Raw genomic sequence first — 55627 nt, 5'->3', positions numbered from 1 at the left:
CAGGTTCACGGTGTGCGGGTCACCGCCGATGCGCTTCCACTTGGTTGCATCAACGACCGGAGTCGGGCAGGTTTCGCGCAAAACGGTAATGAAATCGGACATATCCACTCCAAGCCATTGGGTAAGGGCAACTACGTTAGCAGGCGACAGCATGCCGAGGCTTGTTTGAAACCGACAGAGAGCGCGTATGGATCCGACATGGAGGCAAAGACGCCCGCTGTGCGTGACAGCGTCATCGGGATATCGCGCCGATTTCGCCGAATCTCGAATGCGACAACAGCGCTCACCCTCGAACGCTGCCGCATGAAAACTGCGAACGTCACCGCGCTCAAAGAAACCGAACCGCGCGCCCTTCTTCCGGCCCGAGTTCGAGGGCTTCGCGCGCAGCCTGCATCTCGCGTTTCCCGCCCGGCTGCACCAGCTTTCTGATGTCAGGCCATATGCTCTGCCTGAACAGCAAACGAATGACTACGCTCAATGCGCCGAGACCCGCGCAACCCGCTGCAAAAAAAAGAAATGAATCGAGTACGTGGCGCGTGCTCCTTTCGACGAAGCACATCATGCCCGAAATAATCCCGCAAGCGATGAGACAACCAACCGTCGTATAGACTTCCCTTCGCGCGCTAACGACATGCGCCGTGCGTACCAGGTAAATCGAGCCATCCGTCCGGTTGCGGATACCCAGGATCGCAAAACGTTCCGGCGCTTCGATACATGCAACATCCAATTGATCGCCGGCGCCGATGAATAGGTCCTCTGTATTGCCAGTCTTGAGTATCAGCGGGCGGTCAACAGAATCAAGCCGCAAAGTGACTTGTTCGTCTTCATCGGTGGTGGGGCCAATATTCGGACTCCATACTTCAATGGAGACCGTCTCCTGGTTCACCGATACCACCTTGCCGGACACCATTTGCACCGCACTGCTCGTCATCGATCACTCCCTTCCACGACGAACCGATAGGGCTCGCTCTGCCAGCGCTCCTGCGCCTCCAGCCGGACCGGATTCAGGGAATAAATCAGCCCGCCGATAGCGAGCAGGCAGCCCAAGAAACTGATGATCGCCACGAAGATCGCCAATACCGCGACCAACGACGCCTGAACCCCCATCACCCCAAGGCATACCGCCAAGAGGCCCAAGCAGATCGGAAGCAACTTCAAATTGCTCTGCCTTTGACCGAGTACGTCATACGGAGGGATGCTGCGTTCGACGCTCCGGATCCACGCGATATTGCGGCGCCCCCGCTGTTCGAAGACGCAGATTCGCACGGGCGTGCCGGGCTGCAGCGCTTCGATATGGTTGAAGTCGTCTCGGTCCATGTCGCGGCGGGCCGCAAAATAGCAGCCGTCGCCGGTCATCAAGCGATAAAGTTGGACAGTTTTCTGGGCCGCCCGGCTACGAACGAGGTCGGTTTCGATGCGCTCGAACGTCGTGTCGATCAACGTGGTTTTCGGCTTACTCATGAACGGAAATCTGCAAATAGTTTTAGTGGCACGACAGCTTCAGCCTTTCGCGCAAAGGCCGCGATCCACCTCGTCGCCGATGAACTCCACGTTGTCGCACACGCCCGAGAGCCAGCTTCGAATAGCCGTCTTCGTTGTTTCGGACGGAGAAAGTATCAATACCTGTGCTTCGGCGATGATGGGGCGAAGCGCAAGGTCATTCAATGCGCTCACCAAGGCGGGAAATGCGTCGAGTTCAACCAGGTTCGGCCATGGTGTCAGGCGCCGAAAGCGCAATTGTTCGGCGTCGATGTGGGTTGCGCCGTGTCTCCACGCAATCGAAAAAAGCCTATCGTGTCGCGTCAGCCGCGCGAACCAGGGGGCGAACGAGGGCACCGAGAGCGTCAACATCATATCGTCCGGCTGCAATTGGTTGCGTCGGCTTACCCAATCGTAAACCGACCGGGTTCCCATTCTCACCACGATTTCCCAAGCGGAGTGTCTTTCCGTATCCCAGCAGAGCCGGCTAGCCCAGGCTCTTCCCTCGGCGATGTATTTTTCGTGTCCTTCGTTCATAACGGGTCCCCTAGTGCCCTGTCCCGCAAGTTCCTTCGATATTACATGAACCAGTTCAATGTAATCGATATCACCGAAAGAACGGACTCACGCGTCCTTCCACTTGTTTCGAAAACACGCTGGCGCAAATGGAGATTCACGTGTAACGTACCGCCCCACCGGTAATTCACGCGCTTAACTTCGCCCATTCAAACCGCATATTGCGTCGCGATCGGTCGAGCCGCGCCTGCGTCCGGTGTTTCCGCCAAAAAACGATAGTGGAGAATTCGATGTCGATCTCGATAAAATCGCTGCGCCATAAGAGCGAAAAGCGATACCAATTCATGATGATCGTCCTGGGGCTGATCCTCTGGGCGGTGGTCGCGTACTGGGTATGGAAAGATTGGAATGAGCCGAGGATCGGACATTTCGTGCAGCTGTATGTGGGCTATGGCGTAGCCGTCGCCTTGTTCATCTGGATCGCGAGCGCGGCATACCGGGCATCGGCATTCGGAAACATGATTCTCATCGGGCCGCGTCAATTTCCCGAACTGCATCAGATGGTTGTCGATAGCGCGCGTGAAGTCGGTTTGCCCAAACCGCCCACGACATTCCTCTACAACTCCAACGGTCTTTTCAATGCGTTCGCGCGGCGCCTGATGGGGGGCCGTTATGTGTTCCTCACCTCAGCGCTTGTCGACGCGAACAACGATGCGCAAGTGCGTTTCGTGATCGGTCATGAAATCGGGCACCACGCCGCCGGCCACCTGAACCCCTGGCTCAACGCGCTCAAGCTGCCCGCTTTCGCCATTCCGTTCCTCGGGAAAGCCTATTCCCGCTCACGCGAATACACCTGCGACAGCATCGGCGCCTATCTCTCGAAAGATCTGCACGCGTCCCGCACGGCGCTGCAGATGCTCGGGTGCGGCTGTCGCCGTCTCAACTCGCAGATGAATTGCGACGCTTTCATGGAACAGGAAAGCATGGTGCCGCCGATCTTCGGTTTTCTCACGGAAATCTCGCGCACGCATCCGCGCTTGACTCGTCGCGTGGCCGCCATTCGTGACGGCGTCGAGCAGGCCTCGACCATGCGGGATCGCATGCTTGACGCCGAACCGCGCTTTTAAATCGGCAACATCGGCTTAGGCGGCCTTCGCGGTCGCCGATCGCCGGTCGCCGATCGCCGATCGCCGATCGCCGGTCGCCGGTGGCCGGTCGCCGGTGGCCGGTCTTGCATCAAGCCACAAGCCTCAAGCGCGATGCCCTAAGCCGCACGCTTCGAACGCCGCCATTGTGCGAAAGTCGTCAGCCCCGCTTCCACCTCGGATGCGTCGAGCCGCGTGAGGCTATAAAACGTGCCTTCCCAACCCGGAACGGGAATGGGCTTGGCTGTCGGAATGAACGTCAACGCGGGATGAAACGCCTGATGTGGCCAGAACAACGGCATGATCGCGCGTTCTTCCAGCCCCCGTTGCAACCAATCGGGGCCGCTCGCGTCCGTTACCGTGTCGATCTGAAACGCCCATTCGTCCGTATCCCACGCAATGAAAACGCTGGGGTTCGACGCAGCGTCGAACATCAGAACCGCGTTCTGTTCGGGACGCCAGTAATATTCGACCAGATTTTCACGGGCGGCCAATTCGCCAAGCAACTCGATGACTCTCGGATCGGCATAGGCCGTCCCGATATCGTGCACACCGATGTGCCCCCTCGACGCGCAATGCTTTTTTTTCGCCTCGGCGAGCGCGGCCGCCAACTTGCCCGGCATGTCGGCATCGGTCTTTCTTAGATACACATCGATCAATCCGGCGTTGAAGGCATCCACGGCCTCCCGATAACCTGCCGCGCCGGTCAGCAGGATTTTCGTGCATTCGACGTCGCCGATCGATGACAGAAAGCGAATCCCATCCATCTCCGGCATCTCGTAATCGACGACCACCGCGGCAATCTCTTCGAACCTCGATTCGTCGTTCAGCGCGTCCCGGCCTAATGCATTCGATGCGCGTTCGATCTCCGAAACGTTGGTTCCCGCAATACGGATAGCGGGCGCACCACGATGGCGAGACGACATGAAATCGAGCGCCGCCTGAGGTTTCGAGAAAAACCAGTTCAGCTCGCGATCCCGAAAAATTCCCTGCAGACCGTGCAGGAAATCCTCGCTGTCGTCCAGAAAAACGACCGACGCGGGGTGAAGCATTGGCTGCCTGACAAAGGGGCTCATTCCAACCTCGACGAAAGGGGCGTGTATCGACCGGATGACTTTAACGATTGCCGCGGATGCGTCTCGCACACACATAGCCAAACAAACGGCAAGCGGCTGATTATCCCGTACCGCCTGCGGAGCAGGCAATCCTATCACCCCATGCAAACACGTAGGGGATTTCATGTAGGTGAGATGCACGCCATCCCCCTATGCAGCCGGTTTTCTCCTGCAATCGCACGCATTTGCGCGCTGTATGCGGGATGAATGTTGCATGAGCTGCAAGAATCGCGCATTCCCCACCTCCGGGGAATGCGCCGCTACCGCTCGTAGCGATTTCTTTGCAGGACTATTTCATGTCGACACGTGACGCAATTCCCCAACTGCTCTCCACTGGCACCGCATTGCTGACACCCATCGTGGCGGATGTTGCGGCCAACAACACCTTTCACCATGTCATCGACATCTATCTGAAGGATTCGAACGCCTTTATGAACACGTATTTTTCGCGCTACTTCGAATGGCAGGGCATCTGCCGCGAGCGTTGGTTTCACCAATGCGTGAACAACGACATGCTCAGTATCAAAGGGGCATTCGTCACCAAGCGCGCCCATCAAGAGTACGTCCAGGAGACGTTCCCGTTCCAGCAAGTGGATTGCTACCTCAACACGCTCGAGGTCAAGCAATGCTCGGCCTATCTGCTGTTCCGCTTTTATGTGGATGGCCGGCCTGTTTCGATGGGCTATCAGCAAGTCGTGTTCGCGGGCCCGGACAAACGTATTCGCCGGATGCCCGGCAGCATCGGCGAGCGGTTCATGGAGTACCAACTGATCGCCTAGCCGGCTTTGGAGTGATCGATCTGAATTACCCGACGCGATAGCGCCGGGAGGAAGGCGATGGATCGTGTCGTCCGCGATCCATCGCCGAGCCGGGCTCGGGTAGCTGCAGGATGAACGTCGTATGCTCGCCCAGTTCCGATTCGCACGCGATGCTGCCGCCGAATGCTTCACAAACGCGCCGGCAGAATGTCAGGCCCACGCCGGCCCCTCGCCCGTGCGCCTTGGTGGAGTAGAACGGCTCGAAGATCTGCGGCAGCACGTCGGGTGCGATGCCGGGACCCGTATCGGTGAAGCGGAGCACGCAGAAGCCGTCGCTGCTTTGCGCCTCGATGTGAATGCTTCCCTTTCCGCTCGACTGAATCGCCTGAAGCGCGTTCTTGATCAAATTGAACAAAACGAAGATGAGGAGCGAATCCGAACCTGAAAATTGGATCGCCGGATCGATGCGGACCGTGGAAACGAGCTCTCGTTCGCCGGTGCGGAACGGGAACCGGTCAAGCGCCGCGTCCACACACACCTTGATGGAGTGGGCGGCGAAGCTTCGTTTGTCCAGCCGGCGCAAAGTGAGCGAGGCGAGCGACATCTCCATCACGACGCTCGTGCTGTTGACCTGGCGACGGATAGCCGACGCGAGGCTCGGCAACCTGTCCGGTTCCTCCAACGAATACAGCGTGTCCTCGCAGAGGCGGTGCTGCACCGCCAGACGGTATCCGCGCATCAATTCGGGTAGTGCGCTGCGCAGCTCGTCGGCGTGCATACCGATCGTTGCAAGCGGGGTGGCGACCTCATGCGCCATGGTGGCCAGCAAGAGGTAAGGCCCCATCAGTCCGTAGCGGACAATTGCGACGGCCAAAATGCCCAGACTGACGGTGATGAAGACGAATCCCGGCGGATAGAAGTCATACCCGTAGTTAACCGCGTAATCGACCGCCGCGAACGAATAGATGACGACGCCGAGCAGGCAGAGGTCGAGCAGTTTGCGAACCCCTGCGGCGCGGGCATCGCGCCGGGCGTTGAATATCAGCCACGCACTACGGCTGACCACTACGATCGTCTGCACGACGTGAATGGGATGAAGCCGGCCGGCCTTCGGGTAGTCGCCAAAGAAGTGCGAATTGAAGCCGTCGACGATGCTATTGCCGGTGATCAGCAGGATCGCGAGCACGATGCAAAGGCCATAGGACGCGAGCAGTGCAGGCCGTTCGCCGCGGCGCGAAACCACTTCGAGGGAAAAATGATAGAGCGTGGTTGGCAGGAACAGGATGAAGAAATAGCCAACCTTGACCAGCAGGGCCGCCGTATCCGGGGAGGTGGTCTGAAAGAGAAAGGCCCAGGCGCCTTGCCATACAAACGTCGTTGCACACATCGCGGCAAAAGGAACCGAGACGCGCGTCACGCCCTCCGTGATTAACACGTACAGGCCAAATCCAAGAAACAACGCCGATACGAATGCGGGCAATAACGAATACATAGCGATCGTTCACAGTGACATTATTCTCGCGCGAACCGATTGACGCATAACCGGCCGATCGTCGAGACACGCCATGCCGTACGCAGGCGAGATAACGGCGAAATTTTGCTCCTCTAAGCTAAGTTCATATTTACCGCGGCTGATCCGTCGTCACACTAAAGCGCAATCATAACGTACGGCGGACCTGATACGGCGCTCCGCTCGCCACAATTGAGAAGATCGTCGATCGACAGACGGGAAACGTCTTGCCGATAGAGGGCAGGAGACAAAGCGATTAAAAAGCTCACCGCAAAACGGTTCACTTGCATCGCAGTCATACGTGTCGGCATGGCGATGTCTTTGCCCGGCATTCACTGGCCCGCGATATATACAGACAAATCTGTCGGATACTCAATCCAGATGGCAGCAGCCGCTGCGGACGAAATGCGTATTCGGTGACATCGAGTCAGTGCGTCGCCCGACGGATCGCCAGCCGGCAGCGAGCAGCCGGCAGCAGCCAGACCGCCGCGGCCCCTGCCCGCTCGCCATGCCGATCACTACCGGGCACCTGGTGCCCTGCCCCCATTGCGCCTCGCCCGCTTCCAGCGCCGGGCGCCAAGCCCCGCGAGCGCCACACCGGCCAACGGAAGGATGCGCTCAAAAAAACCCGTCCAGTCGAAGCCGAGCGCATTTTCGATTCTCGCGTCGTCGGCCTTTTCCCGATCGGTTTCCGGGCCCGTGATGTAGTCGGTCAGCCTCAGCGAAGCGGTAGCGTCGCCGTCGCGATAGTCCGCGTAGGTTGCGCCGGCGCGGAAGGACAAGCCGCCGGCGAGTTCATCGAACGCCTTCGTCAAGCCCATCGCGCGATGCTTGCTGTCGTCGCCGTCGAGTTCGAGCTGCATGCTCACCGCGTCACGTCGCCCCAGTTTCACCGCATTCAGATAGGTCGTGTCCGAGACCTCTCCCGTGCCCACCACCGTCTCTTCGTCGATCCAATCGAGCTGGTGCTGGCCCGCATCCCATCGCGGCGCGCGCACCCATGCCACAGTCTTCATGTTCGAGACCAGAGAGCGCGACGACGCATCGAACGGGGACGCGGAGCCCCGGCGCTCGATCGTCGAAGCCAAGTCTGCCGGATCCAGGTGAACCGAGCTCGTATCGACGTAGCCAACCCGGTTCACTTGCAGCCCCATGGCCCAACTGCCATCGTCCGGCGCGACGAGCGCCGTGATCGGTTCATCTTCGTCGCTCACCGACTCCGCGGCGGAATCGGATGCGCGGCCCTCCGCTTGCGCCGACGGCGGCAGCACACGAAAGCCGGCGGGAACGCTGAACGAAGCGACCTGGCCCAACTGCACGGCCGCCGGCCCTTCCACCCAGTGCGGATCGTGCCAGAGCGCGGACGGAATATCGGCATCGAGCGGCGCCGACGCGGGGCCGGCCACCGCCGCACCGCTTGCCGCGGCGTCGCGGCGAACCGCGCGATGGGGGGCCGCAAGCGATACATGGCTGACGAGTGCGGCCAGAAAAAGCGCAAAGGGTACGGCGGATTTCCTCGGAATAACGAATGTGGCCATAATAATGTGAATGTTGTCGTGGCACGCGGCTAAACCTATCCATTCCACCGATTGAAATAAAGTGGAAAACCGGACGGCACCGGAGGATAGCGAGGCATTATCGTCCAATTTCAGCGTGGCCGTAGCCTTGTCTCTATTCGACATCGGAAGAACGACGCGGCCGATGTCGGCGCCACGCCAATCCAGACTTTAACCACTGCCCCAAAAAACAGACAGACTGGTTTGAGCGATAATTCGACCGTTGGTCGTCTTCATGTCGTAATACCCGCCACCACAGGAGAACCACAATGCAGAAGGGCTACTGGATCGTTCACGTCGACGTAACCGATCAAGAACAATACAAAGCGTATGTAGCGGCAAACGCCGATCCGATCAAGAAATATGGCGGACGCTTTTTGGCAAGGGGCGGCCGATATGAAGTCCCGGAAGGGGCCACCCGTGCTCGCAACGTGATCCTCGAATTCCCGTCATTCCAGGCTGCACTCGATTGCTGGCACTCGCCGGAATATCAAGCGGCAGTGAAACTCAGGCAGCCCGCCTCGACGATCGATCTCGTCATCGTCGAGGGATACGACGGCCCGCAACCTTCCTGAATCAGTGCACCGACAAAGCCGCTCAACGCAGCCTGCACGTGTACTCGCCGCTCCAGGCGCCGTTGCTGCAGCGGCGGCATGTATAGCGCGGGCAGCTAGTGACGCCTTGGCCCGGTACCGCGCACTTGGCAGCGACGGTGCCATCCGACACCAGACTGCCGTCTGCTGCCTGGCAAGCGCCGCCGGCCGGTTGGGCAGCGCCTGCCTCGCCGGACTGCGAGGCGGGCGTTCCCATTTGCGCGCAAGCTGTGAAAAAGAAGACGATTCCAACGGCCAATAACCGTTTCAAAGATTCAGTCGAGAACATGGCGCACCTCTCACGACGGCATGAGCCGCTTTTCGTTCGGGGCGGCGCTTGGCTTGGCGCCGTACCGTCCCGTTCGTCCATTCCGTACGCGACAAGCATCGCCCTAACCCAGCGCCTCGGCAATCGTTTCGAGAAGAAAGGGGGCGCCACCGCTTCGGTATGGAAAATGCTCTGTTTTTGAGCCTTCCTCCAATGGGAGACGCTCATGGATCGCAAGCACGGTTTTCATTCGACATCGCGAACCGTTAGATTCGGCGCACTTGTCTGCATCGCGGCGGCAATGTGCGCATCGTGCGGAAGCGGCTCCGGGAGTTCCAGCGGTTCGAGCAGCACGGGCGGTGCCGGCAGCGGAAGCGGCGCGGGCGGTACCGGAGGGCCCGGCGGCATGGCATCGGCAGCCGATGTCCTGACTTATCACAACGATATCGCGCGTACCGGCCAATACTTGGCCGAGACGACGCTTACGCCCGCGAACGTCAATTCGACCCGATTCGGCAAAGTCGCTTTCCTCGCCGCCGACGGCAAAGTCGACGCGCAACCTCTGTATGCCAGCAACGTGTCCGTGAACGGTGTGGCTCATAACGTCGTCTATGTCGCGACGGAACACGATAGCGTTTTCGCCTTCGATGCAGATACCGGCGCGCCACTATGGCAGCGTTCGCTGCTCAGCAGCGGCGAAACGACGAGCGACGCCCGCAACTGCTCGCAGATCACACCGGAAATCGGTGTGACGTCGACACCCGTCATCGATCGCTCGCGCGGCGCGAACGGCGCGATCTACGCCGTGGCGATGAGCAAAGGGTCGAACGGGGCCTATCATCAGCGGCTGCATGCGCTCGATTTGTCCACAGGTGCGGAAATGTTCGGCGGCCCGACGGAAATCGCCGCCACCTATCCCGGCAACGGCGCAAGCAGCACGAACGGCGTCACCGTGTTCAATCCTGGGCAGTATGCCGAACGGCAGGCGCTTGCTCTCGTGAACGGCACGCTCTATCTCGCCTGGACGTCACATTGCGATCAAGGCGTCTATGGCGGCTGGGTCATGGCCTACAGCGCCGGGACCCTGGCCCAGACGAGCGCGCTGAACCTCACGCCGAACGGCAGCGAAGGTTCGGTATGGATGAGCGGCGCGGGAATGGCCTCGGACGGCAACGCCCTGTATCTGCTCGATGCCAACGGCACGTTCGACAGCACGCTGAACAGCAGCGGATTTCCCGTTAACGGCGATTTCGGCAACACGTTTCTGAAGTTGGCGACTTCGCCGAAGCTGTCGGTCGCCGACTACTTCGCCCCGTTCAACACCGTGACCGAATCGAATCAGGACGTCGATCTGGGGTCGGGCGGCGCGCTGGTGTTGCCCGATCTCGTCGATGCGAGCGGCGCGACAAGGCATCTGGCTGTCGGGGCGGGCAAGGACGCCAAAATCTATGTCGTCGACCGCAACGCCATGGGCAAATTCAACGGGACGCAAAACGCAATCTGGCAGGAAATCGACGGCCAGTTGGGCGGTGCCGTCTTCGGCATGCCGGCTTACTTCGGCAACGTCGTCTATTACGGCGCTGTCGGCGATAACCTCAAGGCATTCCCGATCACGTCGGCCAAATTGGCCACGACGCCCAGCTCGAAGAGCCCCGGCACATTTGCCTACCCGGGAACGACACCGAGTATCTCGGCGAATGGCACCCAGAACGCGATCGTCTGGGCGGCCCAGAACGGCTCGGTCGGCGCGCTGCACGCGTTCGACGCGAGCAACCTCGCGCGCGAGTTGTACAACAGTAACCAGGCCGGATCGCGCGATACGTTCGGCGCAGGCAACAAGTTCATCACACCGATGATCGCGCATGGCCGCGTGTATGTCGGGGCGACGAACGGCGTAGCGGTGTTCGGGCTGCTGCCGTGACGCCCTGAGCTCGCCGCGGCGCGCACTGTCACAGATTGAGCGCAGTCTCTCCCCCCGCAGCCCCGCGCATCGAAAGCCGATCGGAAGGAACCGGTAAAATCACCGGTTCGTCCGGCATTTCGCGCGGCGCGTCCCATCGCAGCCCGCACAACAACAGGAATAACGCCCCATGCATCGACGCAATTCCCTCGAAAAACTGCTCGAGTTTTCTTTGTTCAAATCGCGCTGGCTGCTCGCGCCGTTTTATGTCGGCCTCGTATTTTCGCTCGTCATGTTGTTGATCGCATTCGTCGGCGAACTGGCTCACGCACTGACGGGTGCGTTGCATGCGCGCCCCGAGCAAATGATTCTCGCGACGCTCTCACTCATCGATCTGTCGCTCGCCGCCAACCTCGTCGTGATCGTGATTTTTTCCGGTTACGAGAACTTCATTTCGAAGATCGACACGGGCGACAGCGAAGATCGGCCGAGCTGGATGGGGACGCTCGATTTCTCGGGATTGAAGATGAAGCTGATCGGCTCGATCGTCGCCATTTCAGCCATTTCGCTGCTGCGCGCCTTTATGAGCCTCACGGAGCTGGACCAGCCGCTAGACGAAGCGCGTCTGCGCTGGCTCGTCATCCTGCATTTGACGTTCATCGTCTCCGGCGTGCTGTTCGCGGCAATGGACTGGATCGCCGCACGCTCCGAGGGGCATTGAGCGCGTCAAGCGTGGTGCGCCACGATGCACACTTGGTTGCGCCCCGCATGCTTCGCGTCGTAGAGCGCCTGATCGGCCTCCGCCACGAGCGGGGCGACACCCGTCAATCCTTCCGCAGCCAAACAGCCGCCGACGCTCACCGTCACTTTCAGCGGGCCGGAACTGACCTCCAGCGCATCGCTCTCGATCGCGTGGCGGATCTTTTCCGCCACGACGGCCGCGCCCGCCTCATCGCAATGCGGCAGGATCACCATGAATTCCTCGCCGCCGTAGCGCCCGAGGATGTCGCTATTGCGCAGTTGCGGTGAAACGGTCGCGGCAATCTTGCGCAGTACCGCATCGCCGGTCGGGTGGCCGTACGTATCGTTGATGCGCTTGAAGTGATCGATGTCGAACAACAGCACCGCGAACGAATCGTGATGACGTGTCCAGCTGTTGTACTCCGCCAGCAGGCGACGGTCGACATGGCGACGGTTGTAAAGGCCGGTGAGTGCGTCGCGCTCCGACGAATCGCGCAGCGCATCGAGCGCGGCCTCGCGCTCTTTCCAGGCCACGGCAAGTTCGGTCACGTCGGCGATGGTCACGCACACGGCCACGACTTCGCCGTTCTCGATCAGCGGCATGAACGAGCAGTCCTGCTGCATGAGATCGAGCGAGCCCGTGATCGGGCAATCGTGCTCGAACGGCAGCAGCCAGGGGCGGTGCTGCCACGACGAAAACGAGCCGCTGTGCAGCAGAAACACCGTATCGAACTTGCGCTTGAGCCACGCGCGCGGCGAGTCGGGAAAGCAATCGAAGAAGCTGCGCCCGATGGCTTGCGCGGCGGCCACGCCGCTGTGCTCATCCATAAAGCGGTTCCACAGCACGATCCGGTACTCGCGATCCACAGCGAAAATGCCGAGCCCCACGCGCTCCAGCGCGAGCTCACTCAAGCGAGCGGTGCCAGGGATGTCCATCTACGACTTCGATCGATTCAGAGGTTGGCGAGAAATCCGTCGAGCGCCGCGACGAGCGACTGCACGGCTTTCGCCGTCATCAGCGTCAACAGATGCGAGCCGAACACGCCGTCCTCGGTCTGCAGATTGACCTCGAGCAGCAGCGCGCGGTCCCACGGCAGCTTGGACGGATGCAGGACTTCTTCCAGATCGAGCTGGACCCCGATCAAACGCGGCGGCGTAAAAGTCGGCAATTGCCCGAGTTGTTCGAACAGCCCCGTCAAGCACGCGCCGGCAATCAGGTTCGCGACGTCGGACAGCACTTCCGCATCGGACATATCCTCGAAACGCTCTTCCGTGTTCATGTCGTCCGAGCGGAACACGAACTTCATGTGATCGGCGCTGCGGCTGTCGAACAGCGAAATCGCCTCGCCGGCGATCTCGCAGCGGAAGCTTTGGCGCAACGCCGTCACGGGCTCCGTGAAGTCGAGCATGTCGCGCACGGCCGACGGCAGCGATTCCGTATCGACCATGCGGATGCGCGGCACCGACAGATGCACGAAGCGCCCGAGCAACGCGGCAAGACGCGCGCCCGCTTGGCCCATGCCAATGTTCGCGATCTCTTGCAGCGCGTCGCGCTGGTCTTCCGTGAGGATGTGCTCACTCATACAATCCGTACTCTTTCAAGACAGGCAACAGCTTCGCACTGGAAACCGGCTTGTCGATGAACGCGACTGCGCCGAGCGCTTTCACACGCGCTTTCGCTTCCGGTTGAATATCGGCGGACACCACAATGACGAAGCTGTCGAGCCCTTCGGCGCGCACGGTCTCGAGCACGTCGAAACCCGTCATGCCCGGCATCGTCAGATCGAGGAACATCACGGAGGCGCGACCCTCGCGGTAGGCGGCGATTGCGTCCGCGCCATTGGCGGCCTGAGAAATTTCGACATCCCACGCCTCAGGCAGCGCGTTGATCAGCAGTCGGCGGGCGAGCGTCGAATCGTCCACCACCAAGACAGGCAATCCCATTTTTCAGTTATTCCTTCATCACCACGACCGGTATAACGGCCCGCGCCGTCAAATCTGAAGTACTCACAAACCCGAACGGAGAAAACGTTTGCATTTCGCGCAAACGTTGGCGGAAACGATTCCTTTTACGTTTTGTTAGCCGAGCCTTTTTGCCGCCAAATATAATTTGGGGACATGTTTATCAGCTCGATTCAAAAAGGGGCCCCCGGCGAAGGAAGGCGCTGCTTCCTACCCTTGTCTACCCTTGTCTATTGTTACGCCCCGTTTGTTATTTTGTTATAATTCGATCACTATTTCGCAAAGAACGTAACGTACCGGATACGCGGCCCGCTCCTTCCACAGCCGAGCGCACTCGTTCATCGAATCGATGCTCAAAACCGACCGTCTACGCGCTCTCGCCGATGCGCTCGCCAAACACAGCGTCATGCGGTTGCGCGATGCCGCCGCATTGCTTGGTGTGTCCGAAATGACCGTGCGGCGCGACATCACGGCCAATCCCGAACGCTTCACGTATCTCGGCGGCTATATCGTCAGCGCGGCCAACGTTCCCAACGCGGCCGGCTACTCGCTCGAGCAGGAACAGGACCACTTCGCGCAAGCGAAGGCGCAAGCCTCGGCCTACGCGGCGCAACTCATTGCCGACAACGAAACGATCTTTATCGATTGCGGCACGACGCTCACCAGCCTGGCCCGGCTCATTCCCGCCGGCATTCAACTCACCGTGGTCTGCTATTCGCTGAACATCGCCGACATCCTGCGGGGAATGCCGAACGTGCGGATGATCTTGCTCGGTGGCGTGTATGTCCCGTCGTCGGATTCCTTCACGGGCGATGAAAGCCTGGAGATGCTACGGCGCATGGGCATCAACAAAGCCTTCATTTCCGCGGGCGGCATCGATGCGGCGCGCGGCGTCACGTGCTGGAATTTTCATGAGGTGGCAATCAAGCAAGCCGCGATGACCAGTGCGGTCGAAAGCCATCTCGTGGCCGATACGAGCAAATTCGGCGTCGTGAAAGCCGTTCGGTTCTCACAGGTCGATGCATTCGATTCGGTCATTACCGAAAAGGGACAGGAGCGGCGCAAGCGCAGCGCGTGAAGGGCGTGAAGGACATAAAGGGCATGAAGCGCGCGCATGGGGCTACACGCCGCCTCCCGGGGCTGCCGCCCCTCGCTGGTGGTGAACTCAACCGCGCCGGCGCAGGGCGAACAGGATACCCGCCACGAGGATGAACGCTCCGACGATGATTTTCTGCCACGTACTCGGCACGCCGACAAGGATCAGCGTGTTATCGACGAGCGTCACGAGCGCCACGCCCAGCAGTGTGCCAAGCACCGTCCCGCTGCCGCCTGTAATGCGCGCACCGCCAAGAATGACAGCCGCGATGACATCGAGTTCGGACCCGACCAGATCGAACGGATTCGCGAGCCGATTGGTCGACACGTGCAAGATACCGGCGACGCCCGCGAGCAGGCCCGTATAGCCGAACACGAACAAGTGGACGGCACGCACGTTGTAGCCGAGCCGCTGCGCGATCGCCAGACTGCCGCCCATCGCGTAAACAGCGCGTCCCATCATCGTCCGGTTCAACAGGTACCACGTCACGACGGCCGCCACCACGAGCGCCAGCACCGAAACCGGCAGCACGGCATGGAGGCCATCCACCGTGCGGTAAGCCAACAGTGGAATGCGGCCGAAACGATCCATGCTGTGCGGGATGTTCATGAAAAACGTCGTGCCGACGAACGTCAGCAAGATCCCGCGATACAGATACTGCGTGCCGATCGTGACAATCAGCGAAGGGGCCTTCAGCCGATGCACGAGCCAGCCGTTCACGAGCCCGAGCAGGATGCCGCCCACCGCGCCCACGAGCAGAATCAACCCGAACGGCGCATCGGGCCACCAGGCGAATACGGCCTTCGTAATGGAATACATCGTCAACGCGCCGATCGCCGTGAACGAGACGTCGATACCGCCCGAGGCGAGCACGACGAGCGTACCAAGCGCGAACAGCGAGGTCGTTGTCGCCGAATGCAGCAGATCGAACAGCGTGGCCCACTGCAGGAAGCGCGGATTGATCGCGGCCACCACGATGCACGACACGACGATCAGCGCGCCGGGCAGCCATTCCGGGCGACGCGCCAATTTCGTGCGCCAATCGGGGGCCCGGCGGCGGCCGGATTTCATGTCGACGGTATCGGTTGAACTCATCGTCTGATTCATCGTGATTCGCCGTTCAATTCAAGTAGCTTCGATTCGATTCGATCTGAAAACGTCCCGGGCGCGCAGGTTGGCGATCACGCTGCCTGCGCCAGCAGCGCGCGATACAGCTCCGCTTCCGTCAGACCCTGCGCGGCATACTCGCCCGTCACGCGTCCCTTGCTCATCATCAGGATCCGATCGCAGTTCTGCAGCAGTTCAGGCAAATCGTCGCTGATCAGTACGATGCCGATGCCGCGCTCGGAAAGCGACTGCATGATGCGATAGATGATGTCCTTCGAGCCCACGTCGACACCCACCGTCGGCCCATGCAAGATGAGCACACGCGGATCGATCGCGAGCCAGCGGCCGATCAGCACGCGCTGCTGGTTACCGCCCGACAGCGATTGGACGGGTTTATCGATGTCGGGCGTCGCGATCTGCAGATCCGTCACCGTGCGTTGCGCCAACGCGCGGGCCCGTTTCGGATCGAGCCCGCCGAAGCGGTTGCGCAGGCTCGAGATCATCGCCGTCACGACGTTGTCGCGAATCGACTTGTCGAGAAAGAGGCCCTCGCTCAGGCGATCCTCCGGCACATAACCGATCCGGTGCCGCTTGGCGTCACCGGGGTTCGCCAGCGTGATCGGCACACCGTCGAGCGCGATCGTCCCCGCGTCGGCCGGCGCGACACCCGCGAGCGCCCGCGCGAGTTCGTTGCGGCCCGAATCGAGCAGCCCCGTCACGCCCAGAATTTCGCCGCGCCGCAACGCGAACGACACATCGCGAAACTGGCGGCCGCGTCCTAGTCCGCGCACGGCGAGCACGAGCTCCAGCGCTTCGGGCGCATGCGTCCGGTACCGCGCATGGGCGAGTTCGCGTCCCGTCATAAGCTCGCTCAACTGCGCCTTCGTGTAATCGGCAATCGGCCCCTGCGCCACCTTGCGGCCATCGCGCAGCACGATCACTTCGCCGCCGATCGCATAGCATTCGTCCAGCTTGTGGCTCACGAACAGCACGGTCACGCCCTGCGCGCGCAGCGTCGTCAACACGGCGATCAGATTGGCCACTTCCTTTTGCGTGAGCGAGGTGGTCGGTTCGTCCATGATGACGAACTTGGCCTCGCTCGCGATGACGCGCGCGATGGCCACGAGTTGGCGCGTCGCCAACGGCAGCGTTTCGACGATCATCGCCTGGAACGAGGCGTCGGACGGCAAGCCGACCGCCTCCAGCGCGCGCGCGGCGCGGCCGGCCAGTGCGCGCCGGTCGAACGTGCGCGCAAGGCGCCCGCCATGCTCGGCCAACTCGGAGGTCAACGCGACGTTCTCCGCCACGCTCATGTTCGGCAACAGCGAAAGGTCCTGATAGACCGTTTCGATGCCGGCCGCCAGCGCTTCGAGCGGCGTCAGCTGCGCATGGCGCTTGCCTTCGATGACGAGCTCACCTTCGTCGGGCGGTTGTGCCCCCGAGATGATCTTGATCAGCGTGCTCTTGCCGCAGCCGTTTTCGCCGAGCAAGTGATAGATCTGCCCGCGTGCGAACGTCAACGTCACGCCGCGCAATGCATGCACACCCGTGAAGCGCTTGTGCACGCCGATCACTTCAAGCCAGGGATCCGAAACAAGGGGGTCGTTCATCGTCGTTGATCGTCGTGCATGCGCTCACATCGATATCGTCGCGGCGCGGACGATTCGCATCGCCCGCGCGCTTCCCATCATCAGAAGTTGTATTGCTTGTAGTTCGACTTGTCCACGCTCACCCATCCCTGCCCGCGCACGATGATGCCCTTGCCGGGGCCTTTGCTCACCGTTACCTTCTCGTAGCCGGGCAGGCCGAGGTTATCGCCGTTTTGCACCGTCTTGCCGTCGAGCAGCCGCTTCGCGATCTTGTCCATGGCGAGGCCGGCGAGCTTCGGATCCCAGAACGCGATCCCGTTGATCGCCCCGCTCTCGAGATACTTGCCCGCTTCGGTCGGCAGGCCCGTACCGTACACGCAGACCTTACCGACGAGGCCCGCTTCCTCGACTGCACGGCCGATCCCGAGCACGTCGAGCGACGACGAGCCTTGGAAGCCCTTGATGTCGGGGTGTTTGCGCAGCACTTCCTTCGCCTGTTGGTAGGCATGCTCGCCGTCGTTGTTCGTTTCGATGTTGGTTTCGACGAGCTGCATCTTCGGGTATTTCTTCTTCGCGTTGTCGATGCCGCCGTCGGCCCATTGCACCTGCGAACGGCTGCCGAGCGAGCCGACGAACGTCGCCCACTTGCCTTCGTCGTGCATGCAGCTCGCGAGCCGATCGTTGAGCGCGGCGCCGTACGCGCTGTTGTCGAACGCTTCGACGTCGACCATCGTGTTTTTCTCGTTGTCGGCCTCGTGCGTGACGACCTTGATGCCGCGGTCCATCGCTTTCTTCAGGGCCGGTTCGAGTGTCGGCGGATCGTAGGGGACCACCGCGATCGCACTGACTTTCTTCGCGATCAGATCCTCGATGATGCGCAATTGCTGGGCGGCGTCGGCCTGGCCGGGCCCCGTCTGGTAGGTCGTGATGCCGGGATTGTCTTTCGCGAACTGCTTGACGCCCTCGTCCATCCGATTGAACCAGCTGATGCCCGTCACCTTCACGACGGTGACGATCGTTTCATTGGTCGCCGCCTGCGCGGCGAAAATGACGCCCGCGCCGAGCGCGCAAGCCGCGAGCGCGAGGCTCGTTCGTTTCAGCTTCATCTGCGTTGTCTCCTTCCTTGTTTCCGCGACGCCCCTTGATTGCTGACGGATGCCCGAGGCCAGGCGTCCGCCGACTACCGAACTCAACTCACTCGTGCGGCAACATCACGCCGTTATCCGCCCGGCCCGCCCGGTCCACGCTTGCCGCCGGGCTCGACATGCACCGTAGCCGCACGCCCGAAGCGGAAGATCGCCCGCAATGGCTCGCCGTCGGCGAACGCGAGCGAGACGAGCAGCAAAAAGCCCCACGTGCAATCGCCGAAGAACTGCGAGACACCCAGTAAATTGAACAGGCTCGAGAGCAATTGCAGCACCGTCGCGGCGAAGAACACGCAGACGACGCGGCCGTATCCGCCGGCCGGATTCACGCCCCCCATGACCGCGATCAGAATCGCGATCAGCAGGTACGAGCTGCCGTAGTCCCATTTCGCGCTAAGCGTATGCGACACGCTCACGAGGCCGGCCAGCGAAGCGAGGACGCCGCACATCGTGTAGGTGGCGATCAGCATCCGTTCGCAACCGATGCCGGCATAAAACGCCGCCCGCGGATTCGTGCCCATCAGATAAAGCCGCAGCCCGAACGGCGTGCGTTTCAAGAGCCAGCCCAGCAGCAAGACGGCCGCGATGAAGATGCAAAACGAAATCGGCACTTGGAATACCGTGCCGTTGCCGATATCGGCCAGCGGCTCGACGTAATCGACATGGACCGAAGCGCCGTTGCTCAGCGCGACGGCAATCCCGGTGAACACGAGTTGCGTGCCGAGCGTGCACAAGATCGGCGTGAGCCGCAGCCGCGCGATGACGAGGCCGTTGATCAAACCGCCCAGCAATCCCATCACCACGACGATTGCGGCGAAGAGTGTCGTATAGAGGACGGGAGAATCGTCGCCGCTGATCCACTTCGGCACAACGAGCGCAGCCACCATGCCCGAGAGGTTCGCCAGCCCCACGCCGGAGAGGTCGATGCCGCCATTGCCCGAGAGCATCGACAGCATGATGCCGAGTGCGAGCAGCCCCACTTCGGGCAGCTGCGATCCCATCGACTGCACGTTATCGATACTGACGAACTGGCCGTGCGAGAGCCACACGGCGACGATCACCACGAGCGCGTTGACGCCGAGCAGGAAATTCAACTGCCTGTCGCCGAACCACTTGCCGATGACGAACGAGCCTTTCATGAGTGCCGCCCCTATCGTGATGCGTGATACGTCCGCGTGATGCTGTGATGCTGTGATGCTGTGATGCTGTGATGCGAAACACTATGCCAGGCGTAACCGCTTCTATGCGGACACGGCCGAGCCCGCGCTCAGCAGCGCATTGACTTCATCCAACGTTGGCATCGAGGGTGCCGTGCCCGCTCGCGTGACGGAAATACCGGCAAGCGCGCAGCCGAAGCGAACCGCGGCCACAGGCGATTCGCCGCGTGCGAGGGCCGCGGCGAATCCCCCTGTGAAGCCGTCGCCGGCCCCCGCTGTTTCCACGACGGCCCCGCAGCGAAACGCCGGCACGAGCACCGATTGCGCCGGCGTATGCAGCAGCGCGCCGGTTTCGCCGAGCGTGACGATCACCGCACCCACGCCTTTGGCGAGAAGCGCATCGGCCGCGCGGCGCGCATCGTCGGGCGTGGCGATGTCGATGCCGGTCAGCGCCGCGGCTTCGGTTTCGTTCGGCGTCACGTAATCGCACATCGGAAAAATCTCGTCGGGCAGCGGCAGCGCAGGTGCGGGGTTCAGCACGGTCGTTACGCCATGCTTGCGCGCGAGTTCGAGCCCGCGCTGCGCGGCGGTCACCGGCTGCTCCAATTGCGTGACGAACACCTGCGCCGCGGCGATATCGGCTTCGATCGCCTCGGCGTCGGCAGGGCCCAGCGTGCCCGCCGCCCCCGCCGCGACGATGATCGCGTTCGAGCCGGTTGCCGCATCGACGAAGATGTGCGCCGCCCCCGTCGCCAACCCATCGACGACGGTCGCGCGCGCCTCGATGCCTTCCGCGCGCCACGTTTCGCGCGCGATCGCGCCGAACGCATCGTTGCCGAGCCGCGTGCAGAACACGACGTCGGCACCGGCGCGGGCAGCCGCGACGGCTTGATTGGAACCCTTCCCGCCGGGCCCCATCGCGAACGCGGAGCCGGCGATCGTTTCGCCGATCACGGGCATGCGCTCCGCGCGAAACGCGAGATCGGTCACGTAGATACCGAGGATGACAACGCGCCCGCTCATTTGCCGCGCTCCGCGGGCCGGCCGTCGCCAGCGGCGAGCGGCGCGTCGGGGGCGAGCAGGACGCCCTTCTTGAACACGAAGCAGCCGTAGCCGCGCGTTTCGCCCGTCACGATCACGCAGTAGGCACCGCGTGCCCGCGCGTAGAACGCGTGCCGTTCAATCGATGCGAACGGGACCTCGCGGCCTTCCGCGGCGTTGACTTCGGCCTGCGCCTCGCGCTGAACCGCCGGCAGGGCCTGCGGATCGTCGACGACTTCCATGCGCATCGCAGGCGCTTCGACGAAGGTATCGAGCGGCAGCACCGAAAGCACGGCGCGCACGGCCCGCGCGGCATCGACGCCGTCCATGCGCAGCAGCTTGCCCGTCACGGTCGCCCGCGCCACCGAATCGGCCGGGAAGTTTGCGTCGCAGATCACGACTTCATCGCCGTGCCCCATCGCACGCAACGCGTGGAGCACATCTGCGTTCAGAAGCGGATCGAGGTGTTTCAGCACGGGTGTCTCCTTTCTTTCGTTGTCTCGTCGCCCGGTTCCGTGACGGATCGAACCGGGCCGGGCAGCCGATAGCACGCCCTAATGTGGGCTGTCAGTCGCCATACGGAATCCAGATATTCTTGATTTGCGCCGCTTGACGCAAGAAGGGAAGGCCCTCGGTCGTGCGCTCGAACCAATCGAGCCGACGGCCATGGTCGACAAACGTGCGCTTCAAATTGCCGATCGATTCACGCTCGACGAGCGTCGATTCCGCCGCGCGGCCGAAGCACCACAGCGCATCGACGTCGTCGTGCCTGGCCAGCGTGGCCAGCAGCGCCGCGCGCGCGCCGGTGACGATATTGAGTACGCCAGCCGGAACGTCCGACGTTTCGACGACTTGGTATAAATCGGTCGCCATCAACGGGCACGTCTCGCTCGGCAGCACCACCGCACGGTTGCCGAGCGCCAGCGCCGGCCCGATCAGCGAAATCAGCGCAAGCAACGGCGCCTCGTCCGGACACGCGATGCCGACCACGCCCAGCGGCTCGTGCATGGCGAGCGCAACGCCGCGCAACGGCGGCGTATGAACGGCGCCGTCGAATTTATCTGCCCACGCCGCATAGGTGAAGAGCCGCGCGATCGATGCATCGATTTCGCGTCTGGCCGCGCCCTCGTCACAGGCTGTACGCCGAACGAGCTGCCCGGCAAACTCATCGGCACGAGCCGATAGATTCTCGGCGAGGTAGTAGAGGACCTGTGCGCGCGCGTGTCCACTCATCTGTGTCCACTTGGCTGCGCTTCGTGCCGCCGCGACGGCATCGCGGACATCCTTACGATTGCCGTCCGCCACTTCGCCGATGAACGCCCCGCTCGGCGCATAAACGGCGAGTGAGTTGCCGCCGTCGGCGCGCGTCTGCTTGCCGCCGATGAAAAGCTTCGCGGTGCGGTCGACGAAGTCGATGCCCGCGAGCCTCGCGGGATGTTCCAGCCCCGCGGCCTTCCCTGCTTCAGCCGCCTGCGCATCACGCAACGCGCCCTTGCCCCAGCCGCTCGGCTTCAAATACTCGTATGCCCCCTCGCGCCCGCCTTCGCGGCCATACCCAGACTCGCGGTAGCCGCCGAACCCGACGCTGGCATCGAACAAATTGGTGGCGTTGATCCAGACCACGCCGCACGCAAGCCGCGGGGCGATATCGAGCGCGCGCCCGATGGTCTCGCTCCAGACGCTCGCGGCCAAACCGTAGCGCGTGTCGTTGGCGAGCGCGACGGCCTCGTCGGGCGTGCGAAAACTCATGGCCGTCAGCACGGGCCCGAAGATTTCCGCTTGTGCGAGCGTGGAAGCCGGTGCGACGTTCGTCACGAGCGTCGGCGGGTAGTACGAGCCCCCCGTGTCCGGCATCACGACCTGCTGGGGCTGCCACACGTCGCCGCCCTCGCGCCGCCCCGTCTCGACGAGCGATTCGATCCGCGCCAGTTGTACGGGATCGACAATCGCGCTCATGTCGATCGTCTTGTCGAGCGACGGCCCGACCCGCAGCGTCGCCATGCGGCGCTTGAGCTTGGCGATGAAGCGCGCTTCCACGCCCTCCTGCACGAGCAGGCGCGAACCCGCGCAGCACACCTGGCCTTGGTTGAACCAGATCGCATCGACGACGCCCTCCACTGCGCCGTCGAGATCGGCATCATCGAAGACGATGAAGGGCGACTTGCCGCCCAGTTCGAGCGTCAGCGATTTGCCCGACCCGGCCGTGGCCGCGCGAATGAGCCGGCCGACTTCGGTCGAGCCCGTGAACGCGATCTTGTCGACGCCGGGGTGTTCGACGAGCGCAGCCCCCGTTGTGCCATCGCCGGTCACGACGTTGAGCACGCCGTCGGGCAGCCCGGCCTGCTTTGCCAACTCGGCGAACAGCAGGGCCGTGAGCGGCGTGTATTCTGCCGGCTTGAGCACGACGCAATTGCCGAGCGCGATGGCCGGTGCCACCTTCCATGCGAGCATCAGCAGCGGAAAATTCCAAGGCACGATCTGGCCGATGACGCCCACCGGCGTCCATCCGGCGAACTCGGCCTCCTGGAGTTGAGCCCATCCGGCGTGGTGCAGAAAATGGCGTGCGACGAGCGGCACGTCGAGATCGCGCGTCTCGCGGATCGGCTTACCGTTATCGAGCGCTTCGACCACGGCAAACAGGCGGCTGTGCCGCTGCACCATGCGGGCGAGGGCATACAGGTGCCGCGCGCGCAGCGCGCCGCCAGCGGCCAGCCAGGCCGGCTGTGCCGCATGCGCAGCCGCAACGGCGGCATCGATGTCAGCTGCCCCGCCCTGCGCCACTTGGGCCAGCGTCTCGCCCGTCGCCGGCGCGCGCACGGTGAAGCACTCACCCGATACGCTGGCGCGCCACCGGCCGTCGATGAAATGGCCGAACGACGCATCGTGCCGCGCGAGCCACGCGCGCGCGGCTTGATCGTCCTCGGGAGCCGGGGCGTAATCCATCGTCTGAAAGTATTGCGCAACGCTCATCGCGAATCGCTCACGCTACGGGGTGACGGTTGAAAGCCGAATAGCGGCCGGTGATGTGGTGCTCGAGTTGGCGCTCGATATCGGCGAGCAGGCTCGACGCGCCGATCCGGAAGAGCGAGGGCTCGAGCCAGTCGCGGCCGAGCTCTTCCTTCATGAGCACTTGATAGGCGAGCACCGCCTTCGCGCTCGATACGCCGCCGGCCGGCTTGAAGCCGATCAGCGTGCCCGTGCGCTCGCAAAACTCCCGGATCATCCGCACCATGACGAGCGAGACATCGAGCGTCGCGTTGACGCCCTCCTTGCCCGTCGACGTCTTGATGAAATCGGCCCCGGCCATCATGCAGACCATCGAGGCCTTGGCGACGTTCGTCAGCGTGCGGATATCGCCCGTGGCCAGGATGGCCTTCATATGCGCGGCGCCGCAGGCCGCGCGGAAATCGCGCACCTCGTCGTACAGCGCGCGCCAGTTGCCCGTGAGTACGTGTTCGCGCGTGATGACGATGTCGATTTCAGCCGCGCCGTCGGCCACCGAAGCCTCGATCTCCTCGAGCTTGAGCGGGTGCGGATTCAAGCCCGCCGGAAAGCCCGTGGAGACGGCCGCGACGGGAACACCCGTGCCGGCCAGGGCATCGACGGCCGCCGCCACGAAGCGGTGATAGACGCACACGGCCCCCGTCGTGATGGACTGGGGCGCAAGCCCCAGGGCCTCGATCAAATCGGCGCGCACGGGCTGACGCGCCTTGGCGCAGAGCCGGCGCACACGGCCTTCCGTGTCGTCGCCGTTCAAGGTGGTCAGATCGATGCACGTGACGGCTTTGAGCAGCCAGGCGGCTTGGGCGTCCTTCTTCACCGAACGGCGCGACGCGAGCGTGGCGGTGCGCCGCTCTACCGCCGAAGCGTTGACGCGCAGGCCGTCGATCCAGGCCGCGTCGAAAGGTACGCCGCGATTGCGCTTATCGAGCGCAAAGGCAAAACCATGGGGCACGACGATCGTTTGGGTTGAAGCGTCGGACATAGGAAGACGGATTGTGCGATGCACAACACACCGTGATGATTTGTTCGCATCGATCCTAGTCGCATGAAACAATCATGACAAGTCTTCGTTACAATTTTATCGACGCTCTCCTGACACCTGTCCTTCGTTGCGATAACGGGCTGCAAAAACGCTACGCCTTCCTGGTAGCCGAGCCCCGAATCCTTGATGCAGCCGAACGGAGTCGGCTCGCTCGCATGCGAAACAACCCTCAGCTCGTGCGGCGCTTCTGTACGCGCGCCGCGATGAGCGAGAGTGCGGTGAAGGACGCGGTCAAGAGGATCAGCGCCAAGGCAGAAGCGGGCAGGTAGTAGCCGCGCTCGACCTGACCGACAACGACGACCGGCACCGTCGAAAATCCCGGCGGATAGACAGTCAGCGTCGCGCCGAGCTCGCCGAGCGAGAGCGCGAAGCCAAGCGCGACGCTCGCGCGAATGGCGGGCACGAGCTGCGGCAGCACGACGCGCCGCAGCACCATCGACGGCGGTGCCCCGAGGCTCGCGGCGGCCTCCCGCAGCACCGTCAACTCGGGACGAAGCGCGGCGGCCGCGCAGCGATAGCTGAAGGGCAAGACGAGCGCGAGCTGCACGAGCACGACGATCGCGGGCGAACTCGATAAATCGAGCGGCGCCTTGTGATAGGCGATCAGCACGCCGAGGCCGAGCACGATGCTCGGCACGCCGTTGGGCATCATCGTGATCGTATCGACGAGCGCGCCAAGTCCATTGCGCGTGCGCCCTTCGAGCGCAAGCGCCAGCCACAAGCCGATCGCGGTCCCGAGCACCGCCACGGAAAACCCAACCTCGAGACTCGCGAAGACCGCATCGAAATCGCTCGAACCGAGCCGATCGAACCAACGCGTAGTGAACCCATCGGGGACAATCGTTCCCGACCAATGCGACGCCACGCTGGAGAGCGCGACCACCACGACCGGCAGCACGAAGAGCCACAGACACAGCAGCGCGGCGAAAGCCGTGACCGCAACACCGGCTATGGGCGCCGCCCTGCGCCGCATACCGGACGCAGATTCGGGGATGGCGCTGACCGGCTGATCCACTGGCAAGCGCATCATCGGGCTCCCATCGCCTGCCGGCGATCGACGCTGCGATAGAGCGCATAGAGCGAGAGCGACATCGCGAGCATCACGACGGCACCGGCAGCAGCCGCCGGCAAGTCGAGATCGATCGTCGCCGAGCTGTAGATGGCCACGGGCAGCGTGACCAGATGCGCGCTGCCGAGCACGAGCAGGATGCCGAACTCGTTGAGTGTCAGCAGGAAGCACAGCAGCGTGCCGGCCGCGATGCCGGGCCATGCCAGTGGTGCGATCACCCGCCACGCCACCATGAAGCCATTGCCCCCCAGGCTGCGCGCCGCTTCGATGAGCCGCATGTCGATCTGTGCGAACGAAGCCAGGGTCGGCCGGATGACGAACGGCGCATAGAAGACGACCTCGGCGAGCACGATGCCGCCCGTGCCGAACAGAAAATCGAGCGGCGGCGCGCTCAGATGAAAGAGCCGTTGCAGCGCGATGCTGACGGAGCCTTGCGAGCCATAGAGAAAGATCAGCGTGAACGCCACCAGAAACGACGGGAAGGCGACGAACAATTCGAGAAAGCGGGTAATGATCGCGGCGCCAGGAAACGGCCTGAAAAACAGCAGCGCGGCGATGGCGACGCCGAGCACGGACGCGGCGCCCGCGCTGGCGAACACGATGGCGAGCGTCGTGCCGATCACGCCGCTCGCATCGGGGTTCGAGAAAAAAGCCCGGTAAGCATGCAAGCCGAATTCACCATGCGGCCCGGTCAGGCTCAGCCGTACCAGCCGTGCCAAGGGATAAATCACGAGCGGACCGAGGACGAACGTTGCGACCAGGATCAAATGCAGATGAGCGCCCCACGCGCGACGCCTCGCCGCCGCGCGATGCGCGCCGGCCTGCTCGAGCAAGGCCGCCTGCTGCAACGGTTGCGCCTGTTGCAACGGTTGCGCCTGTTGCGCCTGTTGCGCCGGGTCGAACGTGGCCGAGGCGAGCGGTGCGCCCCTCGTGCGCTCAAGGTTGAACGAGGACGACATGATCCACCTCATATCCGAGCGATACGCGTGCTCCCTTTTCCGGTGTCATCCCGTGGCCGCGTGCGGCCGCGACGAGCACAGGCGTTTCCGGCATCGCGTCGAGCACGACCGATACCGACAGCGCCGGCCCATACCAATCGACCGATGCGATCGTGCCGTGCAACTGCCCCTCGCCGAGCGGTGCGAGCCGCAGGCTTTCGGGGCGCAGGCACGCGAGTCGGTCGCGCTCGCCATAGCGCGCGTCGCCGAGCGGAAAGGCGACGCGTGGTGGCAGCAAATTGGCGGCGCCGAGATAGCGCGCCACGAACGCATCCGCGGGGGCGTCGTACAGCGCCTGCGGCGTGCCGATTTGGGCAACACGGCCGTCGCGCATGAGCAGCGTGCGATCGGACAGCACGAGCGCATCGTCCTGATCGTGCGTGACGCAGACGATCGTCAGATTCGGCAGCCGCTCGTGCAGCGCTTTCAGCTCGGAACGCACCGAGGCGCGCAAGTTGGCATCGAGTGCGGAAAGCGGCTCGTCGAGCAACAGCACATCGGGTTCGATGACGAGCGCGCGTGCGAGCGCGACGCGCTGCTGCATGCCGCCGGAAAGCTGAGCGGGCATGACGTGGCCGGCATCGGCAAGCTGCACGAGTTTGAGCGCGTCGGCGACGCGCCGCGCGATGTCGGCGCCGCCGATGCGGCGCGCGCGCAAGCCGAAGGCGACGTTCTCGAACACGCTCAGGTGCGGGAACAGCGCGTAGCTTTGGAATAAGAGCCCGAGATTGCGCCGATGGGCGTGCTCGTGCGTCAGATCGCGGCCGGCCACGAACAGGCGCCCGGCCACGAAATCCGCTTTGACGAACCCGGCGATGAAACGCAGCAGCGTCGTCTTGCCGCAACCGCTGCGGCCCAGCACGGTCAAGAACTCACCGCGGCCGATCGAGAGCGATAGGTCGTCAAGCACCGTGCGCGCACCGAAGCGCACACTGAGCCGTTCGATTTCGACACCGCGCATACTCGAGGCACGCGTATCCCCCTGCCCATGAGCGCGATGCGCATCGGCGCTCCGATCCCCCCGTCCTGCGGTGTTCACCCGGTTCGTCCTCGACGTGCCAATGGATTACTTCGGCTTCACGACTTCGGTTTGCTTACCCGAATTGCCGATCACGTCGCGCTTCCATCGCGCGGTCCAATCGGCCTTCTTCGCCATCACGTGGTTCCAATCGACGGGAATCAGCTTCACGCCCGAGATCGCTTGCTTGACGGCCTCGCCGTTCTTGCCCGCGAGCCGGATATCCGTGCGGCCCGGGATACCGAAGATGTCGGGCACCTTCGATTGCACATCGGCCGACATCAGATAGTCGATCAGCTTCTTGCCTTTACCTTGGTTCGGGCCGTTCTTGATGAGGCCGATCGCATAGGGCAGCTGGAACGTCGCCGGCTGGTTGCCAGCCTTCTCGGCAAGGAAGACCGGCTTGAGCGAGAGGCCGCCGTTCGCCGCGTCGTCGAGATCCATCTGCAAATCGCCGTTGGCCACCGCGATCTCGTTGCGCGAAAGCAGCACATCGAGGTAGCCCGTCCCCTTCGTGTGGAACTTGGCGCTTTGCTCGAGCTTCTTCAGGTAGTCGAATGCCTTGTCCTCACCCATCAGCGACGTCGTCAGGATGATGACGGCCATGCCGTCGCCGGCCGTGGCCGGGTTCGAATAGGCGATCTTGCCGCTGTAGCCGGCGTGCAGCAGATCCTCGAACGTCTTCGGCTGAGTCTTGACCGTGTCAGGGTTTATCGCGAACGAGAAGTAGTTGTTGACGAACGTTGCCCATGCGCCATTGCCAGCCTTGGCAATCGCCGGCACGTTCTTGTAGTTCACGCTCGCATACGGCTGCAGCAACCCGGCTTGATCGGCCTGCTGAATGAACGGCGGCAGCGTCACGATCACGTCGGCCTTCGGCGAATCCTTCTCCACCGTCGCGCGGTTCACGACTTCACCGCTGCCTGCCGTCACGATATTCACTTTGACGCCTTCCTTCTTGTCGAAGGCGGGCAGCACATCCTTGTACAGGTTCTCGAGGCCGTCGGCCGTGTACAGCACAACCGCATCGGCAGCGTGGGCCGGCAACGCGAGTCCCTCGAACAAAGCCGCGGCGGCCACCGCCACGAGCAAGCGGCCAAGGCCGGCCTTTGCGCGAAGGGATTGGCTCGGTGTCATGTCGATCTCCAAAGGTGTGATGCGACGCAAGATTCACAGCTTTTGGTGACAGTCCGATGACTATGCGGCGGTACGTGAGGCACGGTATGCGCGCCATGCGCGTGGAGGGCGCGCCGGGCAACAGCTGTCGACCCGGCGCGAAAGTCGCGGTGGATACCGCGTGAGGGTGTTATCGCGTTATCGCGTTATTGGTTATCGCGTTATCGCGTTACTTCGCGTGCTTCTTCGGAATCTTCGCCCCGGACTTGCGGGCTTGATTCAAGGCGATGGCGACCGATTGCTTCTGCGACTTGCCATGCTTCATTTCGGTCTTGACGTTCTTCGAAATGTCATCGCGGGACGTCCCTCGTTTCAGCGGCATGATGACCTCCTTCGCGCGCTCAGCGCGTTGCTGACAGTGCCGTCCTTTGTTCAGCAACGCGCGTTCCAAGGGGCGCTTTCGGCGCGCAGCCCCGCGCTGCGCCCTCCCCTCGGGCTGGTCATACCAATCGTGGCCAGCGCAAGGCCGATACAAGCGTGAAGAGGGCCTAAGCCTCGATGCGCTTGCGTGTCACGCCGAGCAGATCGGCCATCGCCGAACGCGCCGCCTCGGGCTGGCGCAGGCGAATCGCGTCGTACACAGCCGTATGCTGATGCAGCGCGGCATTGAAGACGTCGGCCCGCTTGGCATTGAGGCGCAGCTGCGCTTCGAGCGTGCGCTCGATCAACGCGCCGAGCGGCATCAACAATTCGTTACTGCAGGCCGCCAGGATGCCCAGATGGAAATGCAGATCGGCCCGCACCCATTCGTCGACGTTGCGCGCCGCGACCATCGCCGCATGCGCGCGCTCGAGCGCATCGACCGTTTCCAGCGTATGCGCGCGCGCCGCCAGCGCCGCCGCATACGGTTCGACCATCTCGCGCACCTCCTGCAGCTTCAACGCGAAGGCGACTGGCGGCGCGACTTGCGAATACCACTCGAGCAAGTCGGCATCGAGCAGGTTCCAGGCACTGCGGCGCCTCACCTTCGTGCCGACTTTTGGCCGCGATTCGACGAGCCCCTTCGAGTTCAGGGTTCGAAGCGCCTCGCGCAATACCGTACGGCTCACGCCGAACGATTCCATCAGCTCCGCCTCGCGCGGCAACAAAGTGCCCGGCAGGTAATCGCCGCGCAAAATAGCGGTCGCCAGCATGTAGGCGACTCGCCCATGCAGATCGCGTTGAATCATTGTTCTCCCTGGGTTGTATAGGCCGCCCACTGTCCGCGGCAAGCAAGCGGCTTCACGCGGCGGCGGGATCGGACGTGGGACGCGCCACTTGCCGTGCGGCGCCCGGCCACGTCGGCCCTGTTGCGGATTATCGCGGGCATCCAGCAAAGCGCAAGCGTTCCGCCCCCCCGTCGGCAAAAAGCCACGATGACCTACCACAAAAATACTATTAATAGTACTTCAATAAGTTTTGAGGTACGATGACGGTTTTGGGCGCCTCGATGCGTCCTTGGCGTGCGCCGCGGCGTGGCCGTCATCACCGACCAGGAGGAGTGTTCTCATGAAAATCACGAAGCTCGAGACGTTCGTCGTCCCGCCGCGCTGGCTGTTTCTCAAGATCGAGACGGACGAAGGCATCGTCGGCTGGGGCGAACCGGTCGTCGAAGGCCGCGCCCATACCGTCGAAGCGGCCGTGCAGGAATTGGCCGATTACCTGATCGGCAAGGATCCGCGCCATATCGAGGATCACTGGCAAGTCATGTATCGCGCGGGCTTCTATCGCGGCGGCCCCGTCCTCATGAGCGCGATCGCCGGCATCGATCAGGCGCTGTGGGACATTCTCGGCAAGCATCACGGCGTGCCGGTGCACGCGCTGCTCGGCGGCGCCGTGCGCGATCGGATCAAGGTGTACTCGTGGATCGGCGGGGATCGCCCGAACGACGTGGCGAACAATGCACGCGCCGTGGTCGAACGCGGCTTCAAGGCGCTCAAGATGAACGGCTCCGAGGAAGTGCAGATCGTCGACACCTTCGACAAGGTGGAGCAGGTGATCGCCAACGTCGCCGCGGTGCGCGAAGCCGTCGGCCCGCATGTGGGCATCGGAGTCGACTTCCACGGCCGGATCCACAAGCCGATGGCGAAGGTGCTGGCGAAGGAACTCGATCCGTACAAGCTGCTCTTCATCGAAGAGCCTGTGCTGTCGGAGAACGTCGAGGCGCTGCGCGACATCGTCAACCAGACGAACACGCCGATTGCGCTGGGCGAACGGCTCTACTCGCGCTGGGATTTCAAGTCGATCCTCTCCGAGGGCTATGTCGACATCATCCAGCCCGACGCCTCGCATGCGGGCGGCATCACCGAATGCCGCAAGATCGCGGCGATGGCCGAGGCTTACGACGTCGGCCTCGCCCTGCACTGCCCGCTCGGGCCGATCGCACTGGCCGCGTGCCTGCAGCTCGATGCGGTGAGCTATAACGCGTTCATTCAGGAACAAAGCCTCGGCATTCACTACAACCAAGGCAACGATCTGCTCGACTACCTGCACAACCCCGAAGTGTTCAAATACGACGGCGGTTTCGTCGCGATCCCGAAGGGCCCGGGGCTCGGCGTCGACGTCAACGAGGAGAAAGTGCGCGAGATGGCGAAGGTCGGCCACCGCTGGCGCAATCCGGTCTGGCGTCACGCCGACGGCAGCGTCGCCGAGTGGTGATACCTGGCGGGCGGGTGGCCCCTGCCGCCCGCCCGCGTTCAAGCAAAAGCGCCCGGCGCGAACGCTGCGCGCCACTGACCAGCGTCTGCCAACCGTGTTCGTTCGCGCGCCCCTCCCGGGCGACACGCCGTACAGCCGGCGATACATCGCGATCATCGCGATAAAAGCGCTATCGCTGGCCTATCCCACCCTATGCGCGACGGTCGTCATCGACAGACCTTCGGCCAGACGCGTCTGCGCGACGATGCGCCATCGCTTCTCGCAAGGCATCGGCAGAGGGAGCAACGCGCAGAAGGAACGAAGCCCATTCACCGCGCGTCACGGCGCGTTACGTTCACGAACGTAACACTTCTGGCGGCGGGCGCCCCCTCGGACTGGATTCGATCCCGTCCGGCACGGGTGCCCGTTCCGCCCAAAGCCTTACGGGGCGGGCCTCATTGCCCCGCGCACCTCGTCCATCACCTATCGGTGGCCCACTCCTTGCATTGCCGTTGCCCATACAACGATTACTCTGGGAGCGGGCCATGGGGGAATTCATACCGGATTATCTGATCCGCGAGCAGGCGGCGGTCGGCGCACTTGTCGTGTTCGCGCTGGTGCGCGTCCTGGCCGCGGTCGCCGCGTGCAGCCGTGGCTGGCCGATCGCCATCGTCGAGAAATGCGCTATCGGCCTGGCCGGCCTCTATTGCGCGCCGCAGCTCTTCGATGTGCTCGCGCACAGCTATGTCGTGCACGCCGCGACGGCCGAGCTCGAAGGCAAGGTGATCGGCGCATCGATGGCGCTGTTTTTCTCACCCATTCTCAGTCACAGGCTCGGCTATGAATGACCGCACTCGATCCGGCGTGTGCGTGCTCGCGCCGCACCCGACGATGTCAAGCGCTCGCCCCGAGCCTCGCACCCGCGCTCGAGACGCTCGCCACGGCGAGCCCCAGTCCCGCTCCCGTCGAGCAGCACGCCTCGCGGCGGCCCTCGGCGCACGGCGCCTGAACGCACGCGTGAGCTTGCGGCCGTCGTCGTCTCATGAATGAGACATACCGGACCGCGCCGCCCGGCGAAAGCGAGCGATGTGAGCGAGGAATTGAAGCGACGGGCATAAGCGGCTGGCGCAAGCGCTCGCGGTACGCCCGATGCCGCCGGGAACGCAACGGCTTCGAGCGGCGGCGCGCTCTTGCGCCCACGCTCAATGCGACGGCATGATGCCCGGAGCCATATGCGCGAGCACGGCGGCAACGATGAAGACGCCGACCATCACGAGCGCTTCCAAATGCAGAACGTTGTTGAATGTGTGGGCATCCGTGGTCGATGCCGTGCGGCGCAATCTCGGTAGCGCAGACGTTCGATTCAGCGCGCCAAGCAGGACGGCCAGCAGCACGAGCGCACCCTTGAGTGTCAGCACATGGCCCCAGCCGGTTTCCGAGAGCGGCGCGAGCGATCCGCCCAGGCCGACTACCGCGTTGTACAACCCTGTCGCGAGCACGGCACCCAAAGCCATACCCGCCGTATAGGAGATTCGCCCGGCGACCCGAATCAGCGCGCCGCGTGTCGTCGAGCTGTCGAGCGCCGGCAGCACGAAGAGCCCGCCGGCGAGCGTAATACCGCCCCATACACCTGTCGCCAGGAGATGCAGCGCCTGGATCGCGACGGCAGCCGACCACGGACCGGCATCGGCCGCATGTCCCATCGATGCCTTGCCCAGCGCGACGATGACGACGGCAAGCCCGAACGCCGCCTGACCGGCCCGGCCGCCGCGACTCGCGAGCGCCGCAGCCCACGCCAGCACCGCGCCGCCGAAAGCGACGCACCAGCCAAAGCCGACCTGAGTCTGGCCAAGCACCGTCGGGATCGCCCCGATCGCCGGCACGAGCGCCAGCCCGCTCATCACGGCCGATTCGTAAAGCAGCCACAGCACATCGGCGAGCACGAGCGCAAAGCACGCCGCGACGAGCGATGCGCGCGCCCGCTGACAAGCGGCACGCGCCAGTTGTCCCTCGACGGCGAGCCAACGTTCGAGCAGTGCCGAGCCGATCGCCAACGCGAAGGCGATATCCATCAAGGCGGCGAGCGCCACCTGTCCGATCGTCAGTCCGGTCACGTTCATCGGCGCACGGATCCTCGCGTTTGAATACGAGCGGCCGAACGATTGAGCGGCACGCTGTGGGAGCGGCGGTGAAGCAAAGGAAACATCATTGGAAGCGAATCGAAAGGGCGTTGAAATGCGCGGCCGTCAGCCCCCGTCAGCCCCCGTCAGTCCCGCCGTCAGCCCGGCCGGGCGTGGGCCGATGAACCGCTCGATGAGATCGTGGGTGAGCGCGCCGCAGGCGTGAGTGTACGTGCAGCGGGCGCCGGGCGCGATGCGATCGCTGTCCGATCTCCATCGGGCTGCCGAAGCTCGCGCGGCACGGCGCGTGCGTCCCGGGTAGCCGGTGGCTTGACGGGCGTCGCGGGCGATATGCACCGCTCACAAGCAGGCCGAACGACCCCGCGTCGACGTTCGATGTGCAAAAAGGAGACAACGATGCCCGACACCGTGCCGCCAGCGAAACGTGCGCCACGACTGCGTTACACGTGGCATATTGTCGCGGCGTCGCATCCAGACGCATTTGCGCCGCCTGCGGCAAATAGCCTGAGCCCCCCATCGATGATAGAATGCTGCGTCGCAGCGCCAGGCTTGGCCCGAGCGTCAAGCCGATAGCGCATCAGCCACGGCCGCTGCAACATCGCGCATCGAAACAGTCAATAGCAAGCCACAGAGCCATACCGAGCCGATCGTAGCCCGGTAGGTCCCCGAATAACGATGGAGTTACGCGTGTCTTCCAGACGCATTTTCCGCCCGCTACTCGCCCTTCTGTTGATTGGCAGTGCCGGTGTCTACAGCGCAGCGCAAGCGCAAAGTCAGCCCACGGCCCCCGATACGATGGAGCAGCGCGTGCAGGGTTGCACGGCCTGCCACGGTTCGCACGGCCAAGGTACCGATAACGACTACTTCCCGCGCCTCGCGGGCAAGCCGGCCGAGTACCTGTACAACCAGCTCGAGAATTTCCGCGCGGGCCGCCGCAAGTACCCGCCGATGAACTACCTCGTCACGTACCTCTCGGACGACTACCTGCATCAGATCGCCACGTACTTCTCGCAGCAGCGTCCGCCGTACCCGACGCCGGCCAAGCCCACGGTCGGGAACGACGTCCTCGCGCGCGGCAAGCAAATCGTCCTGAACGGCGATAAAACCAAGGACATTCCCGCTTGCGCGGCCTGCCACGGCAAAGGTCTGACGGGCATGGAGCCCGCCGTTCCGGGCCTCGTCGGCTTGCATAGCGATTACATCAGCGCTCAGCTCGGCGCATGGCGTTCGGGCACGCGCCACGCCATCGCGCCCGATTGCATGCACGAGATCGCATCGCGCCTGACGGACGCGGATGTGACGGCCGTCGCGGCATGGCTGTCGACCCAACCCGCCCCGGCCAACCCGGTTCCGGCTCCGGCCCGCTCGATGAAAACTCCGCTTGCCTGCGGTAGCGAACCACAGTAAGCGCGAGGAGAGACACACTTATGAAACGCAAGTCCCTGTTCGCTCTGTCGGCGCTCGTCGTTGCGGCCGCCGCGCTCGTGCCCGTCCTTTGGTCGGGCAGCGATAACCTGCACAACGGTTCGGCCGAAGCGGCCACGCCCGCCGATCAAGCCGCCTTGATCAAGCGCGGCGAATACCTCGCTCGCGCCGGCGACTGTATCGCCTGCCACACGGTCCGCGGCGGCCAGCAGTTTGCCGGCGGCCTGCCGATGGCCACGCCGTTCGGCACGCTCTATACGCCGAACATCACGCCCGACGACCGATACGGTATCGGCAAGTGGTCGTCGGATGACTTCTACCGCGCCATTCATACGGGCCGCTCGAAGGACGGCAGCCTGCTGTACCCCGCGTTCCCGTTCGCGAGCTACACGAAGGTCACGCGCGCCGATTCGGACGCGATCTACGCCTACCTGCGCTCGGTGCCGCCGGTGGCCGTGCCGAGCCGTCCGCACGAGTTGCGCTTCCCGTTCAACAACCGCAATCTGCTGATCGGCTGGCGTACGCTGTTCTTCCGTGAAGGCACGTACAAGGACGATCCGACGAAGTCGGTCGAATGGAACCGTGGCGCTTACCTCGTCGAAGGTCTCGGCCACTGCACGATGTGCCATACGTCGATCAATCTGATGGGCGGCCCGGTGAATTCGTCGGCGTTCGCCGGCGGCCTGATCCCGCTGCAGAACTGGTATGCGCCGTCGCTCACGTCGAATAAGGAAGCCGGTCTCGGCGAGTGGGACGTCAAGGACATCAGCGATCTGCTGAAGAACGGCGTGTCCGCGCGCGGTGCCGTGTTCGGCCCGATGGCCGAAGTCGTCCACAACAGCTTGCAGTACATGTCGGACGACGACGTCCGCGCGATGGCGACGTACCTGAAGACGATCCCGCAGAAGAAGGAAGCGCCGGAAACCATGCAGTACGAGACGTCGGAGAAGTTCGGCGACGAGCTGCTGCAAACGGGCAAGAAGGTCTACGCCGACAACTGCGCGAAGTGCCACGCCGACAACGGCCTCGGCAAGCCGCCGGCGTACCCGCCGCTCGCGACGAACCAGTCGATTCAGATGCCGTCGGCCGTGAACCCGATCCGTATGGTGCTGAACGGCGGCTACCCGCCGAGCACGGGTAACAACCCGCATCCGTACGGCATGCCTCCGTTCGCGCAATCGCTGTCGAACGAGGAAGTCGCCGCTGTCGTCACGTATATCCGGATGTCGTGGGGCAACCACGGTACGCCGGTGTCGCCGCAGCAAGTGAGCGACTTGCGTTCGGCGCCGCTCGATTAATCGCCTGATCCAAAGTGCCTTGGGCCAGAAGTTCGCTCAGGCACTAGGGCGCGGCCTCGCGGGAAACCGCGGCCGCGCCCATTCTCATTTCCGGCGCCGATCAACCAGCGGCGCCAGGACCCAAGCGGCCTGCCGGCGCCATGAACGCCGAATGCGTGCGAGCGTCTTCCCGTTAGCGCGCGAAGATCGACGCTGGCCGCCTCACTGCATTACATAGATACCTTATGTCATTCGATTCCCTGGGCTTGTCCGAACCTTTGGTACGAGCCGTCCACGAGCTCGGCTACACCTCGCCGACTCCGATTCAACAACAAGCCATCCCGGCCGTGCTCTGCGGCGGCGATTTGCTCGCCGGCGCGCAGACCGGCACGGGCAAGACGGCCGGATTCACGCTGCCGATTCTGCAGCGGCTGAGCGCCGAGCCCGCACCGGCCAACTCGGCCGGCAAACGCAGGGTGCGCGCGCTCGTGCTCACGCCGACACGCGAACTCGCCGCGCAAGTCGAAGAAAGCGTGCGCGCCTACGGCAAATACCTGAAGCTCAAATCGACGGTGCTCTTCGGTGGCGTGGGCATCAACCCGCAGATCGACGCGCTCAAGCGCGGCGTCGATATCGTCGTCGCGACACCGGGGCGCTTGCTCGATCACATGCAGCAAAAGACGATCGACGTCTCCGCCCTCGAAATCCTCGTGCTCGATGAAGCCGATCGCATGCTCGACATGGGTTTCATCCACGACATCAAACGCGTACTCGCGCGCTTGCCCGAAAAGCGGCAGAACCTGCTGTTCTCGGCGACGTTCTCGGATGAAATCAAGGCCCTCGCCGACAGCCTGCTCGATGCGCCCGCACTGATCGAAGTGGCCCGCCGCAATACAACGGCCGAACTCGTCGCGCAAAAGATCCATCCCGTGGATCGCGATCGCAAGCGCGAACTGCTCACGCATCTGATCCGCCAGCACGCATGGTTCCAGGTGCTCGTCTTCACGCGGACCAAGCACGGCGCCAACCGGCTTGCCGAACAACTGACGAAGGACGGCATCAGCGCGCTCGCGATCCACGGCAACAAGAGCCAATCTGCACGCACGCGCGCCCTGGCCGAGTTCAAGGACGGCACGCTTCAGGTGCTCGTCGCGACCGACATCGCCGCACGCGGCATCGATATCGATCAGCTGCCCCACGTTGTCAATTTCGATCTGCCGAACGTGCCGGAAGACTACGTGCATCGAATCGGGCGCACGGGACGTGCGGGCGCGAGCGGTGAAGCGGTGTCGCTGGTGTGCGTCGATGAGCGGCAATTGCTCAAGGACATCGAAAAGCTGATCAAGCGCACGATCGAGCAGGAAGTGATTCCGGGCTTCGAGCCGGATCCGAATGCGAAGCCCGAGCCCATTCAGCAGCGCCGCGGCCAAGGTAACGCGGGGCGCCAGCCGCGCGCCGGCGCGGAGCCGAAGCACAACACGCGCTCGCAGGCGGGCCAACAGGCGTCGCGGCCCACCGCACGTCGCGAAAGCCAAGCCGGTGCCGAGAACGGCCAGCAAGCGCGGGCGGCGAAGCCGCAGGGGCAGCAGGCGCGCAGCCAACAGCCGAAGGCGTCGCAGCCTCGAGGCGCCGGCCAAGGGCAAGGCACACCGCAAGGGCAAGCTAAGCCACAGGGGCAAGCTAAGCCGCAGGGGCAAGCCAAACCGCAAGGGCAAGCGAAGCCGCAAGGCCAGGGTAAGCCGCAAGGACAACCGGGCCGGTCGCCATCCCAGGGCAAGCCGCAAGGCCAACCGCCGGGCCGCGGTGCAAGCCAAGGCCGGGCCGACGCCCAGCGTCGCGGCGCAGACAATGCGTCAGCCGGACAGGCTGACCGCCGCCGCCAAAACGATCCGGGCGCGCTGCTCGGTGGCAAGCCGCGTACGGCCGCAGGCACTGGCCGTTCGACCCGCGACGGCCAGCGCGGCTGATCGCGCATCTGCGGCCGTATCGCGTGGCTGACCGCCGGTCAACGATCAACGGTCAGCCACCTGCCGGCGTCCCTGCGTTTCATGAAGGACTGTCAGCGTTCGCCTGATGCTCGCGGGCCATTGGCCGCCCGCCGCAACCCGTCGATCTGACGCTCCCAGCGAGCGAGCACGGCGTGCTGCTCGCCGGTCTGTCCCGAGAGTTCGAAGGCGATGCCGCTCGTGAGGTGCGCATAGCCGACCTGCTGGGCTTCCCCCGCATCGATCGAGGCAAGAAACAGCGCGAGGCCGCAACCGTGCTCGCCTTCGCCAGCCGCCAGCGGTTCGACCGCCAGCTGCACTTGATGAAACGCACCTTCGTGCACGAACGTGAGCGCTGCGTGTGCGCGCCCATGAGCGTGCTCCGACATCTCCATCCCCCCCTCACTCGCTGAGCCGAGCGTTCGCGCGGCACGCGAGTTCGGCCATAAGGCGAACGCGAGCGACCGCGCATCGGGTGCATAGAGCTCGCCGATCCCCAGCAGCGAGGTGCGCAGATGGCCGCCCGCATCGCGCGTAATCAACGAAGCCGTGAAGCCGATTTTCGACGCGAGCGCCGTGCCGTCGAACAGTGCGCGCAGTGCGGGCGGCCATTCGTCGAACGCGCGCTGCGCAAGCGCGCGAGGCGTGGGTTCAACGGAAGAAGACATGCTGCGCGACTTTCGCGAGCGGGTAGTGCACGCCGGGCTGGATGCGTGCCGGGAGATCGAGCGGCTTGAGCAGCATTTTCACGCACATGTCGGCAGACAGATTGCGCCGCACGAGTGAACTGATGCGTGCCGTCCGCTCGCGGTTGTAGGCCGAATCGTGCACCCGCTCCGGATAGCGAATCGCGAACACATGACGCAACGCGATCTCCGAATCCTCGCTCTTGATCTCCATCACGCGCCGCATCAAGGCGCCGAGCACAGCTAGACGGCCATTGCCTTCGATCACGTTGTACTTCTTGAAGTACTTGAAAAAGTGCTTGTAGTGGCGCACTTCATCGCTGCGGATGTGATCGGTGATCTCCTTCAACACAGGTTCGTCCGAGCACTCGTTGATCGCGCGATACAGCGTGGCCGTACCCGTTTCGACGACGCAACGCGCGACCATCTCGAGTGCGCGCGTCTTTTCGAATTCTTCCATCGAGCATGTCTTCGAGTATTCGTCGAAGAAGTTGTGAAACGCCGTGTCCCAATCGAATTCGGGCCACACGTAGGCGATATACGCTTTGAGCGCCCGCCCGTGCTGCAGCTCCTCGGGCTCCCATTCGTGGTTCAACCACGCCGACACTTCCGGGTCACCCTGGAAGTAAGCCGTCAGATTGCTCGTATAGAGATCGGTGCCGCTTTCGATGAACGAAGCGGCGCACAGCAACAGCAGCAGATCCTCATTAGCCGCGGCCCGCTGGCGATCGATACGTGTCAGATCGATATCTTCGATGCGCCAAGGCATCACGTGTCCGGAGTCGATAGTCATGACGTTGCGCTCCAAAGACCGCACGTGGCGATCCGCAGTGCGCGGCATGCCCACGCGCAAAAACCGTTGCGGATATCGCAATGCGGTACTTCTCGGTTTCGTTGAACTTATACCCCCGGATCTTAGCCGGAGTCCCGCGAAATTGCTTTCACACGTGCACAGACCATCGCAGAGCAAGGACGGTTCCGAAAACAACGCAGGCTGCGAAAAAGCCGTATTACGATCTGTTTAGACGACAGCGGGGGATTACTGGAAATTACGGCGGGGGTCATGAGCGCTTACATCGCGGGCCCGCCCTCACCATAACGAGATACGAACAGGAACGCGGTGACCCGGAACGCCATTTCATCTGACATGGCATTCGATCGTTTTGCTGAGCCACCGCACCGTCCGCCGAATCGTCCATTCCGATTTTCGAAAGAACCCCTCTCAAAATCCCGCGGCCAACCCGTCCCGCCGCGAATCGCTGGCCGCCACGTACCCTCGTTCCGGCTCTTCATTCGATAGCCGCCAAATGTATTGCCCCGAACCGAAATCCATATAGGGATCGTCGATCGCCTTGATTCGATGCCCGCGCGCCTCGAGCGCATGCGCCACGCCGCGATCGAACGTCGATTCGATATCGAGTGTGAAATCGCGATTGACCTTCCACCGAGGCGCGTCGCAAGCGGCCTGCGGCTGCTGACCGTAATCGAGCATACGGACGATCGATTGCAGATGCCCTTGCGGTTGCATATCGCCGCCCATCACGCCGAAGCTCATCACCGGCCGCTGCCGGCCGTCGACACGCTCGGTCACGAAGGCGGGAATGATCGTGTGGAACGGCCGCTTGCCGCCAGCCACCACATTCGGCGAGCGTGGATCCATCGAAAAACCGCAGCCGCGGTTCTGCAGGGCGATACCGGTGCCCGGTACGACCACGCCGGAGCCGAAGCCCATGTAATTCGATTGGATGAAGCTCACCATCATCCCGCGCTCGTCTGCGGCGGTGAGATAGATCGTCCCGCCCGCGCGCGGCATGCCGAAGTCGAAATGGGTGGCCCGCTTCAAATCGATCAACGCGGCGCGCGAGGCGAGATAGGCATCGCTCAGCATCTCGGCGGGCGTCACCTCCATCGCCTGCGGATCGGCGACGTAACGATAGACGTCCGCGAACGCCAGCTTCATCGCCTCGATCTGGAGATGTTGCGAATCGATGCCGTCGCGCGGCAGCGCCGCCAGGTCGAACCGTTCGAGAATGCCCAGCGCAATGAGCGCTGCGATGCCCTGGCCATTCGGCGGAATTTCATGAACGGTGTAGCCGCGATAATCTTTGCCGATCGGCTCGACCCAGAGCGGCCGGTAATCGGCCAAGTCGCGCGCCGTCATCGCCCCGCCGCCTTCGCGGGCATACGCTGCGATCCGTTCGGCCGGCTCGCCCTCGTAGAAGGCGCGCGGCCCCCGCATGGCCAAGAGCCGCAGCGTGCGCGCATGGTCGGGCAGGCGCACGAGTTCGCTCACCAGCGGGGCGCGGCCGTTTGGCATGAAGGTGCCGGCGAAGCCGGGCTGGTCTTTCAATTCGGGCACGGCGGCGCCCCACTTCTGCGCGACGATGCCCGCCACCGCATGGCCACGTTCGGCGATGTCGATCGCACTGACCATCAGATCGCCGAACGGCAGCAAGCCGAACTTCGCGTGCAGCGCCTCCCAGCCCGCGATCACGCCGGGCACCGTGGCCGTGTCCCAGCCGCGCTTGGGCTGCAACGCGATGCCGTCGGCTTCGCCGTGGCGCCGCTTGAAGTAATCGACGTTCCAGGCGGCCGGGGCCACGCCGGAGGCGTTGAGGCCGTGCAGTTTCGCGCCGTCCCACACGAGCGCGAACGCATCCCCGCCCAAGCCGCATGACACCGGCTCCACCACCGTGAGCGCTGCCGCCGCCGCGATCGCCGCGTCGACAGCATTGCCGCCTTGCCATAGCACACGTAATCCCGCTTGCGCGGCGAGCGGATGGGAGGTGGAGACGACATTACGGGCGAACACCGGCGAGCGCGTGGTGGGATAGGGGTTATGCCAATCGAAGCGGGTCATCGGTCGCAATCTCGCTCTGAAAAGGTTTCTACAGCCAAAAAGTCAAATGCTCGAAGGTTCTACAATAGGCGTTCTTTGACCGCCCTGCCGCCGCACCATGAGCCGAGATCCACGCTTGAGCCTGAACGCCCGCCAACAAGAATTGCTCGATTGGGTACAGCGCGACGGCTTCGTGACAGTGGACGACTTGGCCTCGCACTTCGCCGTCACCCCGCAGACGATCCGGCGCGACGTGAATTGGCTCTCCGATATGAACCTGCTGCGCCGCTATCACGGTGGCGCCAGCCTGCCGACGAGTTCGGAGAATGTGTCCTACACGGCACGCCAGCGCATGTTTCACGACGAAAAGCGGCGCATCGCCGCGCTCGTCGCCACGCACATTCCCGACCAGGCCTCGCTCTTCATCAACCTCGGCACCACGACTGAGGAAGTCGCTCGCGCCTTGAACCGCCATCATGGCCTGCGCGTCATCACGAACAACCTGAACGTCGCAAACATGATGAGCGGCTATCCCGAGTGCGAGGTGCTCGTCACGGGCGGCATCGTGCGCCCGTGGGACAAAGGAATCGTAGGCGAGCTGGCCATCGAATTCATCCGACAATTCAAAGTCGATTTCGCGATCATCGGCACGTCCAGCATCGAGTTCGACGGCACGCTGCGCGACTTCGACACGCGCGAAGTGCGCGTGGCCGAGGCGATCATAGAGCATGCCCGCACGGTCTTTCTGGCCGCCGACCATTCGAAGTTCGGCCGTCCCGCGCTCGTGCGTCAGGGCCACCTCGGCCAGATCGACGCGCTGTTTACCGATCGGCCCACCCCTGCCGAGATGGCTGAGACACTTTCCGCGGCCGGTACGCAAGTGTACGTCGCCAATTCCGACTGAGCCGGGAGCCCTTATTCCATGCTGCGCCGCACGCGAAAGTTCAAGTAAATTCGCGAAGTTTCCGCGGCGGGCGAACCGCTTCCCCGAGCATCTGTTGTCAAACGGAAAATTTTCAGGGGACGATTTGGATATGAACGGGCGCTTGACTACACTCCAGTTCCCCGAAGCACGTGCATGCCGTATGTGCCGAGGACATCGCTTCCCTACTCCCAATAGGTTGAGCGCACGGCAGCCAAACAGCCGTTGCCGAGGCAATTCAATTGCCCATGGAGAGAACAATGCTGAGTCCGCATGAATTTGCCACGTTGCTACTCGTTAAGGACGCCCCCAACCAGGTCGATATGGAGCGTGAAGAACTCGACGCCCTCCTCGAGCAACAATTGGTGCAGCTCGAAAGCCTCGGCTCCGGCAATCAGCAATGGCGGTTGACCGAGTCGGGCGACTCGGCGATCCGCGCCATCAAACGCTTTTCCTAAGCTTCACTTTTTCACGCGGCCACGGTGGCCGCCCGCATGCAGCGGGCGATCCACGTGGTGCGACATCACGCGCCTGCCCGCGGTGGACCGACCGAAGCGCAGGAAGCGGCTGCGCACGCTTGCGCGTGACTGCCGCGGTTGCCGTGACCGCCGCGACTGCCGTGATCGCCGTGCCGTGACTGCCGTGATCGCCGCGCCGTGACTGCCGTGACTACCCGCCGCGCAGCGTCGGGTCGACCTGCGCGCGCCAATCGATCGCCCTCGCCCTTTGCGCGTTGAAATAGTCGGCCCACGCGCGCTGCGCATCGGGCCCGCCCGCGCCTCGCGCGCGATAGTGGTTCGCGATGTCGTTGTCGAACGCGCAGTACTCCGCCGGCGACAAGCGCCCGTGCCGATAGGCCACGTAAGCGTCGAACAGCGTCGCATAGACCGGCTGCGCATCGGCGCCGTAATCCGCTTGCGCCCCGCAACTCGCCTGCAACGCACCGAAGCCCTGCCCACCGCCGAATACGCCGGCACACTCGCTCACGAACACTGCGCCCGCACACGCGGCCGCCGTCATCCATCCACGCATCGCTGACCTCTCCGTTGGTTTTCCAGATAGTAGCCGCTCGGTCCTCCCGCTTCATCGGCGCTCGCATGCAAAGTTCGAATACGAACCCCAATCGCCCACTTTACTTTTTCGAATATGTTCGTTAAATTTCGCAAACGAACATTGATAGGTTCGCTTTATTCCGTTGATAGTCGTAGTGCATAAGAGGGGACAGGGCAAGTGACGCAAGGCAGCCGATACGATCTGCTCGTCGTGGGCGGCGGGATCAATGGCGCAGGCATCGCGCGCGACGCAGCAGGACGCGGTATGTCCGTTCTGCTCGTCGAGCAGCACGACCTGGCCTCCCACACGTCGTCGTCGAGCACGAAACTCATTCACGGCGGGCTCCGTTATCTGGAATACAAAGAGTTCGGCCTCGTGCGCAAGGCGCTTCAAGAGCGCGAAACGCTGCTGCGCGCCGCGCCGCACATCATGTGGCCGCTGCGCTTCGTCATGCCGCACATGCCCAACCTGCGGCCGGCATGGCTGATCCGCGCCGGTTTGTTCCTGTACGACCATCTTGCCCGGCGCGAACTGCTGCCCGGCTCGCGCGGGATCGACATGCGCCGCCATCCGGCCGGCACACCGCTCGTCGATTCGATTGCACGCGGCTTCGTCTATTCGGACGGCTGGGTCGACGACGCGCGGCTCGTGGTGCTCAATACGCTGGATGCAAGCGAGCGCGGCGCGACCGTTCTGACGCGCACGAAGCTCGTCGGCGCCGTGCGGGCCGGCGGCGAATGGCATGCGCAGCTGCAACGCGACGACGGCACGCGCTTCGACGTGCGCGCCGGTGCGATCGCGAACGCGGCGGGCCCGTGGGTCGGCCAGCTGCTGCACGATGCCCTGGGCCGCGGCGCGCATCACAGCGTGCGGCTCGTCAAGGGCAGCCATATCGTCACGCGGCGCCTGTTCGATCACGATCACGCCTACATCTTTCAGAACCCGGATAAGCGGATCATCTTCGCGATCCCCTACGAGAGCGAGTTCACGCTGATCGGCACGACCGACGTCGAATATCACGACGATCCGGCCAAAGTCGCCATCACCGAAGACGAGACGCGCTATCTGTGCGAATCGATCAACCGCTACTTCACGCGCAAGATCACGCCGGCCGACGTCTGCTGGACTTACGCGGGCGTGCGTCCGCTGCTCGAAGAGGAAGGCGCCGACGATCCGTCGGCCGTCACGCGCGATTACCGCCTCGAGCTCGATGCCAATGCCGGCGAAGCGCCGCTGCTGTCGGTCTTCGGCGGCAAGATCACGACGTTCCGCAAGCTCGCCGAGGAAGCCGTCGATCGCCTCGCGTCGGTCATGCCGATCGCCAAAGGCGCCTGGACGGCGCACGCACCGCTGCCGGGCGGCGATATTCCGGGCGCCCGATTCGAACCGTTCGCCGCGAAGTTCGCAAACGAACATCCGTGGCTGCCCGCCGATGTCGCCCGGCGCTACGCGCGCGCGTATGGCACGCGAGCGAACCGGCTCCTCGGCACGGCAAAGACGCTGACAGATCTCGGTCACGAATTCGCCCCCGGATTGTTCGAGCAAGAGCTGCGCTATTTGCGCGACGTCGAATGGGCGCGCAGCGCGCAGGACGTTTTGTGGCGCCGTTCGAAACTCGGCCTGCATCTGGAGCCGGGCCCGCGCGAACAGGTGGCGAGCGAGATCGACGCCTGGTTCGCCCGGGCGCCGGCATCGAGCGCACCGCGCCCTTCATCCGCGTTGACGGGGTGACACCCAGCGTCCGGTTCCCGATTGGCAGTACCCGCATGACCCGCAGTCCCTCGGCGCCGCGCGTTGATGCTTCGCGGCACATCACGACAACACATGGAGAAGAGACAATGCAGGATCAATACATCCTAGCGCTGGACCAAGGCACCACCAGTTCGCGTGCGATGCTGTTCGACCGCAAAGGCAATATCGTCTCGGTCGCGCAGAAAGAATTCCGCCAGATCTATCCCCAGCCGGGCTGGGTCGAACACGATCCGCAGGAAATCTGGTCGACGCAGGCGGGCGTCGCAGCCGAGGCCGTGACCCGCGCGGGCGTGAACGGCACGGCGATCGCCGCGATCGGCATCACGAATCAGCGCGAGACGACGATCGTCTGGGATCGAGACACGGGTCAGCCGATCTACAACGCGATTGTCTGGCAGGATCGGCGCACTGCCGGGCTCTGCGATCAACTCAAAGCGCAAGGTCTCGAGGAAAAAGTGCGGGCCAAAACGGGCCTGCCGATCGATGCGTACTTCTCCGCCACGAAGATCCGCTGGATTCTCGACAACGTCGACGGTGCGCGTGAAAAAGCCAGGCAGGGCAAGCTCGCCTTCGGCACGGTCGACAGCTGGCTCGTCTGGAACTTCACGAAGCAGGCGCAGCACATCACCGACGTGACGAACGCGTCGCGCACGATGCTGTTCAACATCCACACGATGCAGTGGGACAACGATCTGCTCGAAGCGCTCGACATTCCGCGCAGCATGCTGCCCGACGTGCGCGCTTCGTCGGAAATCTACGGCAATACGGTCACGACCGTGTTCGCTTCGAAGATCCCGCTCGCGGGCATCGCCGGTGACCAACAGGCCGCCCTGTTCGGCCAGATGTGCACGAAGTCGGGCATGGTCAAGAACACCTACGGTACCGGGTGCTTCTTGATGATGAACACCGGCGAAAAGCCCATCGAATCGAAGAACAATCTCGTCACGACGCTCGCCTGGAAGATCGGCAACGAGGTGAACTACGCGCTCGAAGGCAGCATCTTCATCGCAGGTGCGGTCGTGCAATGGCTGCGCGACGGCCTGGGCATCATCAAGAGCGCGTCGGAGATCGAAGCGCTCGCCGCCAGCGTCGAACATTGCGACGGCGTCTATCTCGTGCCGGCGTTTGCGGGCCTGGGTGCGCCGCACTGGAATCCGCGCGCACGCGGCACGCTGTTCGGTGTGACGCGCGGCACGACGAACGCGCATATCGCGCGCGCGGCGCTCGATTCGATCGCCTATCAATCGCTCGATGTGCTCAAAGCCATGGAAGCCGATTCGGGCATCAAGATCGGCGAGCTGCGCGTCGACGGCGGCGCCTGCGCCAATAACCTGCTCATGCAGTTCCAATCCGACTTGCTCGGCGTCGCGGCTGTGCGTCCGCGCATCAGCGAAACGACGGCGCTCGGCGCGGCCTATCTGGCGGGTCTGGCCGTCGGCTACTGGAACAACGTCGGCGAGCTCGAAACCCAGTGGCAGCTCGACCGGCGCTTCTCGCCGGCGATGCAGCAGGCCGACGTGGCGCAGTGCATCGCAGGCTGGCAGCGCGCCATCAACGCCGCCAAGGCGTGGGCCGACGCGAAGTAAACGAAGGGCGGCCGGCACAGGCTGCGAGCCACGGCTCGCGGCTCGCCGGCCCGGCCCCTCAGCGGCAATCCAACGAACGACCAACAACCAACGAACAATAGCCATTCCGGAGACACACCATCATGTCGCCACTCATAGCGGAATTTCTCGGCACGGCCCTACTCGTGCTGCTCGGCAACGGCTCCGTCGCCAACGTGCTGCTCGCACGCACCAAGGGTAAGGGTGCGGATCTGATCGTGATCGTCTGGGGCTGGGCGATGGCCGTATTCGTCGCCGTCTATGTGACGGCCTCGTTCAGCGGCGCGCACCTGAACCCCATCGTGACGATCAGTCTTGCGCTCGCGGGCAAGTTCGCGTGGTCCAAGGTAACCGGCTACATCGTCGCGCAAATGCTCGGCGGGATGGCCGGCGCGTTCCTCGTCTGGCTGGCCTACCGCCAGCACTTTTCGTCGACGGACGACGCCGACATCAAGCTCGCCTGCTTCTGCACGGCGCCCGCGATCCGCAGCACCCCGCATAACGTGTTGACGGAGATGATCTGCACGTTCGTCCTGATTCTCGGCGTGCTCTATCTGGCGTCGCCGCAAGTCGGCCTCGGCGCGCTCGACGCGCTGCCCGTCGGCCTGCTCGTGCTCGGCATCGGCATCTCGCTCGGCGGCCCGACCGGCTATGCGATGAGCCCGGCTCGCGATCTCGCACCGCGCATCATGCACGCGCTGCTGCCGATTCCCGGCAAGCGCGGCAGCGACTGGCGCTATGCCTGGGTGCCCGTGTTTGGCCCGTTGATGGGCGGCGCGATGGCATCGTGGGTGTACGTGCACGCGCATTGAGTGGTCGCCCCCGCGCCGCACCCGGCGCAGGGGAATCGTGCGCTGAACAGCGGATCCATCAAAGGTCAGAAAGGAAGAAACAGAGCGCCAAGACGCCAATGTCCGTATCATTGGCGTCTCACTCCACAACAACGTGTGCTACGGGGTTAGGCCGGCCACCGAGCGCGCGCTCTTTTCTTCATGTTCGACCATCTCATTTGCGACTGCGACGGCGTGCTCGTCGACAGTGAAGTGATTGCCGATCGCGTGCTGCTGCGCGCCCTGTCGGACACGTTCCCGACTATCGATTTCGGCGGCGTTGCCCATCAGGCATTTGGCCAGCGCACGTCGACCTTTCTCGCCGATATCGAACAACGATTTCGAATCACCCTTCCCGAGGGCTTTCTGGCCCGCGTCGAACGCGACGTCGATGCCGAACTGACGCGCTCGCTGGCGCCGATCGCCGGGGTGCGCGATGCGCTGTCGCAGGTGCCGTTACCGGCGGCCGTCGTCTCGAACAGCCGGCTCACGCGCATCGCCGCATCGCTCTCGCGCGTCGGGTTGGCGGAGGTGTTCGGCCCGCGCGTGTTTAGTGCGGAGCAGGTCGCGCGGCCCAAGCCGCATCCTGATGTGTACCTGCACGCCGCCCGCGAACTGGGCGTCGCGCCCGAACGCTGCCTCGTGGTGGAAGACAGCGTGACGGGCCTGTCCGCGGCGCGTGCCGCGGGCATGAAGACGATCGCGTTCGTCGGTGCGAGCCATGTACCGAAAGGCTATGCCCAGGTGCTGCGCACGCTGGGCGTCACCCGTATCGTCGAGCGGATGGAGCAACTGCCCGCGCTGATCGCCGCCGGGCTGCGAGGCGAATTCGGGCAACGCCTGTCCTGAAGCCAGGCGCCCGGCGCGACATCCCGCCTGGCGCAGCGCGGCCGCCTCACGCTTCGCTCGCGCAGCGTTCGGGCTCGCGCGCCGCAGCCAGCGTCTCGCGAAACGCCATGAGCGCCTCGATCGTCAGCATCGGCACTCTGTGTTTGGCGGCGAAGCGCTCGACGTCGGCGCCGCGCGTCATCGCGGGCTCTCGAGGGCGAGCCGGCGGACGCCGCGCCGCCAGCGCGCCGATCCCGGGCGATCCCCGCTGCGATCTTCAGTGAAGCTTCAGGAAATCCTGACAGCGCAAACACCACTTCAGTATTTTTGGGGCGTGCCGTTTACGTCGTTTACGTTCTTTCGACTTTTGCGAGGCCAGTACGGCGCTGATGCCACGCGGTCCGGGAAAACGCCGAGTTCGATTGGACTGACAGGAAGACGTGAATCAATGAGCCGACTGCTATCGACGATCAAACGCAAGGTCATCTTCGCCTTCGGACTGTGCGCCGCCACGATGGTCGCCATTGCGGTGTTCAACGCCTTCAGCATTTCGCGAATGAATGCCGACGTAGACGCGATCTACGCCCAAAACACCCTGCAACTCGCGAAACTGTCGAACGTCACGATTGCGCTTCTGAATAGCCGCGCGACGCTCAGGCGTTTGCAGGCCACGCGCCTCACCGTCGACGTCAAAACGTTCGCGCCGGGTATCCGCGCCGACCTGAAAACGGCCGATAGGGAGTGGGCATCGTATTACCCCGCCTACGTGCGGGGCGTTCGAGAGCGCGAACTGGCCGCTCAACTCAACACGCTCATCGCAGCAAACAGGCATTACGCGGATCTGGCAGTGGCTGCGTTCGCCGCGGGCGATTTCGACTCAGGCACGGACGCCGTCAATCGCGGGGCGGACACTGCGGCCGCGTTGACCCGGGTCTTGCGGCAGGACGTCGCGCTGACCCTTGAACAAGCGAAGCGGGCTTCGGAGGCGAGCACGACGACCGCCAGCCGCATCAACCGGCTTTCGATCGTGCTGGTCGCTGCCAGTCTGCTGGTCGCCGCGGCCCTGTCGGCGGCCATATTGCGTTCGATCCTGGGCCCCCTGGGTAAAGCCGTCGAGGTAGCGAACGAGATCGCATCGGGCAAACTGCAGAATCGGATCACGGTCGATTCCCGCGATGAAATCGGCCAGTTGCTACTGGCGATGAAAGAAATGGAGCGGCAGCTTCGCCAAAGAATCTATTTCGATCCGCTCACGTCCCTACCCAACCGCGTCCTGTTCAACCAGCGTCTCAAACAAGTGACCTCCGGATCGGCCTATCGCACCCGCGCTGGCGTCATGATGATCGATATGGACCGCTTCAAAGGCGTCAACGATACGATGGGCCACGCGGTGGGCGACGACCTGCTGCGCGAAGCGGCCGGCCGCCTCGCCGACAGCGTACGGCCGGACGACACCGTGGCCCGCTTCGGCGGCGACGAATTCGCCGTTCTGCTGCCGGGCATCGCGGATTGCTCTGCCCTGGAAGGCGTGGCCCAGGCCATCCTTCGCAGGTTCGACGAACGTTTCATGCTGGCCGGTAAAGAGGTGTTCGTCACGTGCAGCATCGGCATTGCACTGTATCCGGTCGACAGCGCCGCGCCGGACGATCTCCTGAGATACGCGGATTCAGCGATGTATCACGCCAAGCGCGCCGGCGGCCGTACCTTCCGCTTTTACTCGAAAGCGCTGACGCGCGAGGCCACCACGCGCCTGGCATTGGAATCGGCGCTGCGCCATGCAATCGAGCGCGAAGAACTGGAGCTTCATTACCAGCCCAAGGTATCGTTTGAGACCAGCGAAGTGATCGGCTCGGAGGCGTTGCTCAGGTGGCATAAGCCGGGCGTCGGATTCATCCCCCCGAGCAAGTTCGTTCCGATCGCGGAGGAAACGGGCCTGATTGCCGGCCTGGGCAAATGGGTACTGCGCGAGGCGTGCCGCACGGCAGCCGAATGGAACGCCGGATGCGAAGGTTTGCATGTGGTATCCGTCAACCTGTCCGCCAGACAATTCCAGTCTGACGACCTCGTTTCGGTGGTCGAACGGACGCTCAAGGAAACCGGCTGTCGTCCCGAGTACTTGGAACTCGAAATCACGGAGAGCCTGCTTCTCGATGAGAGCGACGCCGTTCTCACCGCACTGTCGGCATTTCGATCCTTGGGCCTGTCGATCGCGATCGACGATTTCGGCACCGGCTATTCCTCGCTCAGCTATCTCGCCCGATTTCCGATCGACACGCTGAAGATCGATAGGTCGTTCGTCCAGAACATCACCGCCGACGGACGCCATACAGAACTGGTCAAGGCCATTATTTCGATCGGCCACTGCCTCGGCCTGCGCATCGTGGCCGAAGGGGTAGAGACGGTCCAGCAGGCGCGATTCCTCGCAGCCCACCGCTGCGAGTTCGCGCAAGGCTTCTTGTACAGCAAGGCGCTATCCAAATCGGACATGGCTTCGTTTCCAAGGCAGCTCGAAGCGGGCGTTGATATCTTGTCCGCCCGCTAATGCCTTGAAAAGACGCCCGCGGCGGCCGCGCGATCGGTGCTCCCCTGACGGGCGGTTTGACAGGCATTCGGATCAGGATGCGCACGCTGCGGCCGTCCTCTCCGCCCGCACCCGGCGCGTATCGAGGTAAGCCGCCAGGACCGTGACGACGAGTGCCGCAACGGTCACCGCCACGGCCACCCACGGCAGCGCGTCGAGGCTCGCACCGTGCGTCAACGCCAGGCCGCCCAGCCAAGCGCCCAGGGCATTGCCGACATTGAACGCGCCGATGTTCAGCGTCGAAGCCAAGTGCGGCGCGTGGCTCGCTTTTTCGACGACGCGCATTTGCAGCGGCGGCACGGTCGCGAAGGCGGCGATGCCCCAGACGAACACGGTCACGGCAGCGGGCACGGCCAGATGGCTCGTCTTCGCGAAGAGCGCCATCACGAGCGCCAGGAGCACGAGGATGCCCATCAGCGAGGGCATGAGGGCACGATCGGCGAGTTTGCCGCCCACCACGTTGCCGACGGTCAACCCCGCTCCGAACAGCACGAGAATCAGCGTGACCGCGCGCGGCGAAAATCCGCTGATCTGCTCGAGGATGGGGGCGATATAGGTGAAGACGACGAAGACCCCACCGAACCCGAGCACGGTCATGGCCAGCGCGAGCCACACTTGCGGCTCCTTCAGCACGCGCACCTCGCGAGCCAGGCCGACGGGGCCCGAGTCGTGCCGGTTGGGCACAAGGGCCGTGATGCCCGCGAGCGAGAATACGCCCAGGGCGGCGACAATCCAGAACGTCAACCGCCAGCCCCAGGATTGGCCGACGAAGGTCCCGAACGGCACGCCGAGCACGTTGGCCAGCGTGAGGCCCGTAAACATCAGCGCGATCGCGCTGGCCTGCTTCTCACGCGCGACGAGCGAGGCGGCGACAACGGCCCCGATGCCGAAAAACGAGCCGTGCGCGAACGACGTCACGACGCGGGCGATCATCAGCATCCGGTAGTCCCCCGCGACGGCGCACAGAATATTGCCGATGATGAAGACAACCATCAACGCTTGCAGCGCAGCCTTGCGCGGAAGCCGGCTCGTCAGCACGGCGAGCACAGGCGCGCCGGCCGCCACGCCGAGCGCATAACCGGACACCAGCAAGCCGGCCGACGGGATGGAGACGGACAAATCATGGGCGACGTCGGGCAACAGCCCCATGATGACGAATTCGGTCGTCCCGATGGCGAATGCGCTCAGGGCGAGCGCAAGAAGCGGGATAGGCATGACGGCTCCGACAAAGTGACGTAAGCGCGTATTGTCAAAACATCGCTATCACTTGATAATTACCCTCACACTTGAATCATTTTCAAACAATATCAAACAATCGATGGATCGACTCGGCGACATCCGCCTTTTCGTCGAGGCGGCGCGGCTCGGCAGCCTCTCCGCGGCCGGTAGACAGCTCGGCCTGACGCCCGCTGCCGCCAGCGCGCGTTTGGCCAAACTGGAGGCATCGCTCGCCACGCGGCTCTTCGAGCGCACGACGCGCCAGCTGCGGCTGACCGAAGAAGGGCGCATGTATCTGCGGCACTGTATGCGGGCGCTCCAGGCACTCGACGACGCCGACGCCGAGTTGCAGGCGGGCCGCACCGTCGTGCGCGGCAAGATTCGCATCTCGACGACGTCGGATTTCGGCCGCAACGTGCTGATGGGGTGGCTCGACGAATTCAACGCACGCTACCCGGAAGTCACATTCGCCCTGTCGCTCGCCGATTCGGTCTCCAACTTGCTGCACGACGATATCGATCTGGCCATCCGCTTTGGCGCGCCGCGCGAGGACACCTCGCTGATCGCGCGGCCGCTCGCGACGAACCGGCGCGTGCTCGTCGCCTCCCCCGCGTATCTGACGCAGTACGGCGAACCGGTGGCGCCGTCCGACCTGTCGCGGTTTCATTGCATCGTGCTCACCATTGCCTCAGGGCCGCTAAACGAGTGGCGCTTCGTACGCGGCGATGAAACCGCCGACTACACGGTGCCGCTCGAGACGTCGCGCGAAACGAACGACGGCGCGGTCACGCGCATCTGGGCGGTCGACGGCTACGGCATCGCCTTGAAATCGCTATGGGATATCGATGCCGATTTACGCGCCGGCCGGCTGCGCATCGTCTTGCCCGAATGGCGTTATGCGTGGGATACGCCGCTGCATGCCCTGTTTCATCGCAATCGCTACCGCCCCCCGCGCGTGCGGGCGCTGCTCGACTTTCTGATCGAGCGGTTCGCCCAGGTCGAGCACGACTGGTCCGCGCTGCCCGGTCTCGAACACGAGTGAGCCTCGAACGGCGCGATGGGGCCATGGCGGGTCATCCGAAAGCCCCGAACGCCCGACGGGCTATAATGTCGGGTTATGCGGCAGGCATTTCCTGCGGCATTGCACCGTGCTACGCGCCCCCTTTGCGCAAGCGATGCGCGCTGCGCGGCCCCGGTCGGTCCTGATCGGTCCGGCCCGCAGCGGCGCGCGGTGTCGGTTTTCCCAAGACTTACCTTACGCGCCTTACCCACGCCCCCAGGTCAACCACTGCGAACGGCTAGCTTCATGACCAAGAAAGTTTATGTAAAGACGTTCGGCTGCCAGATGAACGAGTACGATTCCGACAAGATGGTCGACGTACTCGGTGCCGCCGAAGGACTCGTCAAGACGGATTCCCCCGAAGACGCTGACGTCATCCTCTTCAACACCTGCTCCGTGCGTGAAAAGGCGCAGGAAAAGGTGTTCTCCGATCTAGGCCGCGTACGCGAGCTCAAAGAGGCGAAGCCCGGCTTGCTGATCGGCGTCGGCGGTTGCGTGGCGAGCCAGGAAGGCGCCGCGATCGTCGCGCGGGCGCCCTATGTCGATCTGGTGTTCGGCCCGCAAACCTTGCACCGGCTGCCGCAAATGATCGATGCGCGCCGCGCGAGCGGCCGTTCGCAAGTCGACATCTCGTTTCCCGAAATCGAAAAGTTCGACCACCTGCCGCCCGCACGCGTCGACGGCCCGAGCGCGTTCGTTTCGATCATGGAAGGCTGCAGCAAGTACTGCAGCTACTGCGTCGTGCCCTACACGCGCGGCGACGAAGTCTCGCGTCCGCTCGACGATGTTTTGACGGAAATTGCCGGGCTCGCCGATCAAGGCGTGCGCGAAGTCACGCTGCTCGGCCAGAACGTGAATGCTTATCGCGGCGCACTGACGCTGGGCGCCACGGAGATCGCCGATTTCGCGACGCTGATCGAATACGTGGCCGATATCCCGGGTATCGAGCGCATCCGCTATACCACGTCGCATCCGAAGGAATTCACGCAGCGTCTCATCGACGTCTACGCCAAGGTCGACAAGCTCGTTTCGCATCTGCACCTGCCCGTGCAGCACGGCTCCGATCGCGTCTTGATGGCGATGAAGCGCGGCTATACCGTGCTCGAGTACAAATCGGTGATCCGCCGCCTGCGTGCGATCCGGCCGGACCTCTCGCTGTCGACGGACATCATCGTCGGCTTTCCGGGCGAGACGCAGGAGGATTTCGACAAGACGATGGCGCTCGTGCACGAGATGAGCTACGACACGAGTTTTTCGTTCATCTATAGCCCGCGTCCCGGCACGCCAGCCGCGAACCTGCACGACGACACCCCGCGCGAGGTCAAGCTCGCCCGCCTGCAACATCTGCAAGCGACGATCGACGCCAATGTCGTGCGCATCAGCGAATCGATGGTCGGCAACGTCGAGCGCATCCTCGTCGAGCGCCCTGCGCGCAAGGATCCGACGGAGCTCGCGGGCCGCACGGCGAACAACCGGGTGGTCAACTTCCCGGCGCCGGTCGCCTCACACGCACGGCTGATCGGACAAATGATCGACGTGCGCATCACGCGCGCTTATCCGCATTCGCTGCGCGGCGAACTCGTGCTCGCCGAACATCCGGAATCCATCGCTCAAGCTTAAGGAACGCACCCTCGCCTTGAAGACCGCCCCGTCCCTGGAATTTACCGCGCCGCGAGAAGATAACGCGCGTCTCGCCAATCTGTGCGGGCCGCTCGACGAAAACCTGCGGCAGATCGAGCAAGCGCTCGACGTCACGCTGCAGCGGCGCGGCCATCGCATCTCGATCCGCGGACGCGGCGCGAAAGTCGCGCTCGGCGCGCTCGAAA

Annotated in this window: 51 protein-coding genes and 3 pseudogenes; 22 read left to right on the top strand and 32 right to left on the bottom strand. The window is 63.6% G+C overall.

The features are described 5' to 3' along the window. The 4 genes and pseudogenes from ACTHL0_RS01325 to ACTHL0_RS01310 form a co-directional block, all read right to left on the bottom strand. A pseudogene (locus tag ACTHL0_RS01325) lies at positions 1–102 on the bottom strand (cupin domain-containing protein); the annotation flags it as partial. Positions 103–328: 226 nt separating this feature from the next. After that, complete coding sequence (locus ACTHL0_RS01320) at positions 329–931, bottom strand: hypothetical protein (RefSeq protein ID WP_440564762.1); 603 nt, start codon at positions 929–931, stop codon at positions 329–331. Continuing rightward, complete coding sequence (locus ACTHL0_RS01315; RefSeq protein ID WP_440564760.1) at positions 928–1440, bottom strand: hypothetical protein; 513 nt, start codon at positions 1438–1440, stop codon at positions 928–930. Before ACTHL0_RS01315 ends, ACTHL0_RS01320 begins: the two co-directional genes overlap by 4 nt. 60 nt (positions 1441–1500) lie before the next feature. Next, complete coding sequence (locus tag ACTHL0_RS01310) at positions 1501–1854, bottom strand: hypothetical protein (RefSeq protein WP_440564758.1); 354 nt, start codon at positions 1852–1854, stop codon at positions 1501–1503. A gap of 431 nt (positions 1855–2285) precedes the next feature. On the opposite strand from ACTHL0_RS01310, the gene ACTHL0_RS01305 reads away from it, so the two are divergent. Then, positions 2286–3122 carry a M48 family metallopeptidase gene (locus tag ACTHL0_RS01305; RefSeq protein ID WP_440564757.1) on the top strand — a complete coding sequence of 279 codons (837 nt, stop codon included), beginning with the start codon at positions 2286–2288 and terminating at the stop codon, positions 3120–3122. Between the two features lie 137 nt (positions 3123–3259). Here ACTHL0_RS01305 and ACTHL0_RS01300 read toward each other — a convergent pair whose 3' ends face one another. Beyond that, positions 3260–4216, bottom strand: coding sequence for a response regulator (locus ACTHL0_RS01300; protein ID WP_440564756.1), 957 nt, complete (start codon positions 4214–4216; stop codon positions 3260–3262). A gap of 335 nt (positions 4217–4551) precedes the next feature. Between ACTHL0_RS01300 and ACTHL0_RS01295 the strand changes: the two genes are divergently transcribed. After that, positions 4552–5034 carry an acyl-CoA thioesterase gene (locus tag ACTHL0_RS01295; RefSeq protein WP_440564755.1) on the top strand — a complete coding sequence of 161 codons (483 nt, stop codon included), beginning with the start codon at positions 4552–4554 and terminating at the stop codon, positions 5032–5034. Positions 5035–5059: 25 nt separating this feature from the next. Here the strand turns inward: ACTHL0_RS01295 and ACTHL0_RS01290 are convergent, their stop codons facing one another. Beyond that, positions 5060–6505 (bottom strand): ATP-binding protein, encoded by a 1446-nt coding sequence (locus tag ACTHL0_RS01290; protein WP_440564753.1) that lies wholly within the window; start codon positions 6503–6505, stop codon positions 5060–5062. Between the two features lie 536 nt (positions 6506–7041). Beyond that, positions 7042–8061 carry a DUF2167 domain-containing protein gene (locus tag ACTHL0_RS01285; RefSeq protein WP_440564752.1) on the bottom strand — a complete coding sequence of 340 codons (1020 nt, stop codon included), beginning with the start codon at positions 8059–8061 and terminating at the stop codon, positions 7042–7044. 287 nt (positions 8062–8348) lie between these two features. Here ACTHL0_RS01285 and ACTHL0_RS01280 point away from each other — a divergent pair, with 287 nt between their 5' ends. Together ACTHL0_RS01280 and ACTHL0_RS01275 are read left to right on the top strand one after the other, a co-directional pair. Beyond that, positions 8349–8654 carry a DUF1330 domain-containing protein gene (locus ACTHL0_RS01280; protein ID WP_440564750.1) on the top strand — a complete coding sequence of 102 codons (306 nt, stop codon included), beginning with the start codon at positions 8349–8351 and terminating at the stop codon, positions 8652–8654. Positions 8655–8902: 248 nt separating this feature from the next. Continuing rightward, a complete protein-coding gene (locus ACTHL0_RS01275) occupies positions 8903–9142 on the top strand; it encodes a hypothetical protein (RefSeq protein ID WP_440564749.1) in 240 nt (79 codons plus the stop codon). A gap of 44 nt (positions 9143–9186) precedes the next feature. On the opposite strand, the gene ACTHL0_RS01270 is transcribed toward ACTHL0_RS01275, so the two are convergent. Then, the gene (locus ACTHL0_RS01270) at positions 9187–9348 is read right to left on the bottom strand and encodes a hypothetical protein (protein WP_440564748.1); all 162 of its coding nucleotides are present in this window, start codon (positions 9346–9348) and stop codon (positions 9187–9189) included. On the opposite strand from ACTHL0_RS01270, the gene ACTHL0_RS01265 reads away from it, so the two are divergent. After that, positions 9347–10861 carry an outer membrane protein assembly factor BamB family protein gene (locus tag ACTHL0_RS01265; protein WP_440564747.1) on the top strand — a complete coding sequence of 505 codons (1515 nt, stop codon included), beginning with the start codon at positions 9347–9349 and terminating at the stop codon, positions 10859–10861. The two genes, ACTHL0_RS01270 and ACTHL0_RS01265, sit on opposite strands and share 2 nt — an antisense overlap. 169 nt (positions 10862–11030) lie before the next feature. Further along, entirely contained in the window at positions 11031–11561 is a 531-nt protein-coding gene (locus tag ACTHL0_RS01260; RefSeq protein WP_440564746.1) for a TIGR00645 family protein, read from the top strand. 5 nt (positions 11562–11566) lie between these two features. On the opposite strand, the gene ACTHL0_RS01255 is transcribed toward ACTHL0_RS01260, so the two are convergent. The 3 genes from ACTHL0_RS01255 to ACTHL0_RS01245 are packed head-to-tail and all read right to left on the bottom strand — an operon-like array spanning position 11567 to position 13525. After that, positions 11567–12517, bottom strand: a complete 951-nt coding sequence (locus ACTHL0_RS01255; protein ID WP_440564745.1) for a sensor domain-containing diguanylate cyclase — start codon at positions 12515–12517, stop codon at positions 11567–11569. 17 nt (positions 12518–12534) lie between these two features. Beyond that, a complete protein-coding gene (locus ACTHL0_RS01250; protein WP_440564744.1) occupies positions 12535–13164 on the bottom strand; it encodes a chemotaxis protein CheC in 630 nt (209 codons plus the stop codon). Continuing rightward, positions 13157–13525 (bottom strand): response regulator, encoded by a 369-nt coding sequence (locus tag ACTHL0_RS01245; RefSeq protein WP_440564743.1) that lies wholly within the window; start codon positions 13523–13525, stop codon positions 13157–13159. Before ACTHL0_RS01245 ends, ACTHL0_RS01250 begins: the two co-directional genes overlap by 8 nt. 367 nt (positions 13526–13892) lie before the next feature. On the opposite strand from ACTHL0_RS01245, the gene ACTHL0_RS01240 reads away from it, so the two are divergent. Beyond that, on the top strand, positions 13893–14621 hold the full coding sequence (locus tag ACTHL0_RS01240) for a DeoR/GlpR family DNA-binding transcription regulator (RefSeq protein ID WP_440564742.1): 729 nt from the start codon (positions 13893–13895) through the stop codon (positions 14619–14621). 87 nt (positions 14622–14708) lie between these two features. On the opposite strand, the gene ACTHL0_RS01235 is transcribed toward ACTHL0_RS01240, so the two are convergent. From ACTHL0_RS01235 to ACTHL0_RS01170, 14 genes are all read right to left on the bottom strand, one after another. Further along, entirely contained in the window at positions 14709–15734 is a 1026-nt protein-coding gene (locus ACTHL0_RS01235) for an ABC transporter permease (protein ID WP_440564766.1), read from the bottom strand. A gap of 86 nt (positions 15735–15820) precedes the next feature. Next, positions 15821–17356 (bottom strand): sugar ABC transporter ATP-binding protein, encoded by a 1536-nt coding sequence (locus ACTHL0_RS01230; RefSeq protein ID WP_440564741.1) that lies wholly within the window; start codon positions 17354–17356, stop codon positions 15821–15823. An 80-nt stretch (positions 17357–17436) separates the two neighbouring features. Beyond that, positions 17437–18441: an autoinducer 2 ABC transporter substrate-binding protein gene (locus ACTHL0_RS01225; RefSeq protein WP_440564740.1), complete on the bottom strand. Its 1005-nt coding sequence runs from the start codon at positions 18439–18441 to the stop codon at positions 17437–17439. 113 nt (positions 18442–18554) lie between these two features. Continuing rightward, complete coding sequence (locus tag ACTHL0_RS01220) at positions 18555–19619, bottom strand: ABC transporter permease (RefSeq protein WP_440564739.1); 1065 nt, start codon at positions 19617–19619, stop codon at positions 18555–18557. A 102-nt stretch (positions 19620–19721) separates the two neighbouring features. Continuing rightward, the gene (gene rbsK, locus ACTHL0_RS01215) at positions 19722–20660 is read right to left on the bottom strand and encodes a ribokinase (RefSeq protein WP_440564738.1); all 939 of its coding nucleotides are present in this window, start codon (positions 20658–20660) and stop codon (positions 19722–19724) included. After that, positions 20657–21154 carry an RbsD/FucU family protein gene (locus tag ACTHL0_RS01210; RefSeq protein WP_440564736.1) on the bottom strand — a complete coding sequence of 166 codons (498 nt, stop codon included), beginning with the start codon at positions 21152–21154 and terminating at the stop codon, positions 20657–20659. Before ACTHL0_RS01210 ends, rbsK begins: the two co-directional genes overlap by 4 nt. A gap of 91 nt (positions 21155–21245) precedes the next feature. Continuing rightward, positions 21246–23648, bottom strand: coding sequence for an aldehyde dehydrogenase family protein (locus tag ACTHL0_RS01205; protein ID WP_440564735.1), 2403 nt, complete (start codon positions 23646–23648; stop codon positions 21246–21248). 10 nt (positions 23649–23658) lie between these two features. Next, positions 23659–24663, bottom strand: a complete 1005-nt coding sequence (gene deoC / locus ACTHL0_RS01200) for a deoxyribose-phosphate aldolase (RefSeq protein ID WP_440564734.1) — start codon at positions 24661–24663, stop codon at positions 23659–23661. Positions 24664–24892: 229 nt separating this feature from the next. Beyond that, positions 24893–25696: a 2-aminoethylphosphonate ABC transport system, membrane component PhnV gene (gene phnV / locus ACTHL0_RS01195; protein ID WP_440564765.1), complete on the bottom strand. Its 804-nt coding sequence runs from the start codon at positions 25694–25696 to the stop codon at positions 24893–24895. A gap of 53 nt (positions 25697–25749) precedes the next feature. Further along, the gene (gene phnU, locus ACTHL0_RS01190) at positions 25750–26751 is read right to left on the bottom strand and encodes a 2-aminoethylphosphonate ABC transporter permease subunit (protein ID WP_440564733.1); all 1002 of its coding nucleotides are present in this window, start codon (positions 26749–26751) and stop codon (positions 25750–25752) included. Next, a complete protein-coding gene (locus tag ACTHL0_RS01185; RefSeq protein WP_440564764.1) occupies positions 26729–27751 on the bottom strand; it encodes an ATP-binding cassette domain-containing protein in 1023 nt (340 codons plus the stop codon). The genes phnU and ACTHL0_RS01185 overlap by 23 nt, the downstream gene beginning before the upstream one ends. 105 nt (positions 27752–27856) lie before the next feature. Continuing rightward, positions 27857–28945, bottom strand: a complete 1089-nt coding sequence (gene phnS / locus ACTHL0_RS01180) for a 2-aminoethylphosphonate ABC transporter substrate-binding protein (RefSeq protein WP_440564732.1) — start codon at positions 28943–28945, stop codon at positions 27857–27859. Positions 28946–29153: 208 nt separating this feature from the next. Continuing rightward, positions 29154–29306 carry a DUF6496 domain-containing protein gene (locus ACTHL0_RS01175; RefSeq protein ID WP_440564731.1) on the bottom strand — a complete coding sequence of 51 codons (153 nt, stop codon included), beginning with the start codon at positions 29304–29306 and terminating at the stop codon, positions 29154–29156. A 166-nt stretch (positions 29307–29472) separates the two neighbouring features. Beyond that, complete coding sequence (locus ACTHL0_RS01170; protein ID WP_440564730.1) at positions 29473–30153, bottom strand: FadR/GntR family transcriptional regulator; 681 nt, start codon at positions 30151–30153, stop codon at positions 29473–29475. 319 nt (positions 30154–30472) lie between these two features. Between ACTHL0_RS01170 and dgoD the strand changes: the two genes are divergently transcribed. Both dgoD and ACTHL0_RS01160 read left to right on the top strand, forming a co-directional pair. Next, the gene (dgoD, locus tag ACTHL0_RS01165) at positions 30473–31621 is read left to right on the top strand and encodes a galactonate dehydratase (protein ID WP_440564729.1); all 1149 of its coding nucleotides are present in this window, start codon (positions 30473–30475) and stop codon (positions 31619–31621) included. Positions 31622–32145: 524 nt separating this feature from the next. After that, on the top strand, positions 32146–32448 hold the full coding sequence (locus ACTHL0_RS01160; RefSeq protein WP_440564728.1) for a hypothetical protein: 303 nt from the start codon (positions 32146–32148) through the stop codon (positions 32446–32448). Positions 32449–32802: 354 nt separating this feature from the next. On the opposite strand, the gene ACTHL0_RS01155 is transcribed toward ACTHL0_RS01160, so the two are convergent. Next, entirely contained in the window at positions 32803–33720 is a 918-nt protein-coding gene (locus ACTHL0_RS01155) for a CopD family protein (RefSeq protein WP_440564727.1), read from the bottom strand. 696 nt (positions 33721–34416) lie between these two features. Between ACTHL0_RS01155 and ACTHL0_RS01150 the strand changes: the two genes are divergently transcribed. From ACTHL0_RS01150 to ACTHL0_RS01140, 3 genes are all read left to right on the top strand, one after another. Next, a complete protein-coding gene (locus ACTHL0_RS01150) occupies positions 34417–35148 on the top strand; it encodes a c-type cytochrome (RefSeq protein WP_440564726.1) in 732 nt (243 codons plus the stop codon). Positions 35149–35168: 20 nt separating this feature from the next. After that, positions 35169–36464, top strand: coding sequence for a c-type cytochrome (locus tag ACTHL0_RS01145; RefSeq protein WP_440564725.1), 1296 nt, complete (start codon positions 35169–35171; stop codon positions 36462–36464). Between the two features lie 224 nt (positions 36465–36688). Then, positions 36689–38410, top strand: a complete 1722-nt coding sequence (locus ACTHL0_RS01140) for a DEAD/DEAH box helicase (RefSeq protein ID WP_440564724.1) — start codon at positions 36689–36691, stop codon at positions 38408–38410. Positions 38411–38502: 92 nt separating this feature from the next. On the opposite strand, the gene ACTHL0_RS01135 is transcribed toward ACTHL0_RS01140, so the two are convergent. The 3 genes from ACTHL0_RS01135 to ACTHL0_RS01125 all read right to left on the bottom strand — a co-directional run bounded on the left by ACTHL0_RS01135 (position 38503) and on the right by ACTHL0_RS01125 (position 41974). Next, the gene (locus tag ACTHL0_RS01135; protein WP_440564723.1) at positions 38503–39096 is read right to left on the bottom strand and encodes a hypothetical protein; all 594 of its coding nucleotides are present in this window, start codon (positions 39094–39096) and stop codon (positions 38503–38505) included. After that, a complete protein-coding gene (locus tag ACTHL0_RS01130; RefSeq protein ID WP_440564763.1) occupies positions 39080–39883 on the bottom strand; it encodes a ferritin-like domain-containing protein in 804 nt (267 codons plus the stop codon). Before ACTHL0_RS01130 ends, ACTHL0_RS01135 begins: the two co-directional genes overlap by 17 nt. A gap of 453 nt (positions 39884–40336) precedes the next feature. After that, positions 40337–41974, bottom strand: coding sequence for a gamma-glutamyltransferase family protein (locus ACTHL0_RS01125; protein ID WP_440564722.1), 1638 nt, complete (start codon positions 41972–41974; stop codon positions 40337–40339). A 97-nt stretch (positions 41975–42071) separates the two neighbouring features. On the opposite strand from ACTHL0_RS01125, the gene ACTHL0_RS01120 reads away from it, so the two are divergent. Together ACTHL0_RS01120 and ACTHL0_RS01115 are read left to right on the top strand one after the other, a co-directional pair. Next, on the top strand, positions 42072–42857 hold the full coding sequence (locus ACTHL0_RS01120; RefSeq protein WP_440564720.1) for a DeoR/GlpR family DNA-binding transcription regulator: 786 nt from the start codon (positions 42072–42074) through the stop codon (positions 42855–42857). Between the two features lie 278 nt (positions 42858–43135). After that, positions 43136–43333 carry a hypothetical protein gene (locus ACTHL0_RS01115; protein ID WP_440564719.1) on the top strand — a complete coding sequence of 66 codons (198 nt, stop codon included), beginning with the start codon at positions 43136–43138 and terminating at the stop codon, positions 43331–43333. Between the two features lie 211 nt (positions 43334–43544). Here the strand turns inward: ACTHL0_RS01115 and ACTHL0_RS01110 are convergent, their stop codons facing one another. After that, entirely contained in the window at positions 43545–43907 is a 363-nt protein-coding gene (locus ACTHL0_RS01110; RefSeq protein ID WP_440564718.1) for a hypothetical protein, read from the bottom strand. 198 nt (positions 43908–44105) lie between these two features. Here ACTHL0_RS01110 and glpD point away from each other — a divergent pair, with 198 nt between their 5' ends. From glpD to ACTHL0_RS01090, 4 genes are all read left to right on the top strand, one after another. Further along, positions 44106–45659, top strand: coding sequence for a glycerol-3-phosphate dehydrogenase (gene glpD, locus ACTHL0_RS01105; protein WP_440564717.1), 1554 nt, complete (start codon positions 44106–44108; stop codon positions 45657–45659). A gap of 107 nt (positions 45660–45766) precedes the next feature. Beyond that, entirely contained in the window at positions 45767–47266 is a 1500-nt protein-coding gene (glpK, locus tag ACTHL0_RS01100) for a glycerol kinase GlpK (RefSeq protein ID WP_440564716.1), read from the top strand. Between the two features lie 122 nt (positions 47267–47388). Further along, positions 47389–48096 carry an MIP/aquaporin family protein gene (locus tag ACTHL0_RS01095; RefSeq protein ID WP_440537511.1) on the top strand — a complete coding sequence of 236 codons (708 nt, stop codon included), beginning with the start codon at positions 47389–47391 and terminating at the stop codon, positions 48094–48096. Positions 48097–48276: 180 nt separating this feature from the next. Further along, positions 48277–48963, top strand: a complete 687-nt coding sequence (locus ACTHL0_RS01090; RefSeq protein ID WP_440564715.1) for an HAD family hydrolase — start codon at positions 48277–48279, stop codon at positions 48961–48963. A 46-nt stretch (positions 48964–49009) separates the two neighbouring features. On the opposite strand, the pseudogene ACTHL0_RS01085 reads toward ACTHL0_RS01090, so the two are convergent. Continuing rightward, positions 49010–49144, bottom strand: a pseudogene (locus ACTHL0_RS01085) (3,4-dihydroxy-2-butanone-4-phosphate synthase); the annotation flags it as partial. Between the two features lie 246 nt (positions 49145–49390). On the opposite strand from ACTHL0_RS01085, the gene ACTHL0_RS01080 reads away from it, so the two are divergent. After that, positions 49391–51484 (top strand): putative bifunctional diguanylate cyclase/phosphodiesterase, encoded by a 2094-nt coding sequence (locus ACTHL0_RS01080; protein ID WP_440564714.1) that lies wholly within the window; start codon positions 49391–49393, stop codon positions 51482–51484. 72 nt (positions 51485–51556) lie between these two features. On the opposite strand, the gene ACTHL0_RS01075 is transcribed toward ACTHL0_RS01080, so the two are convergent. Beyond that, a complete protein-coding gene (locus tag ACTHL0_RS01075) occupies positions 51557–52738 on the bottom strand; it encodes an MFS transporter (RefSeq protein ID WP_440564713.1) in 1182 nt (393 codons plus the stop codon). 103 nt (positions 52739–52841) lie between these two features. Here ACTHL0_RS01075 and ACTHL0_RS01070 point away from each other — a divergent pair, with 103 nt between their 5' ends. From ACTHL0_RS01070 to ACTHL0_RS01060, 3 genes and pseudogenes are all read left to right on the top strand, one after another. Next, positions 52842–53783 (top strand): LysR family transcriptional regulator, encoded by a 942-nt coding sequence (locus ACTHL0_RS01070; RefSeq protein ID WP_440564712.1) that lies wholly within the window; start codon positions 52842–52844, stop codon positions 53781–53783. Between the two features lie 264 nt (positions 53784–54047). Further along, positions 54048–55421: a tRNA (N6-isopentenyl adenosine(37)-C2)-methylthiotransferase MiaB gene (miaB, locus tag ACTHL0_RS01065; RefSeq protein WP_440564711.1), complete on the top strand. Its 1374-nt coding sequence runs from the start codon at positions 54048–54050 to the stop codon at positions 55419–55421. Between the two features lie 16 nt (positions 55422–55437). Beyond that, a pseudogene (locus tag ACTHL0_RS01060) lies at positions 55438–55627 on the top strand (PhoH family protein); the annotation flags it as partial.

Source organism: Trinickia sp., from assembly GCF_051961175.1.
Taxonomy (GTDB): Bacteria; Pseudomonadota; Gammaproteobacteria; order Burkholderiales; family Burkholderiaceae; genus Trinickia.
Note: the sequence above shows the minus strand (reverse complement) of the source record. Positions and strands in the feature narration are given on the sequence as shown.

What these genes read in the sequence shown, in the direction of transcription:
- ACTHL0_RS01320 (WP_440564762.1), bottom strand. Translation starts at nt 931, where the DNA reads ATGACGAGCAGTGCGGTGCAAATGGTGTCCGGCAAGGTGGTATCGGTG.
- ACTHL0_RS01310 (WP_440564758.1), bottom strand. Translation starts at nt 1,854, where the DNA reads ATGATGTTGACGCTCTCGGTGCCCTCGTTCGCCCCCTGGTTCGCGCGG.
- ACTHL0_RS01305 (WP_440564757.1), top strand. Translation starts at nt 2,286, where the DNA reads ATGTCGATCTCGATAAAATCGCTGCGCCATAAGAGCGAAAAGCGATAC.
- ACTHL0_RS01300 (WP_440564756.1), bottom strand. Translation starts at nt 4,216, where the DNA reads ATGAGCCCCTTTGTCAGGCAGCCAATGCTTCACCCCGCGTCGGTCGTT.
- ACTHL0_RS01295 (WP_440564755.1), top strand. Translation starts at nt 4,552, where the DNA reads ATGTCGACACGTGACGCAATTCCCCAACTGCTCTCCACTGGCACCGCA.
- ACTHL0_RS01290 (WP_440564753.1), bottom strand. Translation starts at nt 6,505, where the DNA reads ATGTATTCGTTATTGCCCGCATTCGTATCGGCGTTGTTTCTTGGATTT.
- ACTHL0_RS01285 (WP_440564752.1), bottom strand. Translation starts at nt 8,061, where the DNA reads ATGGCCACATTCGTTATTCCGAGGAAATCCGCCGTACCCTTTGCGCTT.
- ACTHL0_RS01280 (WP_440564750.1), top strand. Translation starts at nt 8,349, where the DNA reads ATGCAGAAGGGCTACTGGATCGTTCACGTCGACGTAACCGATCAAGAA.
- ACTHL0_RS01265 (WP_440564747.1), top strand. Translation starts at nt 9,347, where the DNA reads ATGGCATCGGCAGCCGATGTCCTGACTTATCACAACGATATCGCGCGT.
- ACTHL0_RS01270 (WP_440564748.1), bottom strand. Translation starts at nt 9,348, where the DNA reads ATGCCGCCGGGCCCTCCGGTACCGCCCGCGCCGCTTCCGCTGCCGGCA.
- ACTHL0_RS01260 (WP_440564746.1), top strand. Translation starts at nt 11,031, where the DNA reads ATGCATCGACGCAATTCCCTCGAAAAACTGCTCGAGTTTTCTTTGTTC.
- ACTHL0_RS01255 (WP_440564745.1), bottom strand. Translation starts at nt 12,517, where the DNA reads ATGGACATCCCTGGCACCGCTCGCTTGAGTGAGCTCGCGCTGGAGCGC.
- ACTHL0_RS01250 (WP_440564744.1), bottom strand. Translation starts at nt 13,164, where the DNA reads ATGAGTGAGCACATCCTCACGGAAGACCAGCGCGACGCGCTGCAAGAG.
- ACTHL0_RS01245 (WP_440564743.1), bottom strand. Translation starts at nt 13,525, where the DNA reads ATGGGATTGCCTGTCTTGGTGGTGGACGATTCGACGCTCGCCCGCCGA.
- ACTHL0_RS01240 (WP_440564742.1), top strand. Translation starts at nt 13,893, where the DNA reads ATGCTCAAAACCGACCGTCTACGCGCTCTCGCCGATGCGCTCGCCAAA.
- ACTHL0_RS01235 (WP_440564766.1), bottom strand. Translation starts at nt 15,734, where the DNA reads ATGAGTTCAACCGATACCGTCGACATGAAATCCGGCCGCCGCCGGGCC.
- ACTHL0_RS01230 (WP_440564741.1), bottom strand. Translation starts at nt 17,356, where the DNA reads ATGAACGACCCCCTTGTTTCGGATCCCTGGCTTGAAGTGATCGGCGTG.
- ACTHL0_RS01225 (WP_440564740.1), bottom strand. Translation starts at nt 18,441, where the DNA reads ATGAAGCTGAAACGAACGAGCCTCGCGCTCGCGGCTTGCGCGCTCGGC.
- ACTHL0_RS01220 (WP_440564739.1), bottom strand. Translation starts at nt 19,619, where the DNA reads ATGAAAGGCTCGTTCGTCATCGGCAAGTGGTTCGGCGACAGGCAGTTG.
- rbsK (WP_440564738.1), bottom strand. Translation starts at nt 20,660, where the DNA reads ATGAGCGGGCGCGTTGTCATCCTCGGTATCTACGTGACCGATCTCGCG.
- ACTHL0_RS01205 (WP_440564735.1), bottom strand. Translation starts at nt 23,648, where the DNA reads ATGAGCGTTGCGCAATACTTTCAGACGATGGATTACGCCCCGGCTCCC.
- deoC (WP_440564734.1), bottom strand. Translation starts at nt 24,663, where the DNA reads ATGTCCGACGCTTCAACCCAAACGATCGTCGTGCCCCATGGTTTTGCC.
- phnV (WP_440564765.1), bottom strand. Translation starts at nt 25,696, where the DNA reads ATGCGGCGCAGGGCGGCGCCCATAGCCGGTGTTGCGGTCACGGCTTTC.
- phnU (WP_440564733.1), bottom strand. Translation starts at nt 26,751, where the DNA reads ATGTCGTCCTCGTTCAACCTTGAGCGCACGAGGGGCGCACCGCTCGCC.
- ACTHL0_RS01185 (WP_440564764.1), bottom strand. Translation starts at nt 27,751, where the DNA reads ATGCGCGGTGTCGAAATCGAACGGCTCAGTGTGCGCTTCGGTGCGCGC.
- phnS (WP_440564732.1), bottom strand. Translation starts at nt 28,945, where the DNA reads ATGACACCGAGCCAATCCCTTCGCGCAAAGGCCGGCCTTGGCCGCTTG.
- ACTHL0_RS01175 (WP_440564731.1), bottom strand. Translation starts at nt 29,306, where the DNA reads ATGCCGCTGAAACGAGGGACGTCCCGCGATGACATTTCGAAGAACGTC.
- ACTHL0_RS01170 (WP_440564730.1), bottom strand. Translation starts at nt 30,153, where the DNA reads ATGATTCAACGCGATCTGCATGGGCGAGTCGCCTACATGCTGGCGACC.
- dgoD (WP_440564729.1), top strand. Translation starts at nt 30,473, where the DNA reads ATGAAAATCACGAAGCTCGAGACGTTCGTCGTCCCGCCGCGCTGGCTG.
- ACTHL0_RS01160 (WP_440564728.1), top strand. Translation starts at nt 32,146, where the DNA reads ATGGGGGAATTCATACCGGATTATCTGATCCGCGAGCAGGCGGCGGTC.
- ACTHL0_RS01155 (WP_440564727.1), bottom strand. Translation starts at nt 33,720, where the DNA reads ATGAACGTGACCGGACTGACGATCGGACAGGTGGCGCTCGCCGCCTTG.
- ACTHL0_RS01150 (WP_440564726.1), top strand. Translation starts at nt 34,417, where the DNA reads ATGGAGTTACGCGTGTCTTCCAGACGCATTTTCCGCCCGCTACTCGCC.
- ACTHL0_RS01145 (WP_440564725.1), top strand. Translation starts at nt 35,169, where the DNA reads ATGAAACGCAAGTCCCTGTTCGCTCTGTCGGCGCTCGTCGTTGCGGCC.
- ACTHL0_RS01140 (WP_440564724.1), top strand. Translation starts at nt 36,689, where the DNA reads ATGTCATTCGATTCCCTGGGCTTGTCCGAACCTTTGGTACGAGCCGTC.
- ACTHL0_RS01135 (WP_440564723.1), bottom strand. Translation starts at nt 39,096, where the DNA reads ATGTCTTCTTCCGTTGAACCCACGCCTCGCGCGCTTGCGCAGCGCGCG.
- ACTHL0_RS01130 (WP_440564763.1), bottom strand. Translation starts at nt 39,883, where the DNA reads ATGCCTTGGCGCATCGAAGATATCGATCTGACACGTATCGATCGCCAG.
- ACTHL0_RS01125 (WP_440564722.1), bottom strand. Translation starts at nt 41,974, where the DNA reads ATGACCCGCTTCGATTGGCATAACCCCTATCCCACCACGCGCTCGCCG.
- ACTHL0_RS01120 (WP_440564720.1), top strand. Translation starts at nt 42,072, where the DNA reads ATGAGCCGAGATCCACGCTTGAGCCTGAACGCCCGCCAACAAGAATTG.
- ACTHL0_RS01115 (WP_440564719.1), top strand. Translation starts at nt 43,136, where the DNA reads ATGCTGAGTCCGCATGAATTTGCCACGTTGCTACTCGTTAAGGACGCC.
- ACTHL0_RS01110 (WP_440564718.1), bottom strand. Translation starts at nt 43,907, where the DNA reads ATGCGTGGATGGATGACGGCGGCCGCGTGTGCGGGCGCAGTGTTCGTG.
- glpK (WP_440564716.1), top strand. Translation starts at nt 45,767, where the DNA reads ATGCAGGATCAATACATCCTAGCGCTGGACCAAGGCACCACCAGTTCG.
- ACTHL0_RS01095 (WP_440537511.1), top strand. Translation starts at nt 47,389, where the DNA reads ATGTCGCCACTCATAGCGGAATTTCTCGGCACGGCCCTACTCGTGCTG.
- ACTHL0_RS01090 (WP_440564715.1), top strand. Translation starts at nt 48,277, where the DNA reads ATGTTCGACCATCTCATTTGCGACTGCGACGGCGTGCTCGTCGACAGT.
- ACTHL0_RS01080 (WP_440564714.1), top strand. Translation starts at nt 49,391, where the DNA reads ATGAGCCGACTGCTATCGACGATCAAACGCAAGGTCATCTTCGCCTTC.
- ACTHL0_RS01075 (WP_440564713.1), bottom strand. Translation starts at nt 52,738, where the DNA reads ATGCCTATCCCGCTTCTTGCGCTCGCCCTGAGCGCATTCGCCATCGGG.
- ACTHL0_RS01070 (WP_440564712.1), top strand. Translation starts at nt 52,842, where the DNA reads ATGGATCGACTCGGCGACATCCGCCTTTTCGTCGAGGCGGCGCGGCTC.
- miaB (WP_440564711.1), top strand. Translation starts at nt 54,048, where the DNA reads ATGACCAAGAAAGTTTATGTAAAGACGTTCGGCTGCCAGATGAACGAG.